42 protein-coding genes, 1 other RNA gene and 1 pseudogene (2 of these 44 running past the window's edge) are annotated in these 57,671 nt (G+C 73.1%); 15 read left to right on the top strand and 29 right to left on the bottom strand.

The window, feature by feature from the left end:
• Positions 1-306: the 5' portion of a TIGR03086 family metal-binding protein gene (locus ABFX81_RS12275; RefSeq protein WP_086847009.1), read on the bottom strand. 1,293 nt of this gene lie to the left of the window's left edge; 306 of the gene's 1,599 nt are visible here — the first part of the coding sequence; its start codon is at positions 304-306; the stop codon falls past the left edge of the window.
• 175 nt (positions 307-481) lie between these two features.
• Positions 482-775 carry a hypothetical protein gene (locus ABFX81_RS12270; RefSeq protein WP_059416357.1) on the bottom strand — a complete coding sequence of 98 codons (294 nt, stop codon included), beginning with the start codon at positions 773-775 and terminating at the stop codon, positions 482-484.
• A gap of 194 nt (positions 776-969) precedes the next feature.
• Between ABFX81_RS12270 and ABFX81_RS12265 the strand changes: the two genes are divergently transcribed.
• From ABFX81_RS12265 to ABFX81_RS12255, 3 genes are read left to right on the top strand one after another with little or no spacing between them, the layout of a single operon-like run.
• On the top strand, positions 970-2,211 hold the full coding sequence (locus tag ABFX81_RS12265) for a hypothetical protein (RefSeq protein ID WP_346138050.1): 1,242 nt from the start codon (positions 970-972) through the stop codon (positions 2,209-2,211).
• Positions 2,208-3,773, top strand: a complete 1,566-nt coding sequence (locus ABFX81_RS12260; RefSeq protein ID WP_086855438.1) for a substrate-binding domain-containing protein — start codon at positions 2,208-2,210, stop codon at positions 3,771-3,773. The genes ABFX81_RS12265 and ABFX81_RS12260 overlap by 4 nt, the downstream gene beginning before the upstream one ends.
• Positions 3,760-4,509 carry a hypothetical protein gene (locus ABFX81_RS12255; protein WP_346138049.1) on the top strand — a complete coding sequence of 250 codons (750 nt, stop codon included), beginning with the start codon at positions 3,760-3,762 and terminating at the stop codon, positions 4,507-4,509. The genes ABFX81_RS12260 and ABFX81_RS12255 overlap by 14 nt, the downstream gene beginning before the upstream one ends.
• A gap of 10 nt (positions 4,510-4,519) precedes the next feature.
• Here the strand turns inward: ABFX81_RS12255 and ABFX81_RS12250 are convergent, their stop codons facing one another.
• The 6 genes from ABFX81_RS12250 to ABFX81_RS12225 form a co-directional block, all read right to left on the bottom strand.
• Entirely contained in the window at positions 4,520-5,533 is a 1,014-nt protein-coding gene (locus tag ABFX81_RS12250; RefSeq protein WP_346138048.1) for an LLM class F420-dependent oxidoreductase, read from the bottom strand.
• Positions 5,534-5,629: 96 nt separating this feature from the next.
• Positions 5,630-6,475, bottom strand: coding sequence for a hypothetical protein (locus ABFX81_RS12245; RefSeq protein WP_346138047.1), 846 nt, complete (start codon positions 6,473-6,475; stop codon positions 5,630-5,632).
• A gap of 159 nt (positions 6,476-6,634) precedes the next feature.
• Complete coding sequence (locus ABFX81_RS12240) at positions 6,635-7,585, bottom strand: N-acetylmuramoyl-L-alanine amidase (RefSeq protein WP_086844933.1); 951 nt, start codon at positions 7,583-7,585, stop codon at positions 6,635-6,637.
• 63 nt (positions 7,586-7,648) lie between these two features.
• On the bottom strand, positions 7,649-7,936 hold the full coding sequence (locus ABFX81_RS12235) for a hypothetical protein (protein WP_086844931.1): 288 nt from the start codon (positions 7,934-7,936) through the stop codon (positions 7,649-7,651).
• A gap of 107 nt (positions 7,937-8,043) precedes the next feature.
• The gene (locus ABFX81_RS12230; RefSeq protein ID WP_086844929.1) at positions 8,044-8,694 is read right to left on the bottom strand and encodes a class I SAM-dependent methyltransferase; all 651 of its coding nucleotides are present in this window, start codon (positions 8,692-8,694) and stop codon (positions 8,044-8,046) included.
• Between the two features lie 92 nt (positions 8,695-8,786).
• The gene (locus tag ABFX81_RS12225; protein ID WP_086844927.1) at positions 8,787-10,526 is read right to left on the bottom strand and encodes an MFS transporter; all 1,740 of its coding nucleotides are present in this window, start codon (positions 10,524-10,526) and stop codon (positions 8,787-8,789) included.
• A 207-nt stretch (positions 10,527-10,733) separates the two neighbouring features.
• Here ABFX81_RS12225 and ABFX81_RS12220 point away from each other — a divergent pair, with 207 nt between their 5' ends.
• The gene (locus ABFX81_RS12220) at positions 10,734-12,161 is read left to right on the top strand and encodes a DHA2 family efflux MFS transporter permease subunit (protein WP_086844925.1); all 1,428 of its coding nucleotides are present in this window, start codon (positions 10,734-10,736) and stop codon (positions 12,159-12,161) included.
• A 235-nt stretch (positions 12,162-12,396) separates the two neighbouring features.
• Positions 12,397-13,137, top strand: coding sequence for a methyltransferase domain-containing protein (locus ABFX81_RS12215; RefSeq protein ID WP_086844923.1), 741 nt, complete (start codon positions 12,397-12,399; stop codon positions 13,135-13,137).
• Positions 13,138-13,216: 79 nt separating this feature from the next.
• Here ABFX81_RS12215 and ABFX81_RS12210 read toward each other — a convergent pair whose 3' ends face one another.
• Positions 13,217-14,431, bottom strand: a complete 1,215-nt coding sequence (locus ABFX81_RS12210; protein WP_086844922.1) for a polysaccharide pyruvyl transferase family protein — start codon at positions 14,429-14,431, stop codon at positions 13,217-13,219.
• Positions 14,432-14,735: 304 nt separating this feature from the next.
• Here ABFX81_RS12210 and ABFX81_RS12205 point away from each other — a divergent pair, with 304 nt between their 5' ends.
• From ABFX81_RS12205 to ABFX81_RS12195, 3 genes are read left to right on the top strand one after another with little or no spacing between them, the layout of a single operon-like run.
• Positions 14,736-15,593, top strand: coding sequence for a MaoC/PaaZ C-terminal domain-containing protein (locus ABFX81_RS12205; RefSeq protein ID WP_086844920.1), 858 nt, complete (start codon positions 14,736-14,738; stop codon positions 15,591-15,593).
• Between the two features lie 31 nt (positions 15,594-15,624).
• Entirely contained in the window at positions 15,625-16,701 is a 1,077-nt protein-coding gene (locus tag ABFX81_RS12200; RefSeq protein WP_346138046.1) for a Zn-dependent alcohol dehydrogenase, read from the top strand.
• A gap of 10 nt (positions 16,702-16,711) precedes the next feature.
• The gene (locus ABFX81_RS12195) at positions 16,712-17,653 is read left to right on the top strand and encodes a 3-oxoacyl-ACP reductase (RefSeq protein ID WP_346138045.1); all 942 of its coding nucleotides are present in this window, start codon (positions 16,712-16,714) and stop codon (positions 17,651-17,653) included.
• Between the two features lie 69 nt (positions 17,654-17,722).
• Here ABFX81_RS12195 and ABFX81_RS12190 read toward each other — a convergent pair whose 3' ends face one another.
• Together ABFX81_RS12190 and ABFX81_RS12185 are read right to left on the bottom strand one after the other, a co-directional pair.
• Complete coding sequence (locus ABFX81_RS12190; protein ID WP_346138044.1) at positions 17,723-17,896, bottom strand: hypothetical protein; 174 nt, start codon at positions 17,894-17,896, stop codon at positions 17,723-17,725.
• 97 nt (positions 17,897-17,993) lie between these two features.
• Positions 17,994-19,235, bottom strand: coding sequence for a hypothetical protein (locus ABFX81_RS12185; RefSeq protein ID WP_346138043.1), 1,242 nt, complete (start codon positions 19,233-19,235; stop codon positions 17,994-17,996).
• A gap of 233 nt (positions 19,236-19,468) precedes the next feature.
• On the opposite strand from ABFX81_RS12185, the gene ABFX81_RS12180 reads away from it, so the two are divergent.
• Genes ABFX81_RS12180 through ABFX81_RS12170 form a run of 3 tightly spaced genes read left to right on the top strand, consistent with a single transcriptional unit; the run spans position 19,469 to position 22,909 of the window.
• Positions 19,469-20,323, top strand: a complete 855-nt coding sequence (locus ABFX81_RS12180; protein ID WP_086850544.1) for a Nif3-like dinuclear metal center hexameric protein — start codon at positions 19,469-19,471, stop codon at positions 20,321-20,323.
• Positions 20,320-21,063, top strand: coding sequence for a CT398-like coiled coil hairpin domain-containing protein (locus ABFX81_RS12175; RefSeq protein WP_086850542.1), 744 nt, complete (start codon positions 20,320-20,322; stop codon positions 21,061-21,063). Before ABFX81_RS12180 ends, ABFX81_RS12175 begins: the two co-directional genes overlap by 4 nt.
• Positions 21,064-21,082: 19 nt before the next feature.
• Positions 21,083-22,909, top strand: a complete 1,827-nt coding sequence (locus ABFX81_RS12170; RefSeq protein ID WP_346138042.1) for a bifunctional RNase H/acid phosphatase — start codon at positions 21,083-21,085, stop codon at positions 22,907-22,909.
• Here the strand turns inward: ABFX81_RS12170 and eda are convergent.
• The 4 genes from eda to ABFX81_RS12150 all read right to left on the bottom strand — a co-directional run bounded on the left by eda (position 22,884) and on the right by ABFX81_RS12150 (position 25,768).
• A complete protein-coding gene (gene eda / locus ABFX81_RS12165; RefSeq protein ID WP_086850537.1) occupies positions 22,884-23,531 on the bottom strand; it encodes a bifunctional 4-hydroxy-2-oxoglutarate aldolase/2-dehydro-3-deoxy-phosphogluconate aldolase in 648 nt (215 codons plus the stop codon). The two genes, ABFX81_RS12170 and eda, sit on opposite strands and share 26 nt — an antisense overlap.
• An 80-nt stretch (positions 23,532-23,611) precedes the next feature.
• Positions 23,612-24,394, bottom strand: coding sequence for a peroxide stress protein YaaA (gene yaaA / locus ABFX81_RS12160; protein WP_086850535.1), 783 nt, complete (start codon positions 24,392-24,394; stop codon positions 23,612-23,614).
• Positions 24,395-24,437: 43 nt separating this feature from the next.
• Entirely contained in the window at positions 24,438-25,016 is a 579-nt protein-coding gene (locus ABFX81_RS12155) for a hypothetical protein (protein ID WP_086850532.1), read from the bottom strand.
• Positions 25,013-25,768, bottom strand: coding sequence for a MerR family transcriptional regulator (locus tag ABFX81_RS12150; RefSeq protein ID WP_086850530.1), 756 nt, complete (start codon positions 25,766-25,768; stop codon positions 25,013-25,015). The genes ABFX81_RS12155 and ABFX81_RS12150 overlap by 4 nt, the downstream gene beginning before the upstream one ends.
• 163 nt (positions 25,769-25,931) lie before the next feature.
• Between ABFX81_RS12150 and ABFX81_RS12145 the strand changes: the two genes are divergently transcribed.
• The 4 genes and pseudogenes from ABFX81_RS12145 to rnpB all read left to right on the top strand — a co-directional run bounded on the left by ABFX81_RS12145 (position 25,932) and on the right by rnpB (position 28,699).
• Entirely contained in the window at positions 25,932-26,510 is a 579-nt protein-coding gene (locus tag ABFX81_RS12145) for a Uma2 family endonuclease (RefSeq protein ID WP_346138041.1), read from the top strand.
• A gap of 29 nt (positions 26,511-26,539) precedes the next feature.
• Positions 26,540-27,379 (top strand): AraC family transcriptional regulator, encoded by an 840-nt coding sequence (locus ABFX81_RS12140; RefSeq protein WP_346138040.1) that lies wholly within the window; start codon positions 26,540-26,542, stop codon positions 27,377-27,379.
• A gap of 19 nt (positions 27,380-27,398) precedes the next feature.
• Positions 27,399-28,178: pseudogene (locus ABFX81_RS42175) on the top strand (DMT family transporter); the annotation flags it as partial.
• A gap of 115 nt (positions 28,179-28,293) precedes the next feature.
• Positions 28,294-28,699, top strand: an RNA gene (gene rnpB / locus ABFX81_RS12130) — RNase P RNA component class A.
• An 89-nt stretch (positions 28,700-28,788) separates the two neighbouring features.
• Here rnpB and ABFX81_RS12125 read toward each other — a convergent pair.
• The 14 genes from ABFX81_RS12125 to ABFX81_RS12060 form a co-directional block, all read right to left on the bottom strand.
• Entirely contained in the window at positions 28,789-35,397 is a 6,609-nt protein-coding gene (locus ABFX81_RS12125; RefSeq protein WP_086850525.1) for a non-ribosomal peptide synthetase, read from the bottom strand.
• A 1-nt stretch (position 35,398) separates the two neighbouring features.
• Positions 35,399-36,445, bottom strand: coding sequence for a GntG family PLP-dependent aldolase (locus ABFX81_RS12120; protein ID WP_086850524.1), 1,047 nt, complete (start codon positions 36,443-36,445; stop codon positions 35,399-35,401).
• Entirely contained in the window at positions 36,442-43,653 is a 7,212-nt protein-coding gene (locus ABFX81_RS12115; protein WP_346138039.1) for an amino acid adenylation domain-containing protein, read from the bottom strand. The genes ABFX81_RS12120 and ABFX81_RS12115 overlap by 4 nt, the downstream gene beginning before the upstream one ends.
• 170 nt (positions 43,654-43,823) lie before the next feature.
• Entirely contained in the window at positions 43,824-44,894 is a 1,071-nt protein-coding gene (locus tag ABFX81_RS12110) for an ornithine cyclodeaminase family protein (protein WP_086850520.1), read from the bottom strand.
• Positions 44,895-44,937: 43 nt separating this feature from the next.
• A complete protein-coding gene (locus tag ABFX81_RS12105; RefSeq protein WP_346138038.1) occupies positions 44,938-45,156 on the bottom strand; it encodes an MbtH family protein in 219 nt (72 codons plus the stop codon).
• Positions 45,157-45,233: 77 nt separating this feature from the next.
• Positions 45,234-48,731 (bottom strand): amino acid adenylation domain-containing protein, encoded by a 3,498-nt coding sequence (locus tag ABFX81_RS12100; RefSeq protein WP_346138190.1) that lies wholly within the window; start codon positions 48,729-48,731, stop codon positions 45,234-45,236.
• Between the two features lie 5 nt (positions 48,732-48,736).
• Complete coding sequence (locus tag ABFX81_RS12095; protein ID WP_346138037.1) at positions 48,737-49,093, bottom strand: hypothetical protein; 357 nt, start codon at positions 49,091-49,093, stop codon at positions 48,737-48,739.
• Entirely contained in the window at positions 49,086-51,374 is a 2,289-nt protein-coding gene (locus ABFX81_RS12090; protein ID WP_086855035.1) for an amino acid adenylation domain-containing protein, read from the bottom strand. Before ABFX81_RS12090 ends, ABFX81_RS12095 begins: the two co-directional genes overlap by 8 nt.
• Positions 51,358-52,521, bottom strand: coding sequence for a beta-methylarginine biosynthesis bifunctional aminotransferase (locus ABFX81_RS12085; RefSeq protein WP_086855038.1), 1,164 nt, complete (start codon positions 52,519-52,521; stop codon positions 51,358-51,360). The genes ABFX81_RS12090 and ABFX81_RS12085 overlap by 17 nt, the downstream gene beginning before the upstream one ends.
• Complete coding sequence (locus ABFX81_RS12080; protein ID WP_086855034.1) at positions 52,518-52,730, bottom strand: MbtH family NRPS accessory protein; 213 nt, start codon at positions 52,728-52,730, stop codon at positions 52,518-52,520. The genes ABFX81_RS12085 and ABFX81_RS12080 overlap by 4 nt, the downstream gene beginning before the upstream one ends.
• 138 nt (positions 52,731-52,868) lie before the next feature.
• On the bottom strand, positions 52,869-55,115 hold the full coding sequence (locus tag ABFX81_RS12075; RefSeq protein ID WP_086855033.1) for a pyridoxal-phosphate dependent enzyme: 2,247 nt from the start codon (positions 55,113-55,115) through the stop codon (positions 52,869-52,871).
• Complete coding sequence (locus tag ABFX81_RS12070; RefSeq protein WP_086855032.1) at positions 55,105-56,082, bottom strand: GHMP family kinase ATP-binding protein; 978 nt, start codon at positions 56,080-56,082, stop codon at positions 55,105-55,107. Before ABFX81_RS12070 ends, ABFX81_RS12075 begins: the two co-directional genes overlap by 11 nt.
• Before the next feature lie 4 nt (positions 56,083-56,086).
• Complete coding sequence (locus ABFX81_RS12065) at positions 56,087-57,589, bottom strand: argininosuccinate lyase (protein WP_346138036.1); 1,503 nt, start codon at positions 57,587-57,589, stop codon at positions 56,087-56,089.
• On the bottom strand, positions 57,586-57,671 hold the end of the coding sequence (locus ABFX81_RS12060) for an MFS transporter (RefSeq protein WP_086855031.1). The gene runs 1,225 nt beyond the window's last position; 86 of the gene's 1,311 nt are visible here — the last part of the coding sequence; the start codon falls outside the window, past its right edge — the gene reads right to left on this strand; its stop codon occupies positions 57,586-57,588. Before ABFX81_RS12060 ends, ABFX81_RS12065 begins: the two co-directional genes overlap by 4 nt.

Here is a 57,671-nt window from a genome sequence, read left to right as displayed (position 1 = left end):
CTTCTCCAGCGCGTCGATGTGCGTCGAGGCCACCTCTGAAAGGGTGCTTTCGCGCTCCAGTACGTCCCGGATCGTCGCCAGCCCCAGGCCCAGCCCTCGCAGGGTCTGCGCCAGCTGCAGCCGGGCCAGTGCCTCGGTGCCGTACAGCCGGTAGCCGGCCGGAGTCCGATCGGCCGGGTGAACGACCCCGGCGTCCGACCAGTGCCGGATCAGCTTCACCGACAGCCCGGTCTTCCGGGCGACTTCCCCGATACTCCAGAGCGTGTTGTCACCGACGTGCATGCGCTCCACTCTTGGGTCTCCCATGGAGGGAGAGTCAACAGGCACCCGGCTTCCGCCGGCCTTGGCCGGGATTGCCCGCTTCGCCCTGCGGAGCATCCGCATCCACATCAGCCCGACCGGCGCCCTCGGTCCGGGCCTGGAGCGGCCCGGACACCGGCCCGCCGTCACGCGGGCGATGGACGCTACAACTCCCAGGGCATCAGTGCCGATGTGCGCGATTGGCGATCGCGTGGCCCACGAACAGGTAGACCACCGCTGCCAGGCCGTAGCCGGCGACCACTCGGGCCCATGCCTCGTCGAACGTGAAGAGGTCGTGGGACCAACCCGCCAGCCAGCGGGCCGCGTCATGGATGAACTGGACGAAGTCGTTCGCCCGGTTCGCGTCCAGCAGGTACATCAGAATCCACAGGCCCAGGATGAGGGCCATGATGTCGGCGACGACCGCGATGATCGTGCCGGCCTGATTCGCACCGTTGCGATATCGAGGGGACATGCCAACCGGATAGCCCGTGAAACCCAGTTCAAACCCGGCCCGGTGCGCCGCACCCCACCGGGCCTTCGCCGTGCGCTTCTTCCTACGTTCAACCGACGTTCCCGGCAGGGCCGTTCGGGGTACACCCGCATCACCGACGATCCTGGCCCGGCACACGGGGAGAACGCAGGTGTCACGGGGGGGGGAGAACGCAGGTGCCCGCGAACAGACCCGCCACCGAAGAGCCGCGGTTAACCGTCACCAGACCCCCGCGCCGACGCCTGCGCAGAGCGCTGGCGTCGGCGCTGCCCGTCCCGGTCATCGGGCTGGTGCTGCTCGTGACCTCCGGAAACCTGCTGCTGCCGCTGCGGCAGGTGGTCACCATAGAGGCCAAGATGGCCTCGAAGAGGGACTTCTTCCAGGACCCCGTGGTCGAGCGGCTGCTCATGAAGCACGGCTTCCGCGTGCACATCACCAACATGGGCTCGCGTGAGATCGCCAAGCAGGACTACGAGGGATACGACGTCGTCTTCCCCTCCGGCCAGCCGGCCGCCGACCTGATCAGCCGGGAGCGCGCCCGGGCGAACCGTCCGGTGCTGCTGTACCGCCCGTTCGTCAGCCCGATCGTGCTGGCCACCTACCGGGACTACGCCGAGGTGCTCACGGCGGAAGGCGTCGCGAAGCGCCAGCCGGGCTCGGGCGGCCGGCCCATGTACTACACCCTCGACATGCGGAAGTTCATCGATCTCGCGCACGGCAAGAGGAAGGGCGTCCAGCGCGACCCGCAGGACGGGTACCGCTGGGACGAGATCGACGACGACGACCACGTCCGCAACGGCAACAAGATCCTTGCCCAGACCTCGGACATCTGCGAGTCCAACTCCGCCGGCACCTACCTCGGACTCGTGGCCTTCGTCGAGCACGGGAACGACGCGCCGGACAACGAGGCCGAGGCCGAGCGACTCGCCCGGAAGATCAAGCCGCTCCTCATCGAACAGGGCCTGCCGTCCTCCGAACGGGCCGAAACGTATCTGTCCCCCGACGGGCCGAGCATCGCCCCGATCTCGGTGATCTACGAGCACCAGTTCCTCGCCCACCAGATCGGGCACCGGGCCGAGAAGGGCGCGACCGACGACGAGCGCGTCCTGCTCTACCCGTCCACGCGCTTCGTCACCGAACCCCAGCTCGTCGCGCTGACCGGCGACGGCGCCCGGCTCGGAGAACTGGTCAGCAAGGACCCCGAACTCCAGCACCGCGCCATGGAGTTGGGTTTCCGGGCCCGCAACGCCACCAGCGGCGCGACCAGCGACGAGCTCACCCGGTTCCTCACCGAGCGCCAGATCCCGGTGCCCACCACCTCCTCCGACGACACCCGGGCGGTCCTGCCCAGCCTTCCCCTGCTGGAGAAGATGATCGAGATCGTCGGAGACTGCCCGGACCGGACGGGCAGCCGGTGAGGCGCGGCGCGGGCCTGCTGGCGCTCTGCCTGGCGCTCGTGGCCACCGTCCTCACCGCCTGCTCGGGCGACGGCGGCCAGGACACCGTCCGGCTACGCGTGCTGGCCGGTCCCGATCTCGCCGTACTGGCGCCGCTGCTGGGCGAGTTGAAGGACGAGACCGGCGTCGACCTGCGTCTGGACCACCGGGCCGACGCCGAGACGAAGACCCCCGACCGCGACAGGTACGACCTCGCGTGGCTGTCGTCCGACCGCTATCTGCGTCTCACCGACAAGAGCGCCGTACGGGAGTGGCAGCGCACGCCCACCATGACCTCGCCCGTCGTCATCGGCCTGAAGCCCGACGTGGCACGGAAGCTGCGCGCCCAGGTGCCCGGCTCCCGGCTCACCTGGGCGGACATCGCGGACGCCGCCGCCACGGGCACCGTCCGCTTCGGCATGGCCGACCCCCGGCACGCCGGCAGCGGTCTCGCCGCCCTCGTCGGCGTCGCCACCGCCGCGGCCGGCACCGGAGCCGCTCTGCGCCCCGAGGACGTCTCCTGCGACCGGCTGCGCGGCTTCCGCTCCGGCCAGACCCTCACCGCCGGCACCGGCCCCGCCCTCGTCGACTCCTACGTCGATCACCAGGACGAGGCCAACGCCCTCATCACCTACGAGTCCGATCTGCTCGCCCTGAACGCCACCGACCGCCTGGACGACCGCCTGGAGATCGTCCGCCCCGACGACGGCATGGTCCTGGCGGACTTCCCGCTGCTCCTGCTGAACCCGGCCCACCGGACCGCCTACGACAAGGTCACGCAGTGGCTGCGGCGCGACTCGGTGCAGCGGCAGATCATGCGGCACACGCTGCGCCGCCCCGTGAACACGGCGGTCACCCGGGACCCGCGGCTGCGCGAACCGGTCGGCAACGCCCTCTTCTACCCCGACCGGCCCGCCGTCGTCGAAACCCTGTTGGCGGACTACGGTGACTCCGACCGCCGCACCACCAGCCAGGTGGTCTTCCTGCTCGACTTCTCCGGCTCGATGCGCGGCGCCCGGATGGCCGCCCTGCGGGAGGCCTTCGCGGGACTCAGCGGCGCGGACCTCTCCGCCTCCGGCAAGTTCACCCGCTTCTACCGGGGCGAGCGGCTGACCGTCGTCCGGTTCGGCGGCCGGGTGCTGGAGGAGAAGACCGTCACCGTCACCGGCCCGAGGGACCTGACCGCCCTCGCCGGCACCGTCGCCCGGGGCGGCTACGGCGACGCCACCGCCGTGTGGTCCGCCCTCGACCACGGCTACCGCACCGCCGCCCGGGAACTGGCCGCCGACCCCGACCGCTCCGTCTCACTCGTCCTGATGACGGACGGCGAGAACAACGCGGGCCTGTCCTATGCGGAGTTCGTACGCCGCCACAAGGCGCTGCCCGCCGCCGTGCGCGCCGACGTCCACACCTACCCCGTCCACTTCGGCGAGGCCGACGCAGGCGAACTGCGGCGCGCGGCGGCGAGGACGGGCGGACGGATGGTGGACGCCGCCCGCTCGTCCCTTTCCGAGGCTTTCAAGGAGATCCGTGGCTGTCACTGACGCACTGTGGTGGAGCCTTTGGTGGCCGTGGATGACGGTCTGGCTGGTGACGGCCGCCGGCGTGCTGGTGCTCGCGGTGGTCCTGGTCCGCCATGCCCGGGAGCGGCGCAGGCACCTGCGGCGCTGGCAGTCGGCGTACAGCATCTGCCTGTACCTGGACGAGCAGGCGGTGATGGACCTGTACGAGCTCGGCAACTACCGGTCCGCACTGGAGGAGGCCGTCGAGCTGCGGACGAAGGTCGACACGAGCGTCGGCTTCTGGAGCCGGGTGCTGACGTGGCTGTTCCGCTTCCGGCTCAAGCGGGACGTCAGCCAGGAGACGTTCCGCAAGTTCGTGCGCAAGGACAAACCGATCAACGTGATCGGCGTGGTCATGGAGGCCTTCGACCGGGCCGACGCCATCGTCCACGCCGACCTGACCACCCTGACCGTCGTCCCGAACCGGAACCTGGCCGACAACCTGGCCGACGGCCGTGCGGTGACCCTGAGCCGCATCGGCGAATTCGTCTCGGTCAAAGGCGTCTTCACCCGCGTGCCGGACGTGGCGGAGGGATTCGAGCTGCGGGCCGAGTACGGCGAGGAGCAGCCCCCGGTGTACATGCGCGTCGTGGCCCCCGGGAACGCGCGCCGCTCGATCCCGGCCGGCACGTTCACGGCCCGCTGCCTCGGCAAGATGACCGGCTGGCGCGAGGACACCCGCGAGGTGACGCTGGAGGCGATCGCGATCTTCTGGTGACCGCCGCCGCTCAACTGGAGTTGAGCTCGGCGAGCACGCGCAGGGTGTGCGGGTCGGGTGCGAGGGCGAGGAGGTCGGTCACCGGCCCCTTCCGCCACAACTCCAGGCGCTCCGCGATGCGTTCGCGCGGACCGACCAGGGAGATCTCGTCGGCGAAGGCGTCCGGCACGGCGAGGACCGCCTCCTCCCGGTGGCCGGACAGGAACAACTCCTGGATGCGGTGGGCCTCCTCCTCGTACCCCATGCGGGCCATGAGGTCGGCGTGGAAGTTGCGGGCCGCGTGGCCCATGCCGCCGATGTAGAAGCCGAGCATCGCCTTGACGGGCAGCAGGCCTTCGGCGACGTCGTCGCAGACCCGTGCCTGGGCCAGGGGCGCGACGAGGAAGTCCTCGGGGAGTTCGCGCACGGCCGGGCCGTAGACCTCCGGCCGGGTCGGAGACCAGTACAGCGGCAGCCAGCCGTCGGCGATCCGGGTCGTCTGGGCGACGTTCTTCGGCCCCTCCGCGCCGAGCAGGATCGGCAGGCCGGGACGCAGGGGGTGGGTGATGGGTTTGAGCGGCTTGCCGAGGCCGGTGGCGCCGGGGCCCCGGTAGGGGTGGGAGTGGAAGCGCCCGGCCAGCTCCACCGGCGCCTCCCGCCGCAGTACCTGCCGTACGACGTCGACGTACTCGCGGGTGGCGGTGAGCGGCGAGGAGGGGAACGGGCGGCCGTACCAGCCCTCGACGACCTGCGGTCCGGACAGTCCGAGGCCCAGCATCATGCGGCCGCCGGAGAGGTGGTCGAGGGTCAGCGCGTGCATGGCGGTCGTGGTCGGCGGGCGGGCCGCCATCTGTGCAACGGCCGTACCCAGCCTGATCCGTGAGGTGTGCGCCGCGATCCACGCGAGCGGCGTGAAGACGTCCGAACCCCACGACTCCGCCGTCCACACCGAGTCGTAGCCCAGCCGCTCGGCCTCCTGCGCGAGCGCCACGTGGCCGGGGGAGGGGCCGCGCCCCCAGTAGCCGAGCGCGAGACCGAGCCGCATGCCTGCCTCCTGACGACCTGTCAGCTGACGGGGCGACGACTGTACGGCAACGGCCCCCCACCCGGAAGGGCGAGGGGCCGTACGTCGTGCGGGGGCTCAGCCGCGCTGGATGCCCGACGTGTCCTGGAGGACACCGCGGCGGCCGTCCTGCGTCTGCGCGACCAGGGCCGCGCCGCGCTGCTCGACGGCCAGGTACCAGGTGCCCGGCGCGAGTTCGGCGATCGGCGTCGGCGAACCGTCCTCGGCGAACAGCGGCCGCGGCACCGGCACCGCGAACCAGAACGGCGAGAAGTCCCCGGCCGGGGGCTGCGGCGCCTGGGCCTGCTGCGGCTGCGGCTGACCACCGTAGGGCTGACCCGGCTGCCCGGGGCCGGGCTGTCCCAGCTGGGGCTGGCCGTAGCCACCCGGCTGCTGGGCGCCCGGGTAGCCGTAACCGCCGGGGGGCTGGGCGCCGTAGGGCTGCGGGGTCGCGGGGCGGGGTGCCGGGAGGAGGGCGCCCTTGAGGGCCGGGACGAGAGGCGTGGCGAGGGCGGCGGCGGCCAGGAGCAGCGTGGCGACGAGGGCGAGGGTCAGGCCGAGGCCGGCGCCGGGACCGTCGGAGGTGCTGCCCTCGAAGTTGTCGGCTCCGCCGGCCGGGTCGAAGATGTTGCCCAGCGCGCTCCACGCGGCGAACACCGTGAGGGCGACGCCGAACTGGCCCAGGTCGAGACCCGCGATCTTCGGGACCTGCGGCAGACCGCGGGCGACGACGACGAGCGCGGCGCCGATGATCCCCGCCAGAACGACACTGAGCACGACCGGCCCGCTTGCCCACAGACTGGGCAGGTCGGCGCTGTCCGGGACACCATCGATCGAGTAGAGGTCGAGGAACGACGCGATGAAGAGCAACACCGCTGCTCCGATCACCACGCCGTCGCCTCGAGTGAGGGAGCGGATATTCACTTCAGGTCCTTCGCAGGTCGTCTCGTCGTCGGTAGAGGCGTCGCTGTCACCATGCCGTCGTCGGGCCCCGGTGTGAAGCGTGGGGGTGGCCCCTCATCGTACGAACGGACCCTATCGTCCGCCCGACCAGGGTGTCCGCCCGGATCAGCCCGCCGAGAGCTACCCGCGCAGGAAACTCACGATTCCCTCAGAGATCCCTTGCGCCGCCTTCTGCCGCCACGCGCCGCTGGTCAGCAACGCCGCGTCCTTGCTATCGCGCATGTTGCCGCACTCGATGAACACCTTGGGAACCGTTGACAGATTGAGACCGCCCAGGTCCTTACGCGTGACGAGACCGCTGCCGTCGCCGACGTAGTTGGACGGCGCGCTGCCGGTGACGGCCACGAAGCGGCCCGCGACGCGCTCGCCGAGGTCGCGGGAGGGGGCGACGATCGCGCGGGTGTCGGCGGCGCCCGCGTGCACCGCGCCGGGCAGGATGACGTGGAAGCCGCGGTTGCCGGTGGCCGAGCCGTCCGCGTGGACCGAGACCACGGCGTCGGCCTTCGCCTCGTTGCCGATCCGGGCCCGCTCGTCCACGCACGGGCCGTACGGCCGGTCGGCGTCCTGCGTCAGTTTCACCGTGGCGCCCTGCTCTTCGAGGAGTGTGCGCATCCGGTGTGCCACGTCCAGGGTGAACTTCGCCTCGGTGTAACCGTCGTTGGTGGACGTGCCCGTGGTGTCGCACTCCTTCCAGTTCGTCCCGATGTTCACCTTGCGGTTGATCTCGGACGGGTGCTGGAAGTTCTCCGGGTTGTGCCCGGGGTCGATGACGACGACCTTCCCCTTGAGCGGGCCGGAGGCCGGAGCGGGCGCGGAGGCCGAGGGCGCCGTCGGCGTCGGAGAGGCGCTCGGCTCCTTGCCGTCGTCGGTGGGCGCGCCCGACGCGAAGGGCGGGGAGGACCGCACGGTCGCCTGACCCGAGCCGCCTCCGTCCCCGGAGCCGCCCACCGTCTCGTACACGAGCCAGCCGAGCAGCGCCCCGGGCACCAGCGCGGCGAGCGCGACGGTCAGGGGGCCGCGGCGGGAGCGGCGGGGCTGGGGAGGTTCGAAGTCCGGGCCTACATACGACACGTCAGCCACCCTAGCGGCCGCCGCCGGCCGGCCGCGGGTCGAGCACGGCCCAACGGGTGGCGGCTACCCGTCGTTCGCGTCGGGGCCCCCGTGCCGTACCGCCTCCTTCACGCGCGCCTCGATCTCCTGGCGGGGGGTGCCCTCCTGCTTCGCGTACGCGGTCACCGCTGCCTGGACGTCGCGGGCGAGGTCGCGCCAGGCGCGCCAGGCGGTCTCCCAGGTGGTGGTCTGCTGGGCGCTCCACTTGGTCTGGGTGGGCGGGCCGTACGCGTCCTGTAGTTGCCGCACGCGGGCGTACGCCTCGTCCGCCGCGCGCTGCTTCTCCACGAGCTCTGCGAAGGTGTGTGCCACGCGCCCGGATCCTTGGGCAGCGGCGGTCGCCCGCCGACTCGCCACGCCGCCCGTGGGCCGACCGGGAGGGGGCGGAGGGCGCGCAGTTCACCCGCCCAGCCGTTCTCCTAGATGCCCGGGCCGGTGCGCCGCAGGACCCGCAGCGAGTCCGTGGCCGAGACCTCCGTGAACGCGCCGGAGGCGAGGGCCCGGAGGTAGACGCGGTACGGGGCCTGGCCGGTGAACTCGTCCTGCGGGTCGGGGAAGACGTCGTGGACGGCGAGCAGGCCGCCCTCGGCCACGTGCGGGGCCCAGCCCTCGTAGTCGGCGGTGGCGTGCTCGTCCGTGTGGCCGCCGTCGATGAAGACGAGGCCGAGCGGGGTCCGCCAGACCGCCGCGATCTGCGGGGAGCGGCCGACCAGGGCCACCACGTGGTCCTCCAGGCCCGCCCGGTGCAGGGTGCGGCGGAACGTGGGCAGCGTGTCCATCAGGCCGAGCTCGGGGTCGACCGTCTGCGGGTCGTGGTACTCCCAGCCCGGCTGCTGCTCCTCGCTGCCGCGGTGGTGGTCGACGGTCAGCGCGCAGACCCCGGCCTCACGGGCCGCGTCGGCGAGCAGGACCGTGGACCGGCCGCAGTACGTGCCGACCTCCAGGAGCGGCAGCCCGAGCCGTCCGGCCTCCACCGCCGCCGCGTACAGGGCCAGGCCCTCGTCCACGGGCATGAACCCCTTCGCCGCCTCGAACGCGGCCAGGATCTCGGGCTTCGGGGCCGCGGGCATGGGGGTTCCTTCCGGTCGTACGACGGTCCGGGCGCCCATGCTGCCGTACCCCCTGCCGAGAGGACGACAGGGGGTACCGGTGAGTAGCAGCGTCAGGCGGAGACCGTCCGGCCCGGCAGCGGCAGGTCCAGGTCGACCGGCCGCTCGTCGCCGGCGTGGGTCGCGGACGAGGCGAGCGGGCCGTGGCCCGTGGCGCGGGCGGCCACGACGTACGCGCCACCGGCCGGGACGGTGAGCGCGTAGGCGCCGTCCTCGGCGGAGAGCGTCGCGCCCGCCTGGCGGCCCCGGCGGTCGATCAGCGTGACCTTGGCGCGGGCGACCGGCGTGCCGTCGGCCGCCAGCACCCGGCCGCGGAAGCCGCGCAGGACCTGCTCGGCGCGCTCCAGGTTGGCGTCCTCCTCGCTGCTGGCGCGCAGCTGCGGCTTGTCCGACGGGCGGCGGCCGGGCAGGAACAGCGCCAGGAGCAGGCCCACGGCGACCGCGCCCGTCGCGATCAGGAAGGAGACCCGGAAGCCGTGCATGGTCGGGATCTCGACGCCGCCGACGTTGTCCGCGGTGTTCGCCAGCACCATGCCGATCACGGCGCTCGACACCGACGTGCCGATGGAGCGCATCAGGGTGTTGAGCCCGTTCGCCGCGCCGGTCTCCGAGGCCGGGACCGCGCCCACGATCAGGGCGGGCAGCGAGGAGTAGGCGAGGCCGATGCCCGCGCCCAGCAGGACCGAGATGACCAGGCTCTGCCAGGCGGCGCTCATCAGGCCGAGGCCGGCGCCGTAGCCGATCGCGATGATCAGCAGGCCGAGGATCAGGGTGACCTTGGGGCCGTACTTGGCGGACAGCCGGGCGTAGACGGGCGCGGTGAACATCATCGTCAGGCCGAGCGGCGCGACGAGCAGACCCGCGACGACCATCGACTGGCCGAGGCCGTAGCCGGTGGACTTCGGCAGCTGGAGCAGCTGGGGCAGGACCAGGGAGACGACGTAGAAGGAGACGCCGACCATGATCGAGGCGAGGTTGGTGAAGAGGACGGCCGGACGGGCCGTGGTGCGCAGGTCGACCAGCGGGGCCTTGACGCGCAGCTCCATCACGCCCCACAGGAGCAGGACGACCGCGGCGGCGGCGAACAGGCCGAGCGTGGTGCCGGAGGACCAGCCCCAGTCGCTGCCCTTGGTGATCGGCAGCAGGAAGAGCACGAGACCGGCGGAGAGGCCGATCGCGCCCGGCAGGTCGAAGGTGCCCTCGGCGCGCATCGGCGACTCGGGCACGACGAGCAGGGTGAGGGCGATGGCGAGGACGCCGAGGCCGGCGGCGCCGTAGAACAGGGCGTGCCAGTCGGTGTGCTGGGCGACCAGGGCGGCGGCGGGCAGGGCGAGACCGCCGCCGACGCCTATGGAGGAGCTCATCAGGGCCATCGCCGAGCCGAGCCGTTCGCGGGGCAGCATGTCGCGCATCAGGCCGATGCCGAGCGGGATGGCGCCCATCGCGAAGCCCTGGAGCGTACGGCCGGTGATCATGAGCAGCAGGTCGCTGGTGAAGGCGCTGACCAGGGCGCCGACGACCATGACCGACAGGCTGGTGATCAGCATGCGCCGCTTGCCGTAGAGGTCGCCGAGGCGGCCCATGATCGGTGTGGCCACCGCGCCCGACAGGAGGGTCGAGGTCAGGACCCAGGTGGCGTCGCTGGGGGCGGTGTCCAGCAGTTGCGGCAGGTCCTTGATGACCGGGACGAGCAGGGTCTGCATCACCGCGACAACGATGCCCGCGAAGGCGAGTACCGGGACCACGGCCCCGCGCGCTCTGCCGGCGGGACGGACTGTCGTCGTCTGCGTCATTGAGGGGGGCCTCCAGGCCGGGGTGTGTTCCGGGGGTTGCGTGGTTACGTGGGGTGTGAACCTTGTATGCGTAGGCAACTATTCCGTTGCTTCGGCACTCTAACGAAATCTTGACCTTCTCTTGGGGGAGGGGTCGGAGCCGCCGTGGTCCTAGGTCCAAAAACCCGGGCCAAAAACCGATGCCGACGGGCTTGAGTGGTTGAGAGCATGACACCCATGGTCGAAGCCGCCGAAATAACCCGTACTCCTCGCCGTACCGCGCCTCCCACCTGGCTCGTGGTCGCGCTCACCTGTGCCGGGCAGTTCCTCGTCGTGCTGGACGTGTCCGTGGTCAACGTGGCGCTGCCGTCGATGCGGACCGGACTCGGGCTGAGCGAACAGGGCCTTCAGTGGGTGGTGAACGCCTACTCCATCGCCTTCGCCGGGTTCATGCTGCTCGGCGGGCGGGCCGGGGACCTCTACGGCCGCAAGCGGATGTTCCTCATCGGGCTCGGACTGTTCACCCTGGCCTCGCTGGGCGGCGGACTGGCGCAGGAGGAGTGGCAGCTGCTGGTGGCGCGGGCCGTGCAGGGGCTCGGGGCGGCGGTGCTGGCGCCCTCGACGCTGACGATCCTCACGGCCTCGGTGCCGGAAGGGGCGGCCCGGGCCCGGGCCATCGGGACCTGGACGGCGGTCGGTGCCGGTGGTGGCGCGGCGGGTGGCCTGGTCGGCGGGCTGCTGGTGGAGACCTTGTCGTGGCGGTGGGTGCTGCTGATCAACGTGCCCGTGGGAGCGGTGGTGCTGTGCGCGGCCGCCTGGTTCCTCACCGAGGGCCGGGCCGGGGACGGGCGGCGGCTCGACCTGCCCGGCGCGCTGCTCGTGACGGGCGGGCTCGGCACGCTGGCCTACGGCATCTCCCAGACGGAGGCCGCGGGCTGGACGGCGGCGGCCACGCTGCTGCCGCTGTTCGCCGGGCTCGCGCTGATCGGGCTGTTCCTCGCGGTCGAGGCCCGGACGGAGAGTCCGCTGATGCCGCTCGGGCTGCTGAAGCTGCGGTCGGTGTCGTCGGCGAACGTGGCGATGTTCCTGTGCGGCTTCGCGATGTTCTGCATGTGGTTCTTCATGACGCTGTACGCGCAGAACGTCCTCGGCTACACCCCGCTGGAGGCCGGACTCGCCCTGGTCCCGAGCTCCCTGGCCGTCATCTTCGGCTCCAAGGTCGCGCCCCGGCTCATGCGGGGGGTGGGGGCCCGGAACGTGGCGGTGCTGGGCACGCTGGTCGCCGTGGCGGGCTTCGCCTGGCAGTCCACGATGACCCCCGAGGGCGCGTACGCGACGACGATCCTGGTCCCCGGAGTCCTGATGATGCTCGGCGCGGGCCTGGCGGCGACTCCGCTGGCCTCCCTGGCCACGTCCGGGGCGGCGCCCGAGGAGGCCGGGCTGGTGTCCGGGCTCGTCAACACCTCCCGCACGATGGGCGGTTCCCTGGGCCTGGCGGTCCTGTCCACCCTCGCGGCGGCCCGGTCGGCGGGGAGCGGGACGCCGGAGGCGCTGACGGAGGGGTACGCCTTGGCGTTCCGGGTGGGGACCGGAGTGCTGGCCGTGGGCGTGCTGTTGATGTGGGTCTGGCTGCCGCGGACGGTACGGGAGCACTAGAGCCGCCGACGGCGGACAATCGGCGCGCGTCGCGTCGTCCGAGACGGGGGCGTCGAGGCCCCTGGGCGGCGTGCCGCCGGTGTTTCGGTCCGGGGGTGGAGTGACGCGCCGACGGGTGAGGTCCCCGTTCCTCCAGGGGCCGCAGGAGGCCCCTTCGCCCATGCCCGGAAGCCCGTCTGAGCTGGGCTTTCGCCCCGTCCGGGCATACGGTTGCCGGACGCGGAAGGGGGACCGGATGGACCGGAACATACGCACCGTCGACGACGTACTCGCGCTGCTCGACGGGCTGTTCGCGCCTGAGGCCGATCGGTGGACGGGGCGGGGCGCCGAGTGGTGGGACGGCTTCTACGCCGACCGTTCCCGGCCGGTGCCGTTCTTCGTGGCGAAGCCGGACGAGAACCTGGTGAGTTGTGTCGAACGGGGGGTGATCAGCGGGGGGCGGGCGCTGGACCTGGGGTGCGGCCCGGGGCGCAACGCGCTGTACCTGGCGGAGCGGGGGTTCGAGGTGGACGCGGTCGACCTGTCCCCGGCGGCCGTCGACTGGGCCCGGGAACGGGCCCGTGAGGCCGGGGCGGACGGCGTACGGTTCCACTGCGGGGACGCGTTCGCGCTCGCCGGCACGGAACTCACCGGGCCGTACGACCTCGTCCACGACTCCGGCTGCTTCCACCATCTGCCTCCGCACCGGCGGATCAGCTACCTGGCGCTGCTGGACGATGTCCTGGCTCCCGGGGGCCTGTTCAGCCTCACGTGCTTCGCCGCCGGTGCCGGCGGGATGGGGTCGGAGCTGTCCGACACCGGCTTCTACCGTGAGGCGAAAGGCCTCGGGGGCGGGCTCGCCTACACGCCCGAGTCGTTGCGGGAGATCTTCTCGGGCCTGACCGAGGTCGAACTGCGGCGGATGCGGGACGAGCCGGAGGAGTCGGCGTACTTCGGCGAGAGCTTCCTGTGGACGGCGCTGTTCCGGCGGGACTGAGGTCTCACGGCCAGCAGCGCGAGCGCGCCGCGCGGCCTGCCCTGGTCCTCCGCGAGCAGCCCGCGGTCGGGTCTGCCGGTCAAGGGCCGAGGGCAGGGCCGGGCGCGTCGAGCAACGAGGTCAGCGTCTCGGTGAACGCCGTCGCCGAGTAGTCGGCGTGCGCACGGATGCGCGCCGCCACGGCCTCGGCACCGCCGCCCTCCAGGAGCCGCACCAGCCGGTCGATGGTCTGCCGGTGCCCTTCCTGGGTGGACAGGTAGAAGTCCGCCGCGTCGTAAGCCATGTGGAAGACGTGCTTCTTCACATCGCTCAGCGTCAGGTAGTCGTCGTGGGTCTTGGGGGTCGGCTCGGGCGCGCCGACGCACACCGCGGGGGTGCCGGCGCCCCAGGCGTTGACGGACAAGTGGTAGGTGTCCGTGATGACCAGGCGGTAGCGGGGGAGGACCCCCACCAGGTCGCCGATGGTGTGCCGGCCCGGGCGCGGCGCGATGTGGCCGACCTGGGCGGGGATGTCCCGGTCGAACCAGGGCAGCCATTCGAGCGGGGCGCCCAGGCGCTCGGACAGGTCCTGGCAGAAGGCCGGCAGCCACTCGGGGATCCGGGTACGGGCACCGAGGAACACGCCGATCGCGCCGCCGTCCGGGACCGCCCGGGACCATTCCGTCGTCGGGAGGTGGTCGAGGTCGCCCGGGCGGGACAGCAGCGCCGCGTCCGAACCGAAGTGGTCGGTCGTACGGTCCCGGCGCAGGTGCGCGATCTTCGCGGCCGAGAGCGGGTCACGCACCCAGACGCGGCGGCTGCGGGTCACCAGGCGTGAGAACAGGGGGCCGTACTCCTTGTCCTCGTAGTCGGACTGCGCGTTGTGCAGGATCGTCCCGCCGTAGCTGAGGGTCCGCGCGAGGAGCTCGTCCGGCTGGTCCGCGAACAGCAGGGTGCGGTTCAGCAGGTTCCGGGCCGCGCCACGGTCCTCGGCGAAACCGAAGTCGAGCAGACGGTTCGTCGCGTCCTGCTCCAGGTAGTGCCGGGTGTGGAGGAAGTCGCCCCAGAAGACGACCGCGTCGTGGTCGCGGAGCGTGTCGAGGTGCTCCGCCAGGGGGTGGAAGCGGAACGGGAGGTCTGTGTCGCGCGCGCACTCGCGCAGGGGCACGGTCTCCGGAGTGTGCAGGGTGTACCAGGTGGCGTCGATCTCGGGGGTCATCCGCCGCCGCAGGGACTCGAACGCCAAGTCGACGGTCAGCATGCCGGTGTTGCGGTACCCGATGTTCGGCGCGGTGATGACGGCGACGCGTGCCATGTGCTCCATTTCCCCTAGCAGTTGCCGGCGCCCTGTACGTACATGTGCATGCACGTGTGGCGCGGACCATCGCCAACGTACACGCCGACATGGGTCGTACTGCCCCCTGCCCCCTGCCCCGGAGCGTCGCGATCTGACACGGTGTCAGGAGGCTTCACAAGTGCGGGGGCCTGGGCTATACAGAGGGCGCGGGACTGGAACGCGTTCCAGTTCGGCCCCAGAAGGCCTCGGTGCGACCGACGGTGCGGACGGCCGTGCCGAGGTCTTTCCCGCGGCGGTCCTTCCCACGGCGATCAGGAGCCCCATGCCCATCGACGCAGCCAAGGCGCTCGCCGCCGAACCCCGGACCGGCGAGCTCTCCTGGGACCACAAGGACGTGCAGCTCTACCACCTCGGCATCGGCGCCGGCGTCCCCGCCACCGACCCCGACGAGCTGCGCTACACCCTGGAGTCCCGGCTGCACGTCCTGCCGAGCTTCGCCACCGTCGCGGGCTCCGGGTCCCCCGGGGTGATCAGCGGGCTGTCCATGCCCGGCGTCGACGTCGATCTCGCCCGCGTTCTCCATGGCGGGCAGAGCCTGCGGATGCATCGCCCCATCCCGGCCCGGGGGCGTGCGACCGCCACCGGCCGGATCGCCGCCGTGTACGACAAGGGCAAGGCGGCCGTCCTCGTCATGCGGACCGAAGTGGCCGACGACGACGGGCCGTTGTGGACCAACGACGCGCAGATCTACGTCCGCGGAGAGGGCGGCTGGGGCGGCGACCGGGGACCGTCCACCCGGCTCGATCCGCCCGCCGGTGAGCCGGACCGGGTCGTCGAGCGGCACGTCCGCGAGGACCAGGCCCTGCTCTACCGCCTCTCCGGTGACCGGAACCCGCTGCACGCCGACCCCGATTTCGCCAAGCGTGCCGGGTTCGACCGGCCCATCCTGCACGGGCTGTGCACCTACGGCATGACGCTCAAGGCGGTCGTGGACACGCTGCTCGACGGGGACGTGACCCGCGTCCGGTCGTACGTCACCCGGTTCGCCGGGGTCGTGTACCCGGGGGAGACGCTGCGCATCCGCATGTGGCGCCTGGGCAGCGGGGTCCGGGTCGCCGTCAGTGCCGTCGACAGGGACGACACGCCCGTCCTCGCCGACACCGTCGTGGAACACACCTGAGTCCAGAACGCCGTACGAGGGGAGCCGCACCATGCGCGCAGCCGTACTGCACGAGATCGGCCAGGACAAACTGGAGGTCCTCGACGACGTCGAGGCGGTGGGGTTCGGACCCGGCAAGGTGCGGATCCGGGTGCGTGCCACAGGGCTGTGCCACTCGGACCTGTCCGCGATGAGCGGGGTGCTGCCGCAGCCCGGACCGTTCGTGCCCGGGCACGAGGGGGCGGGCGAGATCATCGAAGTCGGCGAAGGTGTCGGCCACTTGGCGGTCGGCGACCGGGTCGTCGTGTGCTGGCTGCCCGCCTGCGGTGCCTGTTCCGCCTGCAAGCGCGGGCAGACCGAGCTGTGCCTCGCCGGGTTCATGAACGCGGGCACCCCCAACTTCAGGCGGCCCGCCGGGGACGTCTTCGGCATGGCCGGCACCGGCACCTTCACCGAGGAGGTCGTCGTCGACGCCGGGTGCGCGGTCCCGATACCCGACGACGTGCCCTTCGACATCGCCGCCCTCATCGGCTGCGGGGTGACGACCGGGCTGGGCGCCGCCCTCAACACGGCCGACGTGGAGGCCGGTTCCTCGGTGGCGGTCATCGGGTGCGGGGGCGTGGGCATCTCCGTGATCCAGGGGGCCCGGCTGCGCGGGGCCGCCGAGATCGTCGCCGTCGATCCGGTCGCCTCCCGGCGCGAGGCCGCCCTGCGGTTCGGGGCCACGAAGGCCGTCTCGCCGGACGAACTGCCCGACGCCAAACAGCAGGTCACCGCCGGCGAGGGCTTCGACTACGTCTTCGAGGTCGTCGGCAGGTCCGCCACGGCACGGACCGCCTACGACACCACCCGGCGCGGCGGCACCCTCGTCGTGGTCGGCGCCGGCGCGATGGACGACTTCCTCCAGCTGAACATGTTCGAGCTGTTCTTCGACGAGAAGCGGATCCTGCCGTCCATGTACGGCGGCGGCGACATCCTGCGCTCCTACGAACGCACCATCGCCCTGTGGCGCGCGGGCCGCGTCGACCTGGCGGGTCTGATCACCCACCGGGTTCCCCTCGCCGACATCAACGAGGCCCTGGACCAGATGCGGACCGGGACCGCCCTGCGTACCTGCATCGAGATGTGAGGACACCGCCATGCCGCTGCCGCTGAAGGGACTGTCCGCGATCGTCACGGGCGCCGGCCGCGGGCTCGGCCGGACCGAGGCGCTGGAACTCGCCCGGCTCGGCGCCGCCGTGGTCGTCAACGACTACGGGCAGCCCGGGCGGGACGGCACCGGCGAGGCCTGCGCCGGGCCCGCCGAGGAGGTCGCCGCCGGGATCCGCGCGGCGGGCGGCACCGCGCTCGCGCACACCGGTGACGTCTCCGACTTCCGGCAGGCGCGCGAACTGGTCGAGTCGGCCGTCGCCGAGTTCGGCAAGCTCGACATCCTGGTCAACAACGCGGGCATCCTGCGCGACCGCATGGTGTTCTCGATGGCCGAGGAGGAGTGGGACGCCGTACTCCGCGTGCACCTCAAGGGGCACTTCAACACCACCCGGTTCGCCGCCGCCCACTGGCGGGAGCGGTCCAAACGGGCCGGGCAGCCGGTGTACGGGCGGATCGTGAACACCTCCTCCGAGGCGTTCCTCGCCGGTTCCGCCGGGCAGCCCAACTACGCGGCCGCCAAGGGCGGGATCGTCGGCCTGACCACCTCCACGGCCCTCGCCCTCGGCAAGTACGGCGTCACGGCCAACGCGATCTGCCCGCGCGCCCGCACGCGGATGACCGAGGACGTCTTCGCGGGCGTCGAACAGCCGTCAGGCGACGGCCTCGACCCGCTCGCCCCCGAGCATGTCGCCCCGCTCGTCGGCTATCTGGCCTCGCCCGCCGCCGCCCATGTGAACGGACAGCTCCTCGTGGTGCACGGCGGCATGGTGGCCGTCGTCGAACGGCCCCGCGTCGCCGCCCGGTTCGACAGCAAGCAGGACACCTTCACGTACGACGAACTGGAGGCCGTCCTCGGGCCGTACTACGCGGACCGGCCGGCGGGGGAGACGTTCGCGGCGGCGGAGGTGCTGGCGCTGAGGCGGGGCTGAGAACGGGAAACGGCCCCACCCGCCGTAGAGAGGGTGGGGCCGTTCGGTCGTTCGGCCACTGACGTTCCGTCAGGCCGCCGTCTCGGTCCGCTCGGTCCGCTCGTTCTCCGTCACCGGCTTGCGGTGGCGGCCGCGCGGAGCCGTCTCGCTGACCTGCGTGGAGATCTCGCCACGGTGCCGGCCGTGGCCGGCGGCGATCTCCTGGACGTCGGCGTGCGGCTGGTTCGTGCTGGCGTCGCTCATCGGATGGAATTCACCCCGTCAACATGATCTTTCAAACAGCCGGGCGAGTTTAACCGGCACCCCGTATCCCGGATCCAGGCGGCCACGCCAACCGGCACTAGTTCGTTACAAGCCGTCCCAACGGCGCCTCTTGCAGCGGGACCGGGCGGGGGGCGGCGGGGGTCGGAGGCGGAGCGGGATCGGCTGGTGGAGCGGGTTGTGGAGGGTGCGCGGGCTGTGCCGGCTGCGGAGGCGTGCTGGAGGATTCCGGAGCCCGGGGCGCCGGTTCTGGGGGGTGTCCTGGCACCGGGGCCGCGCCGGGCTCGGGCGCTGCGGCCGCGGGCGGGCTCACCTGAGCCACGCCGCACGGCACGGCCTCCGTCGCGTACGGCAGACGCAGCACCCCCTCCGGCGTCCACAGGCCCGTGCCCGCCAGCCACCCCTCGGGCGCCGGGAGATGGTGCACCCGCCGCTCGGCCGGCCGCCACACGCCGACCCACCTGCCGCGCGGCCCGTCGACGCGCAGCGCCACCGCGCAGCTCTCCGGCGTCAGGATCTGCCCCGGCTGGATCGCGAACGGCGTGAGGGTGCACTCCCGCAGCCGCAGGCACTCCGGGAAGCGCACCGGCAGGCTGCTGCCCAGGACACCCCAGCCCAGCCGGTCCTGCCCCGGCGAGGGCGCGTCCGAGCGGATGAGCAGCAGCCCGCTGTCGTGGTCGGCGAGCAGCAGCCGGTCGTCGCTGTCGGCGGCGATCTGGAGCAGCGGCGACACCTCCCCGCCGCGCTCCAGGTCCACCACGACGGCCTTGGTGCGTCCGCCGGTCTCCCGGTCCAGGGCCAGCAGCCGTCCCGTACGGTCCAGCCAGACCCCGCCCGAGCAGCGGCCGGGCAGCTCGGCCAGCCGCTCGGGCCCGAAGGCACCGCCCGCCACCAGCCACACCGTCGTCGCACGCGGGCCGACCGCCAGGGCGTACGCCCGCTCGCCGCCGGGAGCGGGCGGCAGCAGCCGCAGCCGGGCCGTGTCGTCCCGGCACTCGACCACACCCACGGGCAGCTCGCCGGTGCCGGGCCCGGTCGGGTACAGCAGCGAGAACGCGTGCCGGCCGGCCACCAGACGGTGGATGAGGACCCGCCCGTCGCCCATCGGCTGCACTTCGGTGCCGGGTTCCTCCGGCTGGTTGCGGGGCAGGGGTACGGCGTACGGCTCAGGGCCGTCCAGGGTCCAGCGCTCCGGGAACCAGGAGTCGCCGGCCGACGCGAGGCGTGCGGCGTAGGCGCCGTCCGCCGTGAGTGTGCATCCCGCCGGCGCGACCCCGTCGTCCTCGTGTCCCGCCGAAGGCTCGATCGCACACGCTGTCATCGTTCGGTCACCTCCAGTGACGAACGTAGTTTTCGTACGTGCGGGCGGGGAATCCGCAGGGGCACGACTTCACACATAAGGGTGTTCCAGGAACGATTCGCCTGAGGATGTGGGGGCTTTTGTGCTGGGCGGGGCGACAGCCGGCCGGCAGCGGGCGACGAGGGAGGGGAGCGGGGGAGGGGCGTCGGCGGTGGCGGTTCAGCGTCACAGATCAGCCGGGTAGCCTTGCACCCGTGCCCCGTCTGTCTGAAGTCATCGCCGCGCTGGAGAACCTGTGGCCCGCCGAGCGGGCCGAGTCCTGGGACGCGGTCGGCACCGTCGTGGGCGACCCGGACCAGGAGGTCACGCGCGTCCTGTTCGCCGTCGACCCGGTCCAGGAGATCGTCGACGAGGCGGTGAAGCTGGGCGCCGACCTGCTCGTCACCCACCACCCGCTCTATCTGCGCGGCACGACGACGGTCGCGGCGACGCACTTCAAGGGCCGTGTCGTCCACACCCTCATCAAGAACGACATCGCGCTGCACGTCGCCCACACCAACGCCGACACCGCCGACCCCGGCGTCTCCGACGCCCTCGCGGGCGCCCTGGACCTGCGCGTCACCGGGCCGCTCGTGCCGGACGCCGACGACCCCGAGGGCCGCCGGGGACTGGGCCGCGTCTGCGCCCTCGACCACCCGCTGACCGTCCGAGAGTTCGCCGCCCGTGCCGCCGAGCGGCTGCCCGCCACCGCGCAGGGCATCCGGGTCGCCGGCGACCCCGAGGCGGTGCTGCGCACCGTCGCCGTCAGCGGCGGCTCCGGCGACAGCCTCTTCGACCAGGTGCGCGCGGCGGGCGTCGACGCCTTCCTCACGGCGGACCTGCGCCACCACCCCGTCTCCGAGGCCCGCGCCCACAGCCCCCTCGCGCTGCTCGACGCGGCGCACTGGGCCACCGAGTGGCCCTGGTGCGAGCTGGCCGCGAGCCAGCTCGACGAGATCTCCGACCGCCACGGATGGGACCTGCGCGTCCACGTCTCGAAGACGGTCACCGACCCCTGGACCGCCCACGCGGCCTCTGCCACTTCTGACCCACTGGGAGCCCCGAACTGAACGCCGCGCCCGCCGACCAGATCCGACTCCTCGACGTCCAGGACCTCGACGTCCGCCTCCAGCAGCTCGCCCACCGGCGGAGGTCGCTGCCCGAGCACGCCGAGATCGAGTCGCTCACCAAGGACCAGACCCAGCTGCGCGACCTGCTCGTGGCCGCGCAGACCGAGGAGAGCGACACCGCCCGCGAGCAGACCAAGGCCGAGCAGGACGTGGACCAGGTGCGCCAGCGTTCCGCCCGCGACCAGCAGCGCCTGGACTCCGGTGCCGTCACCTCCCCCAAGGACCTGGAGAACCTCCAGCGCGAGATCGCCTCGCTCGCCAAGCGGCAGGGTGATCTGGAGGACGTGGTGCTGGAGGTCATGGAGCGCCGGGAGTCCGCGCAGCAGCGGGTCGCCGAGCTGACCGAGCGGGTCGGATCCGTCCAGTCGAAGATCGACGACGCGACCGCACGCCGCGACGCCGCGTTCGAGGAGATCGACGCCGAGGTCGCCACGGTCACCAAGGAGCGCGAGGTCATCGCCGGTTCGATCCCCGCCGACCTGCTCAAGCTCTACGAGAAGCTGCGTGAGCAGCAGGGCGGCGTCGGCGCGGCGAAGCTGTACGCGCGAAGCTGCCAGGGGTGCCGTCAGGAGCTCGCCATCACGGAGCTGAGCGAGATCCGCAACGCGGCGCCCGACACGGTGATCCGCTGCGAGAACTGCCGCCGCATCCTGGTGCGCACGTCCGAGTCCGGTATCTAGGCCGCTGGGAGCCGTTCCGGTGCGGGAGTTCATCGTCGAGGCCGACGGCGGGTCGCGGGGCAACCCGGGACCCGCGGGCTACGGGGCCGTGGTGAGCGACGCGGCGACGGGCGAGACGCTGCGGGAGGCCGCCGAGTACATCGGCGTCGCCACGAACAACGTCGCCGAGTACCGCGGCCTCCTCGCCGGCCTGCGCGCCGCCCACGAACTGGACCCGGGCGCGGCGGTCCACGTCCGGATGGACTCCAAGCTCGTCGTCGAGCAGATGTCGGGCCGCTGGAAGATCAAGCACCCCGACATGAAGCCACTGGCCGCGGACGCGGCCCGGGTCTTCCCGCCCGGGCGCGTGACGTACGAGTGGATCCCACGGGAGCGGAACAAGCACGCGGACCGGCTGGCCAACGAGGCGATGGACGCCGGGGCCAGGGGAGAGCAGTGGTCGGCGTCGACTTCGACGGCGGAGCTGGACACCAGAGCCGGAGCCGGAGCTGTCGCCCCGTCCGGCCCGCCGGGTGACGCCGCGGCGGGCGCCGCTAGGGTGCGCGAAGCCCTGGCGGGGCGCGCCGCGTCGGCCGGGGCCGGCGCCGGCGCCGGCTCGGCGAGGGCGGATGCCGACGCCCGTGCCGCGGAGGCTGTCGCCGGCCCGGGTGGGGCTCCCGCCGAGGCGGGTCGTGACGCGGGCTCGGCGACGGCGGACGATGATGTCCGCGCAGCCGGGGCGGACGTGGAGGCTCGTGCTGCCGGGGTGGACACCGATGTCCGCGCGGCGAGGGCGGATGCCGACGCCCGTGCCGCGGAGGCTGTCGCCGGCCCGGGTGGGGCTCCCGCCGAGGCGGGTCGTGACGCGGGCTCGGCGACGGCGGACGATGATGTCCGCGCAGCCGGGGCGGACGTGGAGGCTCGTGCTGCCGGGGTGGACACCGATGTCCGCGCGGCGAGGGCGGATGCCGACGCCCGTGCCGCGGAGGCTGTCGCCGGCTCGGACGGGGCTCCCGCCGAGGCCGGTGCCGACGCGGGCTCGGCGAAGACGGACGACGATGTTCGTGCCGGCAGGGCGGGCGCGGACGTTCGTGCCCCCGAGGCGGACGCCGACCATCGCGCGGCCGAGGCAGACGCCGACGCTCGCACGGACACGGATACGGCCATGGCCACGGCCAAGGCGGACGCCGATGCCCGTGCCGCCAAGGCCGTTGCCACCCCCGGCTGGGCTCCCGCCGACATGGGCGCGCCCGCCACCTTCGTGCTGTTGCGGCACGGGGAGACGCCGCTGACGCCGCAGAAGCGGTTCTCCGGTAGTGGGGGCACCGATCCCTCCCTCTCCGACATCGGCAGGGACCAGGCCGGGCGAGCCGCCGCCCTGCTCGCCCGGCGGGGCACGATCCAGGCGATCGTGTCGTCGCCCCTCGCCCGTACCCGGGAGACCGCCGGTATCATCGCCGCCCGGCTCGGCCTCGACGTGAGCGTCGACGACGGCCTGCGCGAGACGGACTTCGGCGCCTGGGAGGGCCTCACCTTCGCCGAGGTGCGCGAGCGCCACCCCGACGACCTGACCGCCTGGCTGGCCTCCCCGGACGCCGAACCCACCGGCGGCGGCGAGAGCTTCGCGGCGACCGCCACCCGGATCGCCGCGACCCGCGACAAGCTGATCGCGGCGTACGCGGGACGCACGGTCCTGCTCGTCACGCACGTGACCCCGATCAAGACGCTGGTCCGGCTCGCCCTCGGCGCCCCGCCGGAGTCCCTGTTCCGGATGGAACTGTCGGCGGCGTCCCTGTCGGTCGTCGCGTACTACGCGGACGGCAACGCCAGCCTCCGGCTCCTCAACGACACGTCACACCTGCGCTGAGCGCCGCCGCCTCGCGGGCCAGCGTCTCGACCCGGCCCCAGTCGCGGGCCGTGACCGCGTCCTGCGGCAGCATCCAGCTCCCGCCCACGCACGCGACGTTGGGCAGGGCCAGATAGTCCGGGGCGGAGGCCGGGCCGATGCCGCCCGTGGGGCAGAACCGGGCCTGGGGGAGCGGCCCGGACAGCGACTTCAGGTAGGCCGTACCGCCCGCGGCCTCGGCCGGGAAGAACTTCATCTCCCGCACCCCGCGCTCCAGCAGCGCCACGACCTCGGACGTGGTCGACACCCCCGGCAGGAACGGCACGCCGGAGCCCCGCATCGCCTCCAGAAGCACGTCCGTCCAGCCGGGACTGACCAGGAAGCGGGCGCCCGCGGCCACCACCTCCGTGACCTGCCCGGGGCTGATCACCGTCCCGGCGCCCACCACCGCCTCCGGCACCTGCCCCGCGATCTCCCGGATCGCCTCCACGGCCGCCGGCGTCCGCAGCGTCACCTCGATCGCGGGCAGCCCACCGGCGACCAGCGCCCGCGCCAGCGGTACGGCGTCACCGGCATCCTCGATGACGACGACGGGGACGACGGGCGCGATGTCCAGCACGGAGGCGGGCAAGGGAGAGGCCATGGCCGTATCCTGCCGCCGACTCGACAACATGCGCAAAGCTCATTGCGCATGCTGCAACACGTCCCATGGTGCGATCCTGCTCAGTGGACCTCGGTCACGAGCACATCCAACGACCACGCCTGCCCCGCCTTCGCGGGGGCCTCCGCCTCCACGACGTACCCGAGGTCCCGCAGTGCCTCCACCAGCTCGGCCGGACCCTTCGGGGCGGCCCCGGCGGTCAGCAGGCTGCGTACCATCCGCCCCTTCGTCGCCTTGTTGAAGTGGCTGACGACCTTCCGGGTCGGTGCGTGCAGCACCCGCACGGACGCCGTCCGCCCGGCGACCTCGCCCTTCGGCTTCCACGCGGCCGCGTACGCGGCGGACCGCAGGTCCAGTACCAGCCCGTCCCCGGCCACCTCGGGAAGCACCGACGCCATCGGCGTACGCCAGTGCGCGCCCAGCGCACCGAGACCCGGCAGCTTCACACCCATCGCGCACCGGTAGGACGGGATCCGGTCCGTCACCCGGACCGCTCCCCACAGCCCGGAGAAGACCAGCAGCGACCGCGCGGCACGCCGCTTGGCGGAGGCGTCCAGGGACGCCAGGCCGAGGGCGTCGTACAGCACCCCGGTGTAGATCTCCCCGGCCGGCCGGGCCCCCGCCGTGCGCAGCTCCGTGTTCTTCGCGACCTCGCCCCGCAGCCCCTCGCTCAGCCCGAGCACCTCGCGCGCCTTGTTCTCGTCGCCCGTGCACAGCTCGACCAGCTCGGTGAGGACGGCCTCCCGGGCGTCGGTCAGCCCCGGCAGCGACAGCGACTCCGGTTTCAGCGGGGCACCGCGGCCGGAGGAGGCCTTGCCTTCGGACGGCGGCAGCAGGACAAGCACGCGTACTCCTTCGATCGAACTCCGCCGACAGGGTACGGGGAGCTCAGACGCGGGCCCGGCCGAGGGCACGGACGAGCCCGTCGGCGTCGTCCGCGTGGAAGCGGACCACCCGTACCTCCCGGCGACGCCCGAAGAACGTGACGTGCGTGACCGGTTCCGTCAGTTCGAGCGTGACGGTGGTCTGGGACCCGACCTCGACGTCGAGTTCGCCGTCGGCCCGCTCGTGCGTCATCCGCAGCTCGCGCCGCACCGAGGCGATCCGCTCCAGCGGCACGCACAGGTCGACGTGGACGTACCGCCGTACCCGCAGCCGGCCGGCGTCCGGATCCAGCACGTGCGGGCGTACCACCGACGAGGCGTGCAGCGCGACGACGATGACGATGCCGTACACGTCCAGGAACAGCAGCACGGCGTGCGCGGTCGGCCAGTCGCGCAGCAGCACGGACATCGCGACGGTCTCGACGAGACACACGAACCCGAACCCGAACATCATCGCGCCCTGCCCGCGCGCATACCCGAAAGCCCGCCCGCTCCCCGTCCCGTCGGTCCGCCGCACCACCCACAGCGCGAGACTCACGAGCAGCCGCGCCTCGTGCCGGACCAGCAGGCGCGCGATCCTCATCGCCGCTCCTCGGTGAGGATGCGCAGCGTCCGGCGGATCGCCTCCGCCTGGGCCGGGGCCAGGTCCTCGTAGAAGGCGCGCAGGACGCCGCCGTCGTGGTCGAGGTCCCCGATCTCCGGGAACAGCTCGGGCGGAATGCAGTCGGCGAGGGCCCGGGCGGCCTCGGCGACGCGCGGATCGTCCGGCTCCGCGTCGGCGAGCGCGTCGAGCCGGGCGTACACCTCGTTGGCCCGCGCCACGGCTTCGGGCCGGCCGAGCACCGCGCCCAGCGACGACACGAGCTGCTGCCGGGCCTCGTCAGGCATGGCCGTCTCCAGGAAGGCGATGATCTCGCGGTCCTTGGCGGCCATGGGCGAGTCCGACAGATGCGCGGTCCCGGCGAACAACGCGGCCAGCTCGGGGGACACCGGCCCCTCGGCGGGCAGCCCGCCCTCAGCCTCCAGCAACGCCCGCAGCCGCCCGCGCCGCTCCCGGACGGCCTCCTCCTGCCGCGCCAGATCCTCGTCCAGCTCGGTCAGCACCTCGACGAGGTCCTTCCCTGCGTCGTCCGCGAGCACGTCCCGCACCTCGGCGAGCCCCAGCCCCAACTCGGTCAGCCGCCGGATCCGCGCCAGCACGACAGCGTGCCGCAGCCCGTACTCCCGATACCCGTTCGCCCGCCGCTCCGGCTCGGGCAGCAGCCCCACATGGTGGTAATGGCGCACGGCCCGCGTGGTGACACCGACGACGTCGGCGAGTTCTCCGATCCGCATGGGACCAGTGAAGACGTTGACGTTGCGGCAAGGTCAAGGACCGGCTGTGGCTTCCGACGGCGGCCGTGATCGTGTGTCACGATCGAGGGAACGGTTCCCGATCTCACGGACGGGGGGTTCGGCAATGTCCCAGTCTGGCGAGCGACCGAAGGAGGGGCGTGACATGACTGCCATGGCCCACGAGCCGCTCACGCAGGAAGAGGTCCTGCTGGAGGGCTTTCTCGCCCTGGACACCCCGGAGGGTTTCCGGGCCGAGTTGATCGAGGGGGAGATCGTCGTGACGCCTCCGCCGGACGGGGATCACGAGAAGTACATCAGCCGGATCGTGCGGCAAGTGATCAAGCAGTCCCGGACCGACATGGATCTCTCCGGGAACAAGGGCTTGAAATTGCGGAGCGGGGACGCCTGCCCCAAGAACCACTTGGTTCCGGACGTCACCTTCGGCCCTCTGGAGCTAGACCTCTTCGGCGGGGTCGGCTCCTGGATGTCCTGCGAAGGCGTCGCCATGGTGCTGGAGGTGACATCGACCAAGCCGAAGGCCGATCGCGAGGTCAAGCGCCGTTGTTACGCCCGCGAAGGCATTCCTCTCTACCTGCTCGTCGACCGGGACACCGCTCAGGTCACGCTGTTCAGCGAACCCAAGCAGGACGACTACCGCGAGCATTGCGCCCGCCCCTTCGGCAAGCCGATCACTCTGCCCGAGCCATTCGCTTTCGAACTGGACACCACGGACCTCCTCTGATCCCCTGTGAGGCGGGGAGGTACCACGAGGTGAGCACACGGGGGCGGATACGGGAACAGGCCCGCTGGGCCAGGGCGCGGCTGGGGCGGGGCGGGCCGCCGCTGGACCTCCTCACCGCACACTTCGACCGGCACGTCTACGCTCCGCACGCCCACCACGAGTTCACCATCGGCGTCACGGTCGGCGGCTCGGAGGTCATCGCCTACCGGGGCGGGCTGATCCACTCCTATCCGGGCTCGATCGTCGTGCTGGAGCCGGGCGAGATGCACACCGGCGGTCCGGCCGCCTGCGAGGGCTACGCCTACCAGGCCCTGTACGCCGAGCCGTCCCTCCTCACCGACGGCACGCTCGGCGGCACCCCGCACTTCCGTGACCCCGTCCTGCACGACCCCGAACTGGCCACCGCCCTCCGCGCCGCACACACCGACATCAGCGCCCGCCCCGACCCGCTGGAGGCCGAGTCCCGGCTGCCCTGGCTGCTCACGGCCCTGGCCCGCCGGCACTCCACGGCCCGGGCGAGCGAGGACACGGTGCCCGGCGCCGGCCACATCGCCCGGGCCGTGCGCGACCGCCTCGCGGACGAGCTGCTGGAACCCCCTTCCCTGGCCGACCTCGCCACCGACCTGGGCCTGTCCCGCTACCAGCTGCTGCGCGCCTTCCGTACGACGATGGGCGTACCGCCCTACGCCTGGCTCGCCCAGCACCGCGTGGCCAGGGCCCGCGGCCTCCTGGAAACCGGCCTGCGCCCCGCCGAGGTCGCGGGCCTCGTCGGCTTCGCCGACCAGGCGCACCTCACCCGCTGGTTCCGCCGGGTGCTGGGGGTGACCCCGGCGGCGTACCGCAACAGCGTTCAAGACGCGGCGGGGTGAGGCGGCCGAGACTCGCCGTATGACTGCACGCGGCTGGTTCCTGTTCTCCCTGATGGGAGTCGTCTGGGGCGTTCCCTACCTGATGATCAAGGTGGCGGTGGAGGACCTGTCCCCGTCCATGGTGGTGTTCACGCGCTGCGCGCTGGGCGCCGCGCTCCTGCTCCCCTTCGCGCTCCGCCAGGGCGGCCTCGGCCGTACCGTCCGGACCCACTGGAAGCCGATGCTGGCCTTCGCCGTCATCGAGATCATCGGCCCCTGGTGGACCCTGACCGACGCCGAACGCCATCTGTCCAGCTCCACCGCCGGACTCCTCATCGCGGGCGTGCCGATCGTCGCCCTCATCCTGGCCCGCTTCTTCGGCGCCGAGGAACGCGTGGGCGCCCGCCGCGTCGCCGGACTCGGCCTCGGTCTCGCGGGCGTCACCGTCCTCACCCTGCCCCACCTCACCGGCGGCGATGCCCGCTCCCTGGCCGAGGTGCTGGTGACGGTCGTCGGCTATGCCACCGCCCCGCTGATAGCCGCCCGGCATCTCAAGGACGTCCCGACCCTCCAGCTGATCACCCCCTGCCTCACGCTCGCCGCCGTCGTCTATGCCCCAGCCGCTTACCTGACCCGGCCCGCCACCATGCCCTCGGCCGAGGTCCTGGCCGCCCTCGCCGGCCTCGGCATCGTCTGCACCGCGATCGCGTTCGTGGCCTTCCTGGAGCTGATCAAGGAGATCGGCCCGACCCGGGCGGGCGTGATCACCTACGTCAACCCGGCGGTCGCCGTCGCCGCGGGCGCCCTCTTCCTGGACGAGGAACTGACCCTCGGCATCGGTGTCGCCTTCACCCTGATCCTGGCGGGCTCGGTGCTGGCCACGGCCGCGGCGCCGAAACGGGAGATCCGCCGGGTACCATGGTCGACACGGCAGACGAGCCGGGCGGACGGCCGCGTGGAGTCCCCCTGACGGGGAGCTCCCCGAGGAACGTCCGGGCTCCACAGGGCAGGGTGGTGGCTAACGGCCACCCGGGGTGACCCGCGGGACAGTGCCACAGAAAGCAAACCGCCGGGGACCTCGGTCCTCGGTAAGGGTGAAACGGTGGTGTAAGAGACCACCAGTGCCTGGGGTGACTCAGGCAGCTAGGTAAACCCCACCCGGAGCAAGGTCAAGAGGGAGCGCCTCGGTGCTCCTGCGCGGACGATCGAGGGCTGCCCGCCCGAGTCCGCGGGTAGACCGCACGAGGCCGGTGGCAACGCCGGCCCTAGATGGATGGCCGTCGCCCGGGGCTCCGCGAGGAACCCCGGGAACAGAACCCGGCGTACAGCCCGACTCGTCTGCCGCTGCCTGTTGCTTTGCCTCGGAAAGGGCCTCTGATCTGCGGCGGAGGCCCTTAGGTCCAAGGTCGGGCCGTCCGCCGCGCGCCCCGTCAGAGCGTCGTGCGGCGCCGTGCCCGGCGCACCACCGGCACCTCCGGTTCCTCGGGCCTCCCCTGCGTGCCCCGGCTCTCGGCCAGTGCCGCGAGGGCGGCGACAGTGGGATGGGCGAAGAAGTCCTGCATGGTCAGGGGCATCCCCAGGGCCGTGCGGAGTTTCGACACCGCCTGGGTGGCCAGCAGTGAATGGCCGCCCAGGGCGAAGAAGTTGTCGTGCACGCCGACGCGGTCGGTGTCGAGCAGCTTCTGCCACACCGCCGCGATGGTGTGCTGCGTGGGTGAGGCCGGGGGCTCGTACCTGTCCTCGGCGGGCAGCTCGGTGGCGAGTGCCGCGAGGCGGGTCGCGTCCACCTTGCCGTTGGGCGAGGCGGGGAAGGCGGCCACGGTGCAGAAGCGGGCGGGGGTCATGTGGTCGGGCAGCCAGCGGGCGGCGTGCTCGCGCAGGTCCCGGGCGGTCGGCTCGGCGTGTGCCGCGGGCACGACGTAGGCGGCGAGCTGCCTGCCGCGGCTGGGGTGGTCCTCCGCGAGCACCTTGACCTGGCCCACGTCCGGGTGTCCGGCCAGGGCTTGTTCGACCTCGCCGAGTTCGACGCGGAAGCCGCGGACCTTGACCTGGTCGTCGGCGCGGCCGCGGTACTCCAGGTGGCCTTCCGCGTTCCAGACCACGATGTCGCCGGTGCGGTACATCCGTTCGCCGGGTGCGCCGAACGGGCAGGCGACGAAGCGCTCCGCGGTCAGGGCGGGGCGGCCCGCGTAGCCCCGGGCGAGTGCCGCGCCCGCGAGGTACAGCTCGCCGGGGACACCCGGCGGCACCGGGCGCAGGCGGTCGTCCAGGACGTAGCAGCGGGTGTTGTCCACGGGACGGCCGATGGGGGGAGCGTAGGGCCAGGTGGCGGGTTCGGCGGGCAGCACGTGGCTGGTCGTGACGTGGGTCTCGGCCGGGCCGTAGTGGTTGAGCAGCCGGCAGTGCGGCCGGTCGGCGAAGAAGCGGCGCATGCGGTCGCCGATCACCAACGCCTCGCCCGCCTGGGCGACTCGGCGCAGCGCGGCCAGGCGCAGGCCCTCCTCGTCGGCGATCCGGGCCAGGGTCTCGATGACGACGTTGGGGGCGTACAGGGTGGTGATCCGTTCACGGTCGAGCCAGCGTACGAACCCCGCGAAGTCCTCGCGGACGTCCAGGTCGGGGATGACGAGCTCGTCGCCGTCGAGAAGGGTGGCGAGGATCTCCTGGGTGCTGACGTCGAAGCTGGGTGTGGTGAACTGCGCGGTGCGGCCAGGGGCGTGGCCGTCCTCCGCGTCGGCCTGCCAGGTCAGCAGGTTGATCAGGGTCCGGCCGGGCATCAGTACGCCCTTGGGGCGGCCGGTGGACCCCGAGGTGTAGACGAGGTAGGCCGAGTGGAGGGGGTGGGTGGGACGCACTCGCTCCGCTTCGCGCAGGCCGTCGGCCGGCTGCTGGGCGAGGGCGGCGGTGTGGTCCGCGGTGTCGAGGTGGATCGTCCGGGCCGGTGGCCGGCCGTGCAGGGCTGCGTCGACGGCGGTGGTGGTGAGTGTCAGGGCGGGGGACGCGTCACGGAGCATGTAGGCGATGCGGTCCGCGGGCTGGCGTGGGTCCAGGGGGAGGTAGGCGGCGCCCGCCTTGACCACCGCGAGCAGGGCGATCACCTGCTCCGGCGAGCGGGGCAGCAGGAGCGCGACGATGTCCTCCGCACCCACTCCGCGGGCCACGAGCAGACGGGACAGACGGTTGGCCCGCTCGTTCAGCTCCCGGTAGCTCAGCGTCAGTTCGCCATGGCTGAGGGCGGGGGCGTCGGGGGTGCGGGCCGCCTGGTGTTCTAGGAGGGCGGCGAGCGAGGTCCGCGGCAGGGCGCGGTCGGTGTCGTTGCGTTCGCTCAGCAGCAGGTGGCGCTGCGCGGCGTCGAGGAGATCCACGTCGGCGGGGCGCCGGTCGGGGTCGGCGGCCAGAGCCGTCAGCATCCGGGTCAGGCCGGTCACGAGCCATTCGGCCGTGCCGCGCTCGAACAGGTCGAGCCGGTACGTGACATAGCCGCTCAGGCCCGCGGCCTCGCCCCGCCCGTCGCGCTGCTCGGTGACGTTGAACAGCAGGTCGAACATGGAGTGCCGCAGCTCGAAGGGGAAGTCACGGACCTTCAGTCCGGGCAGGTCGAGTTCGCCGCCCGCGTTGTTCTGGAAGGCGAGCATCACCTGGAACAGCGGGTGGCGGCCGGCCGAGCGGGCCGGGTTCAGCGACTCCACCAGCCGGTCGAAGGGCAGGTCCTGGTGTGCGTAGGCGGCCAGGCTGTGGGAGCGGATACGGCCGAGGAGTTCGGCGAAGGTGGGGTCGCCGGAGGTGTCGGTGCGCAACACGAGGGTGTTGACGAAGAAGCCGACGAGGTCGTCCAGGGCTTCGTCGGTGCGGCCGGCGAGGGGCGCTCCCAGCGGGATGTCGGTTCCCGCCCCGGCCCGGGTGAGCAGCGCGGCGAGCGCCGTCTGCACGACCATGAAGGTGCTGGTGCCGGTGCGCTGCGCGAGGTCGGTCAGACGCCGGTGCAGGGCGGCCGGTACGGCGAAGGGGACGGCGCCACCGCGGTGCCCGGTGTCGGGCCTGCGCGGTCGGCAGGTGGGCAGGTTCAGTTCGTCGGGCAGTCCGGCCAGTGCTTCGGTCCAGTACGTGGTCTGGCGGGCAAGCACGCTGTCGGGGTCGTCCGGCGCGCCGAGCAGCCTGCGCTGCCACAGGGTGTAGTCGGCGTACTGGACGGGCAGCGGCTCCCACTGCGGCGCCCGGCCCGCGCGGCGGGCGGTGTAGGCGGCCGACAGGTCCCGCCACAGCGGTCCGATGGACCAGCCGTCGCAGGCGATGTGGTGCACCACGACGAGCAGGACGTGGGTGTCGGGCCCCGCGGTGAACAGGTGGGCGCGCAGCGGCGGGTCCACCGTGACGTCGAATCCCTCCGCCGCCGCGGCGGCGACCGGCTCGCTCAGGTCGCCGGGTCCCTGCGCGGTGGCCGTGTCGTGCAACCGCAGCCGGGGACGCGCCTGTTCGGGGCTCAGCAGGTACTGGTGGGGTTCGCCGTCGGTCGCGGGGAACACCGTGCGCAGGCTCTCGTGGCGGCCCACCAGGTCGCCGAGCGCCGCTTCGAGCTCGGCGACATCGAGCGGGCCGGTGAGGGTGAGCGCCCACGGCATGTTGTAGACGGCGCGCTGGTCCTCGAACCGGTTGAGGAACCAGAGGCGGCGCTGCGCGTACGACAGCGGTACGGCCTCGGGGCGCGGTACGCGTTCCAGGGCCGGGCGGCTCTCCCCCCGTGCGCCCAGGCGGGTGGCGAGTTCGGCGACGGTGGGCGTCTCGAACACGGCGCGCAGCGGGAGTTCGACACCGCATTCGCCGCGGATGCGGGTGATCAGGCGGGTCGCGAGCAGCGAGTGGCCGCCGTGGGCGAAGAAGCTCGCCTCGACGTCCTCCCAGGGGTGTCCGAGGACCTCGGCGAACAGCCCGCACAGCAGGTGTTCGGCCTCGGTGCGCGGGCCGCGTCCGGCGTCGCGCGCGCCGTGGTCGGGGGCGGGCAGCGCCTTGCGGTCGAGCTTGCCGTTGGGGCTGAGCGGCAGGGCGTCCAACGGGACGAAGACCGCGGGGACCATGAACGACGGCAGCGACCGGGCGAGCCGGGTGCGCAGCGCGGTGACGTCGAGCGTGGTGCCGTCGGCGGGGGTGACGTAGGCGGCGAGGTACTTGTCGCCGGGCCGGTCCTCGCGCACGGTCACGGCCGCGTGGGCGACGGTGGGCTGTTCGGTGAGGGCCGCCTCCACCTCGCCGGGCTCCACCCGGAATCCCCTGATCTTCACCTGTTCGTCGGAGCGGCCGAACAGCTGGAGCGTGCCGTCGGGCTGCCACTGGGCGAGGTCGCCGGTGCGGTACATGCGCTCGCCCGGGGCGCCGAAGGGGCAGGCGACGAAGCGTTCCGCGGTGAGCCGGGGATGGTGGGCGTAGCCGCGGGCGAGGCAGGCGCCGGCCAGGTACAGCTCGCCGGTGACGCCCACGGGCACCGGGCGCAGGCGGCTGTCGAGGACGTAGGCGCGGGTGTTGGCGATGGGGGCGCCGAGCGGGGCGGACGCGGGCCAGCCGGCGCTGTCCTCGGGGAGCGTGTACATGGTCACGCCGTGGGTCTCGGCGGGTCCGTACACGTTGTGCAGGCGGCGTCCGGAGCCGGGCCGGTGTCCGGCGCGCGTGCGTTCGCCCAGGGTGAGGGCCTCGCCGCCCTGGATGACGTCGGTGAGCGTGTCGAGCGGGATGTCCTGTTCGCGGGCGGCCTCGTAGAGGGCCTCGATGACGGCGGTGGGCGCGAACAGTTCGTTGACGCCGTGGCGTGCGATCCAGCGGGCGAGCTGTTCGGCGCTGCGGCGCACCTCGTCGGGCGGGATCACGAGCGTCTTGCCGTGCAGCAGCGTCGCGAGGATCTCCTCGACGGAGAAGTCGAAGCCGACGGAGCAGAACTGGGCGACGCGGGTGCCGGGGCCGCCGGCGGGGAAGGCGGCACGGTGGGCGGCGAGCATGTTGCGCAGGCCGCGGTGCGGCATGACGACGCCCTTGGGCCGGCCGGTGGAGCCGGAGGTGTAGATCAGGTAGGCGGGGTGGTCGTCGCACGAGGGCGGCCCGTGCCACTCGTGTGCGTCCAGGGGCCCGGTGGGCTGTGCGGCGAGCAGGGCGGCCGTCCGGGGGGCGTCGAGGACCAGCGCCTCGACGCCCGCGGGCAGCCCGTCGAGGCGGGACCGGTAGGTCACCGCGAGCGTGGGGCGGGCCTGGCCGAGCATGTAGGCGACGCGGTCGTCGGGGTAGTCGGGCTCGACGGGCAGGTAGGCGGCGCCGGTCTTGAGGGCGGCGACCATGGCGACGACGAGGTCCGGGCAGCGGGGCAGGGTGAGGGCCACGACCTGCTCGGGGCCGGCGCCGCGGGCGGCCAGCAGCCGGGCCAGCCGGTCCGAGCGCTCGTCGAGTTCCCGGTAGGTCAGGGCGGTGTCCTCGTGCAGCAGCGCGGTGGCGTCGGGGGTGCGGGCGGCCTGCTCCGTGAAGAGGTCCACCACTGTCTGCTCGGGCAGGGGGCGCTCGGTGGCGTTCCACGTCTCGACGACCAGGTCGCGTTCGGTGCCGGACAGCAGGGCGCAGTCGGCGACGCGGGTGCGCGGTGCGTGGACGGCGGTGGCCAGTACCGTGAGGTAGTGCTCGGCCAGGCGTCGCACCCGGGCCTCGTCGAAGAGGTCGGTGGCGTACACGAAGCGGCACCGGTAGCCGCCCGAAGTGAGTTTCTCGGCGTGCAGTTCCAGGTCGAAGCGGGTGCTCTGCTCGGCGATGTCGACGATCCGCGCGGTCAGCTCACCGACGTGCCAGCTCTCCTGTGTCTCCAGGTAGTTGCACAGGATCTGGAAGAGCGGGTTGAGGGCCGGGTCGCGGCCGGGCGCGACCTCCTGCACGACCCGGGCGAACGGGGCCTCCTGGTGGGCCTGGGCCTGGAGGGTCACCTCGCGGGCGCGCACCAGCAGTTCGGCGAAGGTCGGCTCGCCCGACAGGTCGGTGCGCAGCGCGACGGTGTTCACGAAGAACCCGACGGTCTGTTCCAGCTCCGGGCGGGTGCGGGCCGCGACGGGGGTGCCGACGACGATGTCCTCGCCGCCGGTGTAGCGGTGCAGCAGGGCGGTCAGCGCCGTCAGCAGCACCGTGAAGGGGGTGACGTGCTCGCGGCGGCCCGTCTCGTCGATGGCGCGGGCCACGTCGGGCGGCACGTCGACGGTGACTCCGGCGCCGCGGAAGCTGGGCGCGGTGGGCCGGGGCCGGTCGGCGGGCAGCTCGACGGCGGCCGGGTCGCCGCTCAACTGCTTCTTCCAGTACGCCACGTGCTCGTCGACGCGGGCGGTGGCGGCGGGGCCGCGCTCCCACACCGCGTAGTCCGCGTACTGCACGGGAACCTCGGGCAGCCGGCTCTCGCGGCCCGCCACGGCGTCCCCGTACAGCTGCCACAGCTCGCGGAAGAAGATGTCCTCCGACCAGCCGTCGGTGACGCTGTGGTGGAAGTTGGCGAAGAGGTGGTGGCGGGTCGGCGACGAGCGCAGCACGCGGAACCGTACGAGGGGCTGCGCGGACAGCAGGGAGAAGGGGATGCGGCTGTGCGCGGCGAGGCGGCGGTGTGCCTCGGCCTCCCGCTCGCTCTCGGGCAGCCGGGTCAGGTCGTCGCAGGGGATGTCGAGGGTGACGGTGCGGACGATGTCCTGGAAGAGGTCCTCGCCCTCCTTGACGTAGCGGGTGCGCAGCACCTCGTGCCGGTCCACGAGGCGGGTGAGGCAGGCGCGCAGCACGTCGAGGCGGAGCGGGCCGTCGAGACAGAGGGCGAACGCCACGTTGTAGGCGGCGTTCTCGCCGTGCAACTGGTCGAGGAACCACAGGCGTTCCTGTGCGCTGGAGGCGGGCAGCGGCCCGGTCCTCGCCACGGCGGGCACGCGGGCCGCGGCGGTCGTGGCCGTCCCGGCCGCAGGGCTGTCGCCCGCGCCGCCGCGCAGTTTGTCCAGCAGTGCGGCGCGCAGCGCGGCGGTGGAGGGCTCGGTCTCGTGCGCTGTCATGTCAGGCCTCCGCACCCTGGGCGATGACGCGCCGCACGACGGCGAGGGCGGCGTCGATGTCGGCGCTGTCGACGCCGCGATGGGTGACGGCGCGCAGCCGGCCGTGGCCCAGTTCGGCGATGGCCAGGCCCTGGCGGGCGGCCGCGTCGGCGAAGATCTGCCAGGTGAAGCCGGGGGCCGTCACGCGGAACATGACGATGTTGGTCTGTACGGCGTCGGGGTCGACGGTGATGCCGTCGATGTCGGCGAGGCCCTTGGCCAGGCGCAGGGCGTTGTCGTGGTCCTCGGCGAGGCGCTCGTAGTCGTCGAGCGCGACCAGCCCCGCGGCGGCCAGCAGACCGGCCTGGCGCATGCCGCCGCCGAGCATCTTGCGGACGCGGCGGACGCCGCGCACGAAGTCGGCGGAGCCCACCACCATCGAACCGATCGGCGCGGACAGGCCCTTGGACAGGCAGAACTGCACGGAGTCGGCGTACTGGGCCAGGTCGGCGGGCGGGCGGCCGAGGGCCACCGCCGCGTTGAAGATCCGCGCCCCGTCCAGGTGGACGCCGATGCCGCGCTCGTCGGCCAGCTCCCGTACCTCGCGCTGGTACTCGAAGCTCAGCAGGACTCCGCCGCACCGGTTCTGGGTGTTCTCCAGGCAGATCAGCGACGGGAGGGCGAACTGCGGGTCCTCCGGGTCGTCGGGGAACCCGGCCCGCAGGTCCGCCAGGGGCAGTGTGCCGTCGGGCCGGTTGACGACCGGTTCGTAGACGACGCCGCCGCACACGGAGGCACCGCCCGCCTCGTAGACGTAGATGTCGCTCTCGGTGCCCACGAGGACCTTCGAGCCGCGTGGCGCGTGCGTCATGATCGAGGCCAGGTTGGCCATGGTGCCGCTCGGCATCAGGCAGCCGGCCTCCTTCCCGAGCAACCGGGCGGACTTCTCCTCCAGCTCTCGGACGGTGGGGTCCTCGCCGTACACGTCGTCGCCCAGCCGGGCCCGGCCCATCGCGCGGAGCATGGCGGGGGTCGGCAGGGTGAAGGTGTCGCTGCGCAGCTCGATCATGCGGGTGTCTCCTGTTGCCGAGTCGTGAGGGCGGCGCCGAGGTCGTCGGCGACGGCTTTGACGTGCGGGGGGCGCACCATGTCGTAGTGGTCGGCGGGCAGTTCGCGGACGACGGCCGGACCCTGCCAGGACGCGGCCCAGCGGGCGGCCTCGTGCCCGGCCGCCGCGTCGGTGCCCTGGTAGAAGCGGACGGCACCGGGGTAGGGGCGCGGCCGGTGGGTCGCGGCCAGCAGCCGGTTGTTGCGGAACACGGCGTAGTGGCGGGCGAGTTGCGCCCCGGCCGGGCCACCGGGCCCGTCGTCGGGCCACGGGGTGCCGAGGTGCCGGGCGAGTGTCTCGACGGCCGCGTCGGTGCGGGCCGCCGCCGCGTGCGCCGCCAGCTGGGCGAGCAGGGCGGGGTCGGCGGGGCGGCCCGCCGAGCGCAGCACGTCCACGGCGAAGTCCCGCAGCAGCTCGGACTCCGGCGGGGCGGCCGTCGGGAAGCCGCTGTCAATGAGCGCGAGAACCGTGGCCGGCGTGCCGCGCTCGTGCAGTCGGCAGGCCATCTCCTGGGCGACCAGGCCGCCGAAGGACCACCCGGCCAGCGCGTAGGGGCCGTCGGGGCGCACGGCGAGCACGGCCCGCAGGCAGCGTTCGGCGAGTTCGGCGACGGAGGCGGGCAGGGCACCGGCGTCGTCCAGGCCGGGCGCGGGCAGGGCATACACCGGCTGGTCGTCGTCGAGGGCGGCGGTCAGGTCGCGGTAGCAGGTCACCCCTCCGCCGACGGGGTGGACGAGGAACAGGGGCGTGCGGTGGCCGTGGCCGCGCAGCGTCACGACGGGCGCGGCCGTGCCGTCGGCCGGGCCGGGGCGCTGCCGCAGCAGCGCGGCCTGCCGGGCGACCGTGGGGTGTTCGAGGACCGCGGAGACGCGCAGGGCGGTGCCGAACTCGGCGTTGATCAGGGCGACGAGGCGGACGGCGGTGAGGGAGTGCCCGCCCAGGGCGAAGAAGTCGTCGTGCACGCCCACGTCCTGGGTGTCCAGCAGCCGCTGCCACAGGCGTACCAGGCGCTCCTCGTGCGGGTCGCGAGGGGCGGTGCGGGGAGCCGCGCCGCGTACCGTCGCGGGCGGCTGCGGCAGCGCCGCGCGGTCGAGCTTGCCGCTGCCGGTGAGCGGCATGGCGGCCAGGCGCACCCAGGCGGTCGGCACCATCGGGGCGGGCAGCCGCTGGGCGAGATGGGCGGCCGCGTCGACGGCCGGGTCGAGGTCGGCGCCGGCGGCGGGTACGACGTAGCCGACGAGCCGCTCACCGCGCAGCACGACCGCGCACTCGGCGACGCCCGGGTGGGCGGCCAGCACGGCCTCGATCTCCTGCAGTTCGATGCGGACTCCGCGCAGTTTGACCTGGGAGTCGGTGCGGCCCCGGTACTCGAGGGTGCCGTCGGGCAGCAGGCGGGCCAGGTCGCCGGTGCGGTACATGCGCCGCCGCACGCCCGCGCGGTCGGTGTGCGTGACGAAGGCCCGCTCGGTCAGGTCGGGCCTGCCGTGGTAGCCGTCGGCGAGGCCGACGCCGCTGAGGTGCAGTTCACCGGTGACGCCGACGGGCACGGTGTGGCCGCGCGGGTCCAGGACGTGGGTCTGCATGTTGGCGATGGGACGGCCGATCGGCACCACGGCGCGGCCGTCGTCGCGGCAGCGCCAGGCGGTGACGTCGACGGCGGCCTCGGTGGGGCCGTACAGGTTGTGCAGTTCGGCGTCCAGGACGGCGAAGAACCGGGTCTGCAGATCGTGCGGCAGTGCCTCACCACTGCACACGACCCGGGTCAGGCCGGTGCACCGGCGGGCGGCGGGTTCCTCGACGAACGCCTGGAGCATGGACGGCACGAAGTGCACGGTCGTGATGTGCTCGGCGACGATCAGCTCGGCGAGATGGGCGGGGTCGCGGTGACCGCCGGGCCGGGCGTGCACCACGGTGGCCCCCGCGAGCAGCGGCCAGAACAGCTCCCACACCGACACGTCGAACGTGTACGGCGTCTTGTGCAGCACCCGCTCCCCGGCCTCGAGCCCGTACTCCTGCTGCATCCACAGCAGCCGGTTGCAGATGGCCCGGTGGGAGACGACGACGCCCTTGGGGGTGCCGGTGGAACCCGACGTGAAGATCATGTAGGCGGGGTCGTCGGGAGTGTGCCCGCTCTCCTGCCGGACCGTGTCCGCCGGTACGGCGTCCGGGCCCACCACCGTCACGCCGGGTACGGCGGCGAGCCGGTCGCCACCGGCCGCGTCCGTGACGACCACGGTCAGGCCCGCGGCGTCCACGACCTGCCGGATGCGCCGGTCCGGGTGCTCGGCGTCCAGCGGCACATAGGCGGCACCGGCCTTGAGGACGGCGAGCAGGGCCACGGACAGATCGAGCGAGCGCTCCAGGAGGACACCGACGAACGCGCCGCGGGCCACGCCGCGCTCGCGCAGCGCGGCCGCCAGGCGCGCCGCCCGCTCGTCCAGGGCGCGGTAACTCAGCTCGGCCCCGTCGTGGCGCACCGCGGTCTCCTCGGGGCGCAGCCGCACCTGTTCGGCGACGAGGGCGTCCAGCAGGTGGGGGCGGTCGCCGTAGTCCCGCTCGGTGGCGTTCCAGGAGGCGATCAGCGCGTGCTCGGCGGGCGAGAGCAGATCCGCGTCCAGGTACGGGCTGTGCGGCGATCGGGCCATGGCCGCGAGGGCGGCGGCGTAGTGGCCGTGGAAGGCGGTGATCTGGTCGTCGTCGAACCGGGCGGCGTCGTAGCGCAGCCCGAGCGTGAGACGGCCGTCGCCGCTCGCGAGCGCGAACTCGGCACCGAAGGGGAAGTTCGTCGGCGCCTCTCCCTGGGCGTCCAGGACACTGACCGCGCCGTCGTACGCTCCGGTGCCCTCCACGTGGAAGTGCGTGAAGTTGAAGAACGTCTCGAAGAGTTCCGCGCCGCCGTGCAGCCGCATGATCTCCTGGAGCGGGAAGCGGCGGTGCGGCTGGATGCCGATGTCCTGGCGTGCGGTGCGCTCGATCAGGTCGATCCAGCTGCCGCCGGTCGAACGGGACCGCAGCGGCAGGGTGTTGAGGAAGACGCCCAGGGTCAGTTCGGCGTCGCGGTCCTCGCCACGGCCGTTGTGGACGACGCCGGTGACCACGTCGTCGCTGCCGCCGAGCAGGCCCATGACGCGCAGGTGCGCGGCGAGCAGGACGGTGCGCAGCGGTACGTCGAGGCGGGCCGCGAGCGAGGTGAGGGCGGCGGCCACCTCGGGGGCGACGGGGGCCTCCGCGAAGCGCATGTCGCTCGCCCGGTCCTGGCCCGTGGTGCGTACCGGGCGGGGCAGCCGGGTCGAGACGGCGTCCGCCAGCTCCCCGCGCCAGTAGGCGGCGCTGTCCTCGTCGGCGAGCGCGGCGGCCTCCAGGGCGACGTAGTCGCGGAAGCGGGCGGCGGGCGGGGCGGTGCCGGGGCCCGGGGCGCCGGTGAGCGCGGCGGCGTAGCGGGTGAGCAGCTCCGTGAACAGGGAGCGTTCGCTCCAGCCGTCGAGGATCGCGTGGTGCTCGGTGACGAACAGCTGCTGGGTGTCGTCGGACAGCCGCTGCACGTGGAAGCGGATCAGCGGGGCGTGCTGCCCGTCGAAGGGTTCGGCCTGTTCGTGGGCGGCGCGCCGGTCGATCGCCGCCTGCTGCTGGGCGACGGTCAGGTGCGTGAGGTCCTCGAAGGTGACGGGAGTGCTCACCCGGTGGTGCACCAGCTGGACGGGCACGGAGCAGGTGTGCAGGTCGAAGGAGGTGCGCAGGATGTCGTGGCGGCCGATCGTCTCGTCGAGGGCGGTGCGCCAGGCGGCTTCGTCGAAGCGGGCGCGCAGCCGGTAGGCGGTGGTGTTGTGGTAGACGCCGGTGCCGCCGCGTGACAGACCGCTGTGGAACACCATGCCGAGCTGGGTGCGGGTCATCGGGTAGGCGTCGTCGAGGCCGGGCGGCAGCAGCGCCCGGTCGGCCGCGGACAGCAGGCCGAACGCCTCGGGGCGGCTGCCCTGTCCGCCCTGTCCGCGCGGCACGCGCACGGTGACGGAGCCGGCCAGGTTGCGGACCGTCTTCTTGTCCATCAGATCGGTGAGCTTGAAGTCGAGCCCCGCCTCGCGGGCGCGGGCCAGCAGCTGGATGCTGCGGATGGAGTCGCCGCCCAGCGTGAAGTAGCCGTCGTCGATGCCGACGCGGCAGCCGAGCACCTGCTCCCACACCTCGACGAGGGCACGCTCGACCTCGGTGCGCGGAGCGACGTACCGGGCGGCCGGCTCCCGGGCCACCCCGGGTGCGGGCAGCGCGTCGCGGTCGACCTTTCCGTTGGCGGTCAGCGGGAGGGCGGGCAGCACGGTGCAGGAGGCCGGGACCATGTAGTCGGGCAGCAGGGCGGCCAGGTGGTCGCGCAGCGCCTGCGCGTCGGGGGCGTCGGCGCCGGGCGCGGCGGCGTACGCGGCGAGACAGGGGTGGCCCGCGTCGTCGGTGCGCAGCAGCACCGCCGAGTCGACGACGGCGTCGTGGGTACTCAGCGCGGCCTCGATCTCGCCGAGTTCGATGCGGAAGCCGCGCAGTTTGACCTGGCGGTCGATGCGGCCGCAGTACTCCAGGTCGCCGTCGGGCAGCGGGCGCACCAGGTCGCCGGTGCGGTACAGCGGGCCGGTCGCGCCGGTGCCGGGCGGTGCGGGCACGAACCGCCGCGCGGTCAGCTCGGGCTGGTTCAGATAGCCGTCGGCCAGTCCCGCGCCACCCACGTACAGCTCGCCGGGCACACCCGTGGGCACGGGGCGACCGTGCCCGTCCAGGACGTACAGGCGCAGGTCGGGAATGGGCCTGCCGATGACACTGCCGCGGCCCTCGTCGAGGTCGCGCAGGGTGATCGGACGGTAGGTCACATGCACGGTCGTCTCGGTGATCCCGTACATGTTGACCAGCCGCGGCGAGCTGTCGCCGTGCCGCTCGAACCAGTCGCGCAGGGCGGGCAGGTCCAGGGCCTCGCCGCCGAAGACGACCAGGCGCAGCGCGAGCGGGCGCGGGGTGTCCCGGTCGGCCCGCATCAGCTGGTAGAACGCCGACGGCGTCTGGTTGAGCACGGTCACCCGCTGCGCGCTCAGCAGCCGGTGGAACGCCTCGGGGTCGCGGCTGGTCTCGTAGGGCACCACCACGAGCCGCCCGCCGTGGGCGAGGGCGCCCCAGATCTCCCACACCGAGAAGTCGAAGGCGTAGGAGTGGAACAGCGTCCACACGTCCGTCGGCCCGAAGCCGAACCAGGGCTCGGTCGCGGAGAACAGCCGGGCGATGTTGCGGTGCGGGATCAGGGTGCCCTTGGGACGGCCGGTGGAGCCGGACGTGTAGATGACGTACGCGAGGTCGTCGGCGGTGACGCCGCTGTCCGGGGCGGTGCGCGGCCGCGCGGCGACGGCGGCGGCGTCGCGGGCCGGCTCGACGACGTGCACGGGCAGCCCGTCCCACCAGCGTGGGACCCCGTCGCCGACGACCAGGGTGCGCACTCCGCTGTCGTCGGCCATGAAGCGCAGCCGGTCGGTGGGGTACGCCGGGTCGAACGGCACATAGGCGCCGCCCGCCTTCAGGACGGCCAGGAGGGCGACGAGGAGGTCGGCGGTGCGGCGCATGCTCAGCCCCACCAGGGTGCCGGGGCCGACTCCGGCCGCACGCAGGTGGTGCGCCAACTGGTTGGCCTGCGCCTCCAGTTCGGCGTACGTGAGGTGCGTGTCGCCGTCGGCCACGGCGATCGCGTCGGGGGTGCGTGCCGCCCAGTCGGCGAACCGCTCGTGGCACAGCCGCGGCGGCGTGCCCGGCGTCGCCGGGGACGGGGACGCGTGCCGGGCGAGTTCGGTGTCGGTGAGCACCCGCAGCGTCGACACGGGACGGTCCGGGTCGGCGGCGACGGACTCCAGGAGCACCCCGTACTGCTCGGCGAGGAGCGCGATCGTCTCGGACCCGAACAGGTCGGCGCGGTACTCGAAGGCGCACTCGATACCGGCCGGGGACTCGGTCGCGTCCAGCATCAGGTCGAACTTGGCCTCGGAGAGCGTGACCGGCAGCCACTCGACGTCCACGCCGGGCAGCCGCCACTGCAGATCGCCCGACCGGTTCATCCCGAACATCACCTGGAACAGCGGTGAGGACTCCGGACCCCGCCCGGCCCCCGCGAGCTCCACCAGCCGCTCGAAGGGCAGGTCCTGGTGGTCGTGCGCCTCCAGCACCCGGTCGCGGACCCGGTGCAGCAGTTCCCTGAAGGTCGGATCGCCGGACAGATCGGTGCGCAGCACCGTGGTGTTCACGAACAGGCCGACGGTGTGGGCGAACTCGTCACGGTTGCGGCCCGCGATGGGCGTGCCGACGAGGATGTCCTCGTCGCCGGTGTAGCGGGCCAGCAGCACGGTGAAGGCGGCGAGCAGCCCCATGAACGGGGTGGCGCCGGACCGGGCGCACAGGGCGGTCAGCCCCTGCGCCGCCCGGTCGGACAGTGAGAAGACGTGGCTTCCGGCGCCGTCGGGTACCTCCCGGCGGCGCGGCCGGGGCGTGGGCAGCTTCAGCGTGGGCAGCTCGCCCGAGAGCCGCTCGCGCCAGTACTCCTCCTGGCGGCGGGCCGCGGCGCACTCCAGCCACTCGTCCTGCCACGTGGAGTAGTCCGCGTACTGCACCTCGGGCGGTCGCTGGTCGTCCGGGGCGCCCGTGGCGCGGCGTGCGTAGCCGTGGGACAGCTCCTTGAGGAGGATGCCCGAGGACCAGCCGTCGGTGACGATGTGGTGCATGTCGAGCAGCAGCACCGACGAGCGCCGTGACCTGCGCAGCAGCGCGACGCGGAACAGCGGCCCGGTGTGCAGGTCGAAGGGGCGCGTGCTCTCCCGGCGCAGCCACCGGGCCACTTCCCCGTCGTCGTCCGCGTCGGCGGCCTCGTCCACCCGCCACGCCAGCTCGGCGTGCGGGCTGATGAGTTGGAGAACCTCGCCGTCGCGCACCGTGAACCGGGTGCGCAGCGCCTCGTGCCGGTCGAGCAGGCCCTGTGCGGCCTCGCGCAGGGCACGCTCGTCCAGCTCGCCGGTGAGCGCGAAGAACAGCGGCACGTGGTAGGTGGAGGCGTCGCCCGCCAGTTCCTGCAGGAAGTACATGCGCTGCTGGGCCCGCGAGGCGGGGAAGACGTAGAAGTCCTCACCGTCGGCGCCGTCCGGCACGTCCGCGGCCACATCATCAAACTGGCTCGTACTCAACGGACTTGACCTCATCCTTTCACATGCGGGACTTTCGACGGACGCCCTGGGGCCCGTCCGGCGGATCTTGCGGGAGTCGCGGGCTCTGCCTGCACCGATCGAGCGCGGCCACCCGAGTCCAGCCAGATCCGCCGGACAGACACGCCCTAGCCCGCGGTGGCGGGGGCGAGCCGGTCGCCGGCCGCCAGCGGCGGGTAGACCTCCAGCGCGTCCACCGGGTGGTACTCGATGTCGAGTCCGGTGCCGAGGCCGAGCTCGGTGGCCAGTTCGAGCAGGACGTCGAGGGCGACGTGGTCCTCCAGGGCGAACCCGGTGGAGTCGAAGACGGTGGTGCGCGCCCGCTGGGCGTGGGCGGTGGCCGGGTCGGCGCACAGCTGCGGCAGATGGGCGCCGATGCCGTCCGCGCCGAGCTGCTGGCACTCTCCCTCGCGCAGCGCCTGCTCGACGTGGTCGGTGCACACGAACGCCCGCGTCAGCAGCGAGCGGGGCAGCTCGGTCTTGCCGGGCAGGTCCGCGCCGATGGCGTTGACGTGCAGGTGCTCTCGCAGGTCGACGTCGTCGAAGACGGGGCCCGCGCCGACCTCGACGGACGTGGCGGTGCACAGGATGTCGGCGGCGGCCACCACGTCGGCCGCGGCGGCGGCCCGTACGTCGAGGCCGAGGAACTCCACACGCTGCGGGAAGCTGGCCAGATGCCGCGGGTTCACGTCATGCACCAGGACCTCGCGGATGTCGAACACCCGGCTCAGACCGTGCAGTTGGGTCACCGCCTGGGCACCGGCGCCGATCAGGCCGACGACGCCGCTGTCGGGCCGGGCGAGCAGTCGGCTGGCCACGGCGGAGGCCGCGCCGGTGCGGATGGCGGTGAGCACCACGCCGTCGGCGAGCGCCGTCAGCCGGCCGGTGATGTCGTCGAAGCGGGCGACGGTGCCGAGGATGGTGGGCAGCGCGCAGTGCGCGGGGTTGCCCGGCGAGTAGGCGACGGTCTTGAGGGTGACGCTGTTGCCGGGTTCATGGTGCGGCATCCACTCCAGGCAGCCCTCACCGTGGGACTGTCTGGTGAATCCGCCGCGGGCGGGCGTATTGCCGCCCGTGCCGTGGGCGAGCGCGGTGAACGCCGTGTCCAGGGCGTCGATGACGCGGTCCATCACCGCGTCGCGGCCGACGGTGCCGATGATGCGGGAGATGTCGTGGGCGTCCAGAACGAGGGTGGTCATGGGCTGGGCTCCGTGGGTGTCGGTGGGCGGGGAGGGCGCGCGGTCAGCGCGGGGTGGTCTGCGATGCCTCGACCAGCGAGCGCGGCCGCATGTCGGTCCACGCCCGCTCGACGTGGTCCAGGCACTCCTGGCGGCTCGCCTCGCCGAAGACCGGCTGCCAGCCGTCGGGGACGGCGGCGAAGGCCGGCCACAGGGAGTGCTGTCCTTCGTCGTTGACCAGGACGAGGAACGTGCCGTCGGTGTCGTCGAATGGGTTGGCCATGGTGCTGTGGTCTCCGCTCGGTGAGGGACGGGACAGGACAGGGCGGGGCGGGGCGGGGCGGGAGACGGGGCGGCCGGTCAGCCGCCCAACCGCTCGAACAGCTCCCTGACTTCGGCTTCCGTCATGGCCGCGACCCGCTCGGCGAGGAGCCGTTCCACGTCCTGCGCCAGGGCCTCGACGGTCGGGCTGCCGAAGACGTCCTTGAGCGGCAGGTCGACGCCGAAGCACTGGTGGACACGGGAGACGAGGCGGGTGGCCACCAGCGAATGGCCGCCCAGCGCGAAGAAGTTGTCGAGTGCGCCGACCTTGTCGACGCCCAGCAGATCGGCCCAGATCCGGGCGATGTTCTCCTGCACCGGCCCCTGGGGCGCCACGAACTCCAGGTCCGAGTGGTCGCGCAGCCGGTCCGGCTCGGGCAGCGCCCTGCGGTCGACCTTGCCGTTCGGGGTGAGCGGGAAGGAGTCGAGGACCAGCACGAACGAGGGGACCATGTAGTCCGGCAGCAGGTCGCCGACGTGGCGGCGCAGCGCCGTCGGCGTCGGAGCCTGCGCGGCGCCGGCCGCCACGACGTAGGCGACGAGCCGTTTGATCCCGGACGCCGACTCCTGGACGACCGTGAGGGCCTCCGTGACGTCCGGGTGCCGGGTGAGGACGGCGTCGATCTCGCCGAGTTCGACGCGCATGCCGCGGATCTTGACCTGGTGGTCGGTGCGGCCGACGAACATGAGGGTGCCGTCGGGGCGCCGGTAGCCGCGGTCGCCCGTGCGGTACAGGCGCTCGCCGGGCGCGTACGGGCTGGGCACGAACGCCGCCGCCGTCCTGGCCGGGTCGCCGAGGTAGCCGCGGGCCAGGCCGACGCCGCCGATGTACAGGTCCCCGACGACACCCACCGGCACTTCCTGGTGGTGGGCGTCGAGCACATGGATCTGGTTGTTGTCGAACGGCAGGCCCACGCTGACCGCGCCGGCCGTGTCGATGTCGACGGCGGTGCAGGCGTGCGTGGTGGAGTCGATGGAGACCTCGGTGGCGCCCCAGGTGTTGTGCAGGGTGCCGGGCAGCGACTCCCCGTGGCGGCGCACCAGTTCGCCGGAGAGGGCCTCGCCGCTGGAGACGGTGGTGCGCAGCGCCGTCAGCAGGGCGCGGGTGTCCGGGTCCAGGGCGTCGACGGTGTCGACGACCATCGCGAGCATGCTGGGCACGAGCTGCAGGTGAATGGTGCGGCTGCGGATCGCGGCGTCGACGATCTCGCGCGGGTCGCGGTGCAGTTCGGGGTCGATCAGGGCGATGCGGCCGCCGTGCAGCAGCGGCCAGAAGATCTCCAGGGCCGCGTCGTCGAAGCTCAACGTGGTCTTGTGCAGGACGGTCTCGCCCGGGTGCAGGCGGTGCTGGCGCTGGAGGAACGCCATGCGGTTGACCCAGCCCCGGTGGGTGTTGGCCACGCCCTTGGGGCGGCCGGTGGAGCCGGACGTGTAGTACACGGACACCAGGTCGTCCGGGTGCACGGGTGCGCCGGGCGACGTCGGGTCGTGGGCGTCGGTCGTCTCCCGGTCGGTGTCCAGGAACACCCGGTGGGCGACGTCCGGGACGCCGTCGCGGTGCCGTTCCAGACTCAGGCACCAGCGGGAGCGGGCGTCCTCGCTGATCGTCTCCAGGCGGTGGCGCGGAGAGGTGGGGTCCAGTGGCAGATAGGCGGCTCCCGCCTTGAGGATGCCGAGCAGCCCCACGACCATGTCGACGGAGCGGTCCATGCAGATGCCGACGACCGCGTCGGCGCCCACGCCCAGGGTCCGCAGGTGGCGGGCCAGCCGGTTGGCGCGGGCGTCCAGCGCTCCGTAGGTCAGGTGCGTGTGGCCGTGGACGACGGCGACGGCGTCGGGGGCCCGTGCCGCCTGCTCCTCGACCAGGTGATGCAGGCAGGCCCCGTCGGGGAACGGCACGCCGGTCTCGTTCCAGGCGGCCAGCCGCCGGTGTTCGGCGGGCGACACCAGGGAGTACTGGGACAGCGGCCGGTGCGGGTCGTCGAGGACGCCGGCCAGCAGTGTCCGGTAGACGTCGAGGAAGCGCTCCGCGGTGTCCCGCGTGAACAGGTCGGTGTTGTACTCCAGTTCGCACTCCATGGCGCCGCCCGGCGCGACGGCCATGAACAGGGTCATCTCGAACCGCGCGGAGCCGTTCGGCACGTGCGCCAGCTCGACGTCCAGGCCGTCGAGGGCGAGCCTGCGGTCGAAGTCGTTCTGGTAGGCGAAGACCACCTGGGCCAGCGGCTGGTAGCCGCTGTGGCCGCCGCCGACGACCCGGTTCACGATGCGGTCGAAGGGGATGTGGTCGTACGCGGACGCGCGCCGCACCGCCGCCTCGACGCGGGCGGCGTGGGCGGCGAACGTGTCCTGCCCGTCGTACCCCGACCTGACGGGCAGGGTGTTGACGAAGAAGCCGATCAGCCGCTCCAGCTCGGGGTGGTGGCGGCCCGCGACGGGCGTGCCGACGACGACGTCCGCCTCGCCGGTCCAGCGGTGCATCAGCAGCGTGAACACGGCCAGCGTCAGCGAGTACGTCGACACCCCGCACCGCCGGGCCACGTCGGCGATCCGCGCGGAGGTGGCGGCGTCCAGGTCGTGCAGCACGGCGTCGCCGCCCGTGGACAGGACGTCGCCGCGCGGCAGGTCGGTGCGCAGCGCCGGGGCGTCGGGCGCCCCGCGCAGTTCCTCCTCCCAGAAGCGCAGCCCGCGCTCCAGGTCCTCGCCCACCGTGCGCCGCTCCCAGGCGGCGTAGTCGGAGAACCGGACGGGCAGCGCTTCGGCGTCGCCGGCCAGGCCGTCGCCGCGGGCCTGCCGGTAGCCGGCGCTCAGCTCTTCGAGGAAGACGGTGTTGGACCAGCCGTCGGTCACGATGTGGTGGAGCGTGAACAGCAGCGCCCACTCGTCGTCGCCGATGCGGAAGGCGTGGCCGCGCACCAGCGGCGCCGTCGTCAGGTCGAAGGGGCGGCGGATCGTGGTGCGCAGCGTCTCGCGCAGCCACGGCTCGCCGCCCTCGGCGTACCCGGCGCGCAGGTCCCGCACGTCGAGGGCGCAGGCCACATGGTCCCGCACCAGCAGGACGGGCGTCTCACCGTCGTCGCCCGCCGCGACCTGGGTGCGCAGCGGCTCGTGCCGGTCCACCACCCGCTGGAACGCGGCCCGCAGCGCCGCCGTGTCCAGGGCGCCGCGCACCCGGTAGGAGAGCGGCTCGTTGTAGGCGGGGTCCGACGGGTCGAGCAGGTGCAGGAACCACAGCCGCTCCTGGGCGTGCGACAGCGGCACGGGGCGCCGTGCGTCGACGCGCTCGATCGGCCCGGGGCCGGACGGCTGCTCCGGCGCCTGGGTGAGGCGCTCGGCCAGGGCGGCGGCGGTGCGGCCCTCGAAGAGCCACGGCAGCGGCACGTTCTGCCCGAACTCGGCGCGCACCCGCATGATGAGGCGGGCGGCGAGCAGCGAGTCGCCGTAGTCGAAGAAGCTCTCGTGGGGGCCGAGCTCGGTCACGCCGAGCACGTCGCGGAACAGGTCCGTCAGCCGTGCCTGTACGGCGTCTGCGGTCATGCTGCTCACACCGTCTCCTGAGTCGAACGTTCCGAGGCCAGCAGCCGTCCGGTCCCGCGGCGCGTGGCCAGGTCGACGTCGGCCGTGCAGCGCAGGGGCGTCTCGTCGAGCGTCAGCTCGCCCTCCAGGTGCAGCCGCCCGGTGCCGGCCGTGAAGTCGGCGCCGTCCACGGTGGTGCGGTCGGGGTCGAGGGCGACGTCGAGCGTGGTGTCGCCGCGGGGCCCCTCGAAGGTCAGCGGGACGGTGCGCAGGCGGGTGATGCGGATGCCCAGCTCGGCCGCGGTGAGCCGGTCGTCACCGAGGACGACCGGGCTGTCGGCGGCGCTGAGCCGGGTCACCGGTGGCGTCGTGCGGTCACTCATGCGGTTCCACCCCTCGGGCGAGCTGTTTGCGGTCGACCTTGCCGTTGGGCGTCAACGGCAGCGTGTCCACGGGGATCAGGCGCTTGGGCACCATGTACGCCGGGAGCCGGGCGGCGAGTTCGGCCGTGGCCCGCTCGGCGTCGAAGTCCTCGGCGCACTCGACGAACCCGACGAGCCGGTCGGCGCTCGCCGACCGCACCGGCAGGACGGCCGAGCGGCGCACTCCTGTCACCGCGTCCAGGGCGGCCTCGATCTCGGCCGGTTCGATGCGGTAGCCGCTGATCTTCAGCTGGTCGTCGACCCGGCCGAGGAAGACCAGGCGTCCGTCCGGCGCCACCCGGCCGAGGTCGCCGGTGCGGTACATGCGGGCGCCGGGCCGGTCCGAGAACGGGTCGGGCAGGAAGGCGCGGGCGGTGTGCGCCGGGTCGCCCGCGTATCCGCGCCCGACGCCGGGGCCGCCCAGGTAGATCTCGCCCACGAGTCCCGGCGGCAGCAGTTCCTGCTCCGGTGACAGGACGTAGACAGTGCCGGAGCCGGCCGGGCGGCCCAGGCACACCCGTGCGTCACGGTGCACGTCCGCCTCGACCGAGCCGATGGAGCACTCGGTGGCGCCGTAGATGCTGACGGCGTGCGCCCGCGCCTGCCGCAGCGTGTCCCACAGCTGCGCGCCGGGTTTCTCACCGCCGAAGACGAGCAGCTTCAACGGGGTCTGCAGCAGACCGAATTCCACGAGCAGCACCAGCTGCGAGGGTGCGCAGTCGACGACGTCGAGTTCGGTGCCGGGGGCGCGGGTCAGGAAGCTGCCGGGGTCGCGCCGCTGCATCTCGTCGAAGAGCACGAGACGGTGCCCGAGGGTGATCATGGGCAGCATCTGGTCGATGAACGAGTCGAAGGTGACGGGGGCGGCCCCGCCGACCCGGAGCCCGCTCCCGTCCGGGCTCACGCGCCGGTACACGGGCGCGAGTTGGGTGTGCACGTGCTCGGCCAGGCCCAGGTGGTCGATGAGGACACCCTTGGGGTTTCCGGTGGAGCCCGAGGTGAACACGGCGTAGGCCAGCTGCCGGGGCAGCGGCCGCGCGCAGGCGGGCAGCTCCGCGGGGTCGGTGTCGTCGGTGACCGCGACGACCGGCGGTCCGAGGCGGGCCGCCGCCTCCTGGTGGGCGGCGTCGGCGACGACCAGCCGTACGCCGGCGAGGGCGAACTTCTCCCGCGTACGGCGCTCCGGCTCGCCGGGGTCGACCAGCAGGAAGGCCGCGCCCGCCGCCCAGATCCCCAGCACGGCGGCCACCAGCTCGCCGGTGCGCTCGGTCACGACGGCCACGACGGTTTCGGCACCGGCGCCGCGGGACCTCAGGCGGGCCGCGAGGCGGCGGGCCCGTACGTCCAGGTCGGCGAAGGTCAGCTCGCCGTCGGGAGCTTCGACCGCGATCGCGTCCGGCCACTGCCGGACTGCTGCCGCGAACATCTCCTGCACCGGCACGAACGTGTCGCCCTCGGCATCGGCGCGGCACACCGTGCCGAGCAGCGCCTCGCGGGTGCCCGACGACATCAGGGCGTCCGCCCCCGCGCCGGGGCGGGCGCCGCCCGTCGCGGACAGGGGCAGCACCCCGCTGGCCGCCGCGATCAGATCGCCGAGCAGCGGTTCCGGGTCGGCGGCGAGCCGCCGCGTCGCCCGGTCGAGTACGTCGAGCAGCTCGGCGGCGGCCGGGGCGGACAGGGCCTCGGGCGCCGCGTCGACGACGAACCGCGGTGCGCCGCCCCCTCGCACGCACAGCGTCACCGGTGTCCCCGGCCCGGCCGCGGGGCCCGACGAGACGACGCTGTCGAAGAGTTCGCCGTCGCCGCCGACGGCCCAGCGCCGGATGTCCTCGGGCGCCACGTCGAGGTGGCGCCGCGCCCGGTGCCGCTGGGCGTCCAGCTCCCGCAGCCATACGGGCACCGGGCGCCCGGCGGGCAGCCGTACCCGCAGCGGCACCGCTTCCCCGTCCTCGTCCACGTGGCCGAACACCACGTCGTCGCGGCCCGAGCGCAGGGCGAGGGCCACGGCCCAGACACCGTCGGCCAGCGTGCCGGGAGTGACGTCCCAGCGTTCGGCCGCGGCCGTGAGGCGGGCGGCCCGCTGCGGGTCGAGGGTGAGGGTGTGCTCCACGGGCGCCCCGGCGGTTTGCGCGGCGTCGGCGGGACGGGTCGCGGGGAAGGCGCGTTCGCGGGTGGCGAGTCCGGCGAAGGTGTCCTGCCAGTACCGCTTCGCCGCATCGCGTCCGTCAACGGCTACCGACATGAGCGACCTTTCCTTCCGCGTCGTGGGTGCACCAGTCGTCGAGCGCCTCGTGCAGCGCGGTGAGGGCCCGCCGCATCCGCTCGGCGGGGATGCCGGTGGGGAACCGGATGTGCCCGCGCACCACGGGGACGTAGTTCGCCGAGGTGGTGAGCACCAGGTGGTGCCGTTCCAGGGCGAAGTCGGCGAACCGCTCGATGTCCGCGACGCCCAGATCGAGCCAGAGCTGGGTGCCCCCGGCCGGCAGCGGCTGCGCCCGGCCCGTTGTCCGGGCGTGGTCGAGGGCGGCGGCCCGCCCCGCCCGTACCCCTTCGACCAGCTCGGTGTTGCCGCGGTCGATCGCGGCCACCGCGTCCAGCTGGGCCCGCCCGTTGACGGCCACCGCCTCCCATTCGAGGCGCGGCACGAGCCGGGCGATGTGCTCCTGGGCGGTCACGATCCAGCCCACCCGGTCGCCGGGGCGCCCGTAGTTCTTGGAGACGGAGTTGACGATCGTCAGGCCCCTCTCCTCGACGGCGAGGTCGACGGGGGTGGGGCAGCGGTCGGGGCCGAAGTCGAAGGAGTCGTACACGGCGTCGTAGACCACGTGCACGTCGGGCCGGGCGGCCAGGGCGCGCAGCACTTCGACGTACTCGTGGCGCAGCACCTCGCCGGTCGGGTTGTGCGGCAGGTTGACGTAGACGACGGTCGGCTCGGTGAACTCGCCCTCCAAGAGGGCGAGATCCTGTGCCGTGCCGGTCAGCTGGAGCGCCTTCGCGCGCATTCCGGCCGCCCTCATGCTGTCGTACACCCCGCAGAAGACCGGGGTGGTGTGCACCGCCTTGCGGAATCCGCGTGCGGCCAGGTCGCGCAGGACCAGGCCCACGGCGTGCATCCCGCCCGCGGTGACGAGAACGTGGGACTCGTCGACCAGGCGGCTCGCGGACACCTCGTGCTCCCGCTTGACCAGCGCCTCCGTCAGCCGCGGGTGGCCCTGGGAGGGGGCGTAGCCGAAGGGCGCGCCGGGGTGGTCGGCGTGGGTCGTCGTGGCCTGCGGGGACGCCGTGCTCGGCCACTCGGGCACGTTCTCGACCAGCACGAGCCAGTCCTCGCCGGGCCGTGACTCGGCGATGTTCAGGCGCCGTTGCAGCGCCGAGAGCTGCGGGGTCACGTCGCCTCCCCGTGCCGCTCGCGCAGGCTGCGCGGCCGCATGTCGGTCCACACCTCGGCGACCTTGCCGAGACACTCGTCCCGGGTGCCGCTGTGCCCGGTGGCGTTCCAGCCGGCGGGCAGCGGCCTGCCCTCCTGCCAGATCGAGTACTGCTCCTCGTCGTTGACGACGACCTGGAAGCGTTCCTGCGGCTCGTCTGTCTGCTGCACACCCAGCCCCTTTCCGTCGGCCCTGAGTTCGTCGGCGGTCGTCGGCGCGCGCGCCGACGGGGTACGTCGAGGCGGACGCCGACGGGTTCGTCAGCGGGTCTCGGCACCCTTTGCGGGAAGCGGGCCTCACGCCCGCGCTCACCGGAAGCGGATCTCGCCCTCGGCGGCGTCGAGGATCTTCTCGATCTCGTCGGGGCGTTCGGCCGTCGCGATGATGTGGCCGAGCCGTCCGTAGGCGTCCGTCGCGGGCCGCACCTCGGTGCCCGGCCGTGCTGTCACCGTCACCCGCTCCACCCCGGCGATCGCGGCGGCCCGCTCGACGCCCTCGACGGCGGCGAGCCGCACGGCCTGGTCCGCCATCAGGAAGCGGATGCCGCCCTGCCGGGTGAACTCGGCTTCCAGACGCGGCCGCTGGCCGGTCGCGGCCCGCACCTGCTGTTCCAGCAGCGAGGTGCCGGTGGCGAGCCGGATCATCTCCGGGATCATTCCGCCGGCCAGCCGCGGGTTGACCTCGATGATCACCGGCCCGTCCGGCAGCAGCCGCACCTCGGTGTGGGTGGGTCCGAACCGGATGCCCGCCGCGGTGAGCGCGGCGCGCACGGTGCGCTCCAGGTCGGCGGCGACCGATGCGGCGACCGGCGCCGGGAAGAGGTGCTGCTGCTCGACGAAGTGCGGGGTGCCGGTGACCGTCTTGGCGGTGACGCCGACACAGTGGTGGTGGCCCTCGGTGCTGAACATCTCGACGCTGAACTCCGGCCCGTCGGCGAGCTGTTCGACCAGGGCCGTGCCGGCCATGGGCAGTCCGCGCGCGTTCACCGTCCGCTTCAGGATGTGCGCGACGTGTGCGGTGGCCTGCTCGGCGGTGGTGCAGCGCAGTACGTCGGTGGAGCCGGAGTCGTCGGCGGGCTTGACCACGCACGGCAGGCCCACGTCGGCCACGGCCGCCGCGGTGGCGGCGGCGTCGCGCACCGCCACGAACCGGGGCTGGCGCACCCCCGCCCGGTCCAGAGTCTCGCGCAGCCGTGCCTTGTCCCGGCAGATCCGCACGGCCTCGGGCGGATTGCCGGGAGCGCCCAGCCAGGTGGCGAGTTCGGCGACGGCGGGCACGTAGAAGTCGCTGGTGGTCGTCACTCCGGCGATCTCGTCGCGGCGGAAGCGGGCCTGCACCGTCTCGCGCAGCGCGGGCAGCGTGTTCGTGTCGCACACGATGATCTCGCTGCCGGTGTCGGCCAGTCCCGCGTACCGCTCGGGGTCGTTGGTGAGGAACACCGGGGTGTAGCCCAGCTCGCGGGCCAGGCCCAGGGCGGCCATGCCCGTGCCCGTGGTGTTCGACTCGACGAAGAGAAGGGTGCGCGGGGTGGGCCGGGCGTCCGCGAGCAGGGCCCGCGACCAGGCGTGCACCTCGGTGCCGTACGTGACCTGCGTGGGCTGCTCGGCGCGTTCGAGGCCGGTGAGCCGGTGCTGCTGCCAGTGGTCGTCGCTGTAGACGGTCTCGGCGTAGCGGTCACCGCGGTCGGGGAAGATGCCGACGACGCGGCGGCCCGGCTCGCTGGTACGGGCCAGGTAGCGCAGCACCTGGTAGACCGACCCGGAGGTGTTCCCGGCGAAGATCTGCTGGTCGTGGGCGAGTTCATGGGTCGCGGCGAACGCCTCGTGGTCGTTGAGCCAGTGCACCTCGTCCAGCAGGGACGCGTCGAGGTTGGCGGGCTGCAGGCTGTTGCCGAGGCCGCTCTGCAGTCGTCCGGGCCGGTCGGGCTGGCCGAACAGGGCGCTCCCGACGCAGTCCACGCCGACGACGTACAGGTCGGGGTTGTGGCGGCGCAGCGCGCGGGCCGTGCCGCACAGCGAGCCGCCGCTGCCGACGGAGCCGACCAGTACGTCGACGGTGCCGAGGTCCGTGACGAGTTCCTGGGCGAGTTCACGGTAGGCGCCGGGGTTGTCGGGGTTGCTGTACTGCTGCGGCCAGAACGCGCCGGGCAGATCCGCTCTGAGCTGTTCGAGGCGCTCGATGCGGGCGCTCTGCCAGCCGTGGCTGGACATGCGCTCCACGACGTGGACCTCGCAGCCCAGCGCCCGCAGTTTGGCGAGGGTGATGGTGTCGATCCGCGGGTCGGTGACGATGTGCACCGGGTGTCCCAGGGAGCGTCCGACCAGGGCGATGCCCAGGGCCATCGTCCCCGACGAGCTCTCGATCACGGGGGCGCCCGGCCGCAGCACGCCGAGGCGTCGGGCCTCCAGCAGCATGCTGCGGGCGACCCGGTCCTTCATGGCGAACGGGTTGTGCATCTCCAGCTTGGCGCAGACCTCCACACCGGGGGCGGCGTCCAGCTTCAGTCGCACCAGCGGCGTCGAACCGATCGCGTCGTGCATGGCATCAAAGAACATCGCCGTTCTCCTCGGTCGCGGGGTGCCGCGCGGTCGTGCCGGGCGCGTAGTGGTAGAGGGCGCTGGTACCGCCCAGGCGTGCGCAGTGGCCGCGCAGGTGGACGGTCTTGCTCTCCAGTTCCGGGTCGTCGCCGGCGAGGAGGACACCGAGCATGGTGCCGCTGTGCGCGATGACGACGCCGAGCCCGTCGGCTTCCTCGCAGGCCCGCCGCAACGGCGCGAACGCGGCCCGCGGCCGGGTGCGCACGTGCAGTTCGGCGCTGCGGGTGGCCACGCGGCCCACGGTGCGCAGGTCGTGGGCGGCGACGGCGGCGGTCAGGGTGTCGAGCAACTGCCCGTACTCGGCCCGCGCTCGTGCGGGCACGGGGGTGTCGTGCCGGTTGTAGGTGACGGTGTCGACCTGGCCGCCCTCGTCGTAGCCGACGACCACGAGGCGGGGCAGGTGACCGAGGCGCCGGTGCAGGCGCACCTCGCGGTGCAGGAAGGCCACGATCTCGTCGTGCATGACCCCGTCGGACGGCTCCACCTCGCGCAGCAGCGCTTCGACCGTTGCGGCGGGGAAGGTCACGCCGAAGGCGTCGGCGACCGCGCGCACGGAGGCGACGAGGTCCGCGGACGAGCTGGCGAGGCCCTTGCCCTCGGGCAGTTCGCTGGTGAGCAGCAGTTGTCCGCCGCCGGGCCGGCCGAGCTCCTTGAGCGCGAGTGCGGCCGCGTGTGCCGACTTCTGTTTGCGTGGTGCGTCGACCGTGACGCCGCCGGCGTCGTCGGCGTAGCGGAACCGCGCGGTGCTGCCGGCGGTGATCGGCAGCGTCACGAGGAAGTGCCGGTGATCCGGCAGGACCCCTTGGAGCAGTTCGCCGAAGGTGCCCACCGCCGATCCGCTGCCGACCGGCAAGGCCGCCTGCGCGGCCCAGGTCGTGGCCGGCGGCGCGTGTGCCGTCCCCTCGTCTATCGTGTCCCCCCGCATCCGCTCACTCCGTACTGGTGACGAGGCCGAGGGCCCGGTTCGTCGTCGCCCGGGCGGTGCGCACCGCGTCGGCACGTACCGCCCAGGCGTCGGCCAGAACCTTCGCGTCCTGCTGTTGCGCGGCCAGGACCTCGCCGACCCGGTCGGGGTGGGCGGAGCCGGCCGAGCTCATCCGCCGCAGCGCGCGCCGCACGTCGAAGGCGTCCTGGAGCAGCGCCTCGGCGTCGACGGCGTCGACGGTGTGCCCGTGCCCGGCCGCGATCTCGCGCAGCACGTCCGGGGCGTGTTCCTCGGGGGTGTGCCCGGCGCGCACCGCGGCCAGCACATAGCCTCCGGCGATCACCTGGGCGGTACGCCAGGGGATGCCGTGCCGCAGCGTCAGCTGGTTGGCGAGCGTGAAGCCGCCGAAGAACTCCTTCTCGCAGGCCGCGAGCAGCTTGTCCTCGCGCAGCCGCAGCCCCTCCAGGACGGCCGTGAACAGCCGCAGCACGTCCCGGCCGGTGTCGAAGGCCTGCGCCACGTGCGCGCCCGCCTCCTTGGAGACCTCGACGAGGTTGGTGTACGGGGTGTTGCGCTGGCCCAGCAGCGCGTCCACGTGGAAGGCGGCCAGGTGGGCGGTCTTGCCGCGGATGCGTTCGAGCAGCGGGAAGTTCTTCTTCTGCGGCATGGACGCGGAGATCCCCGACAGCGCGTCGGGCAGGTCGAGGAAGCCGTGCTCGCTGCCGGCCCACATCAGCAGGTCGGTGCAGAACCGGCTCAGCGTGGCGCCGAGCAGCCCCAGTTCGGCGGTGGCCTCCAGGGCCCATTCGCGGGAGGCGACGGCGGTGAGCGCGAGCGGTTCGGGACGCTCGAAGCCCAGCAGGCGGGCGATGCGCTCACGGTCCCAGGCCAGTTCCTGCCCCGACAGGGCGCCCGCGCCGAGCGGGCAGGCGTCGATCGAGTCGTAGGTGAGCAGCAGGCGGCGCGAGCGGCGCAGCAGCCGCTCGTCGAGCGCGGCGAAGTAGAAGCCCGCGCTGATGACCTGCGCCGACTGGAAGTGCGTGTAACCCGGCATCAGGACGTCGACGGACCGCTCGGCGAGGCGGCGGGCCGCGTCGGCGAGGGCGTGCAGCTGCCCGGCGGTCTCCCGCAGGCGCTGCTTGGCGTACATCACCTGCGCGCAGGCCTGGAGGTCGTTGCGGCTGCGGTCCACGTGCCAGACGGGCACGGGTGCCGAGAGGCCCTCGGTGACGGTGCGTTCCAGGGCGAGCGCGATGTCGGACAGGTTCTGCTGCCGGGCCTCCTCGATGCGCTCGGGGGTCACGTCGTCCAGGAGACCGCCGAGGGTGCGGGCCTGCTCGGCGTCGATCAGGTCCATCCTCAGGTACTCGGCGACGATGACCTTCTCGATCGCCACGTAGGAGGGCAACAGGGTGCGCGTCTCGTAGCGGAACTGCGGGTCGAGCACCAACTCCCTCACGAGGGCGCTGGGATCCTCGGTGACCCGGCCGCTCAGCTGTCCGCTCATGCCCGCTCCTCCTCCACCCGGGGTTCGTCCGGCCGGGGTTCCTCTTCGGGCTCGGGGACGCTCTTGACGGTGCGCACGTGCG

Source organism: Streptomyces coeruleofuscus (assembly GCF_039532725.1).
In the GTDB taxonomy this organism is placed as follows: Bacteria; Actinomycetota; Actinomycetes; order Streptomycetales; family Streptomycetaceae; genus Streptomyces; species Streptomyces coeruleofuscus.
The sequence above is the reverse complement of the archived record's forward strand: the minus strand, read 5'-3'. Positions and strand labels throughout refer to the sequence as shown.

What these genes read in the sequence shown, in the direction of transcription:
- ABFX81_RS12270 (WP_059416357.1), bottom strand. Translation starts at nt 775, where the DNA reads ATGTCCCCTCGATATCGCAACGGTGCGAATCAGGCCGGCACGATCATC.
- ABFX81_RS12125 (WP_086850525.1), bottom strand. Translation starts at nt 35,397, where the DNA reads ATGACAGCGCACGAGACCGAGCCCTCCACCGCCGCGCTGCGCGCCGCA.
- ABFX81_RS12155 (WP_086850532.1), bottom strand. Translation starts at nt 25,016, where the DNA reads ATGAGGATCGCGCGCCTGCTGGTCCGGCACGAGGCGCGGCTGCTCGTG.
- ABFX81_RS12120 (WP_086850524.1), bottom strand. Translation starts at nt 36,445, where the DNA reads ATGATCGAGCTGCGCAGCGACACCTTCACCCTGCCGACCCCCGCCATG.
- ABFX81_RS12090 (WP_086855035.1), bottom strand. Translation starts at nt 51,374, where the DNA reads ATGTCGGTAGCCGTTGACGGACGCGATGCGGCGAAGCGGTACTGGCAG.
- ABFX81_RS12225 (WP_086844927.1), bottom strand. Translation starts at nt 10,526, where the DNA reads ATGACGCAGACGACGACAGTCCGTCCCGCCGGCAGAGCGCGCGGGGCC.
- ABFX81_RS12230 (WP_086844929.1), bottom strand. Translation starts at nt 8,694, where the DNA reads ATGCCCGCGGCCCCGAAGCCCGAGATCCTGGCCGCGTTCGAGGCGGCG.
- ABFX81_RS12185 (WP_346138043.1), bottom strand. Translation starts at nt 19,235, where the DNA reads ATGACAGCGTGTGCGATCGAGCCTTCGGCGGGACACGAGGACGACGGG.
- ABFX81_RS12195 (WP_346138045.1), top strand. Translation starts at nt 16,712, where the DNA reads ATGCCGCTGCCGCTGAAGGGACTGTCCGCGATCGTCACGGGCGCCGGC.
- ABFX81_RS12095 (WP_346138037.1), bottom strand. Translation starts at nt 49,093, where the DNA reads ATGAGTGACCGCACGACGCCACCGGTGACCCGGCTCAGCGCCGCCGAC.
- ABFX81_RS12105 (WP_346138038.1), bottom strand. Translation starts at nt 45,156, where the DNA reads ATGGCCAACCCATTCGACGACACCGACGGCACGTTCCTCGTCCTGGTC.
- ABFX81_RS12100 (WP_346138190.1), bottom strand. Translation starts at nt 48,731, where the DNA reads ATGACCGCAGACGCCGTACAGGCACGGCTGACGGACCTGTTCCGCGAC.
- ABFX81_RS12075 (WP_086855033.1), bottom strand. Translation starts at nt 55,115, where the DNA reads ATGTTCTTTGATGCCATGCACGACGCGATCGGTTCGACGCCGCTGGTG.
- ABFX81_RS12205 (WP_086844920.1), top strand. Translation starts at nt 14,736, where the DNA reads ATGCCCATCGACGCAGCCAAGGCGCTCGCCGCCGAACCCCGGACCGGC.
- ABFX81_RS12190 (WP_346138044.1), bottom strand. Translation starts at nt 17,896, where the DNA reads ATGAGCGACGCCAGCACGAACCAGCCGCACGCCGACGTCCAGGAGATC.
- ABFX81_RS12150 (WP_086850530.1), bottom strand. Translation starts at nt 25,768, where the DNA reads ATGCGGATCGGAGAACTCGCCGACGTCGTCGGTGTCACCACGCGGGCC.
- ABFX81_RS12220 (WP_086844925.1), top strand. Translation starts at nt 10,734, where the DNA reads ATGACACCCATGGTCGAAGCCGCCGAAATAACCCGTACTCCTCGCCGT.
- ABFX81_RS12200 (WP_346138046.1), top strand. Translation starts at nt 15,625, where the DNA reads ATGCGCGCAGCCGTACTGCACGAGATCGGCCAGGACAAACTGGAGGTC.
- eda (WP_086850537.1), bottom strand. Translation starts at nt 23,531, where the DNA reads ATGGCCTCTCCCTTGCCCGCCTCCGTGCTGGACATCGCGCCCGTCGTC.
- ABFX81_RS12065 (WP_346138036.1), bottom strand. Translation starts at nt 57,589, where the DNA reads ATGAGCGGACAGCTGAGCGGCCGGGTCACCGAGGATCCCAGCGCCCTC.
- ABFX81_RS12110 (WP_086850520.1), bottom strand. Translation starts at nt 44,894, where the DNA reads ATGACCACCCTCGTTCTGGACGCCCACGACATCTCCCGCATCATCGGC.
- ABFX81_RS12215 (WP_086844923.1), top strand. Translation starts at nt 12,397, where the DNA reads ATGGACCGGAACATACGCACCGTCGACGACGTACTCGCGCTGCTCGAC.
- ABFX81_RS12145 (WP_346138041.1), top strand. Translation starts at nt 25,932, where the DNA reads ATGACTGCCATGGCCCACGAGCCGCTCACGCAGGAAGAGGTCCTGCTG.
- ABFX81_RS12070 (WP_086855032.1), bottom strand. Translation starts at nt 56,082, where the DNA reads ATGCGGGGGGACACGATAGACGAGGGGACGGCACACGCGCCGCCGGCC.
- ABFX81_RS12210 (WP_086844922.1), bottom strand. Translation starts at nt 14,431, where the DNA reads ATGGCACGCGTCGCCGTCATCACCGCGCCGAACATCGGGTACCGCAAC.
- ABFX81_RS12250 (WP_346138048.1), bottom strand. Translation starts at nt 5,533, where the DNA reads ATGCGGCTCGGTCTCGCGCTCGGCTACTGGGGGCGCGGCCCCTCCCCC.